We start from the raw sequence: 57,041 nt of genomic DNA, 5'->3' as shown, positions 1-57,041 counted from the left end.
CAGGCAAGTTTGGAAACGAAGCTCGTCTTTTGCACGGTGGCCTTGCGGGAAACGATGCATCTCAAAACAGACGCGGTTTAGCGTTTCTTCGGTTGAAAATCCTCGGCCAGCAACGCCACCAGGGCGTCGGCGAGCTGGTTCATGGCCTCGGTTTCGGCGCGCATGCGCGCCGCGTGGCTGGCCGTGCCGGAGCTGGGCTCGTAGTAGGTGGCCACTCCCTTGACCGACGGATAACCCGGCTCGCTCGGTTTGCCGTCCACCTCGAGGACCGGGTGGGCGGTGATCATGACCCGATACTGATTGGCGCGGCCCGAGCTGTCCTCGAGCACCAGATCGCGGCTGACCGCATCCAGTTGCACCCGCAACCGTTTGGAACCCTCCGCGCTGGAGGAGCCCGCGGCAAACGGGCCCATGCGGGTGGTGAGGTTTTCGTGCAGGATGCGGGTCAGAACCGCGTCGGAGCGGGATTTGACCTTGAACTTCTCCATGTCTTTGGCTGGGCTGACATCCTCCACCATCAGGACGGTCCGGGTCCAGCGCCCCTGTTCGGCGTTGGCGAGCCGTTCGCCGGGAAAGCGGTAGCCGCATCCGGCGAGCAGGGAGAGGGCGAGCAGCGCGGCGGTCAGGCCGGTGCGGGCGTGGGACGGGCGGTTCATGCTGGGGTTCTCTCCCTGGGTGTCCATGGGGTCCGTGGTGTGATCCCGGTTCATGGCTTGACCACGATGTTGATCAGTTTGCCGGGCAGGGTGACCATCTTGACCACCGTCTTGTCCGCCAGATGGGGTTGGACGTTGGGATCCGCCAGGGCGAGCCGCTCCTGTTCGGCGCTCGGGGCGTCGGCGGGCACGGCGATGCGGGCCCGAAGCTTGCCATTCACCTGAACCACCACGGTGACCGTCTCGCGCACCAGCGCCTCGGGATCGACCGTCGGCCAGCGTGCCGCGTGCAACCGGCCCGGCATGGCCAACGCCTCCTCCCACAACTCGGCGGTGAGGTGCGGGGCAAAGGGGTTCATCAGGATCACCACGGTTTCGGCCATCTCGCGCAGGGTGGCGGCCTCCTCGGAGGAGAGGGCGCCTTCGCCGGCCTGGTTGAGGAACAGGCTGCCGGCGTTGATCAGCTCCATCACCGCGGCGATGGCGGTGTTGAACTGATGGCGTCCCATGTCGCGGGTCACCTTGTCGATGGTCTCGTGGATCTTGCCGCGCAGGGCGCGGGCCGCCGGAGCCTCGGGCATGGCGCGGGCCGGCGGGACTCCGGGGGCCCGTTCGACGATCTGCCACACCACGCGCCAGATGCGGTTGAGAAACCGCCAGGCCCCATCCACGCCGCTGTCGTTCCACTCCAGATCCTGTTCCGGGGGAGCGGCGAAGAGCATGAACACCCGCGCGGTATCGGCCCCGTAACCCTGGATGAGGTCGTTGGGATCGACCACGTTGTGCTTGCTCTTCGACATCTTTTCGTTGCGACCGATGACGATGGGCGCCTCGCATTCGGCGCAGAGCAGACGCCCCTCGCGTTCGAGGGTCTCGCGCGGATAGCGCCAGCCGTGTTCCGGGCAGCGGTGGGTATCCTTGCGCACCATCCCCTGGGTGAGCAGGCGGGTGAAGGGTTCGTCGCAGGCCACCTCGCCCACGTCGCGCAGCGCCTTGTGGAAGAAGCGGGCGTACAGGAGATGGAGCACCGCGTGTTCCACGCCGCCGACGTATTGATCCACCGGCATCCAGTGGTTGACGCGGGCGATATCCAGGGGGGCGGTCTTGAGGTCCGGGGAGCAGTAGCGCAGAAAATACCAGGAGGACTCCATGAAGGTGTCCATGGTGTCGGTTTCGCGCCGTGCCGGAGCCCCACAGGTCGGACAGGTGACATGCTTCCAGGTGGCATGACGTTCGAGAGGATTGCCCGGCTGGCCGAGGAGGTCGAGGATATCCTCGGGCAGGGGAACCGGCAGATCGGCGACCGGCACCGGCACCACGCCGCACGACGGGCAGTGGATGAAGGGGATCGGATTGCCCCAGTAGCGTTGTCGGGAGATGCCCCAGTCGCGCAGCCGATACTGCACCGTGGCCCGTCCGATTCCCAGCGCTTCGAACCGCTCGGCGACCGTTTTTTTGGCGGTTTCGTTGTCGAGCCCGGTGAATGCGCCGGAGTTGACAAGAAAACCGGGACCGGTCCAGGCTTCGGTCATGGTGGCCGGATCGAGGGGGGCGCCGGTGGGTTGGATCACCACCCGGATCGGCACGTCGTGGGTGCGGGCGAACTCGAAGTCCCGCTGGTCGTGGGCCGGCACCGCCATCACCGCGCCGGTGCCGTAGCTCATCAGCACGAAGTTGGCGATGAAGATCGGTACTTTTTCACCCGTCAGCGGATGAATGGCATGCAGACCGGTGAAGAACCCCTTCTTTTCGAGACGCTCCAGGGTCTCCTCGCTGGTGCCGGTCTGCTGGCACTCGGCGATGAAGGCCGCAGCCTCGGAACTCCGCGCCGCCACCCGTGCGGCCAGCGGGTGTTCCGGCGCGATGGAGCAGAAGGTCACCCCCATGATGGTGTCCGGACGGGTGGTGTAGACCGGCAGGGTGCTCTCCTCGCCGTCGATGGCAAAGGCGAACTCCACCCCGTGGCTCTTGCCGATCCAGTTGGTCTGCATGGTGCGCACGGTCTCCGGCCAGCCGGGCAGGGTGGCGATCCCTTCCAACAGCTCATCCGCGTACCGGGTGATGCGCAGAAACCATTGGGAAAGCTCCTTGCGCTGCACCACCGCGCCGCTGCGCCACCCCTTGCCGTCGATCACCTGCTCGTTGGCCAGCACCGTCTGATCCACCGGATCCCAGTTGACGAAGGAGAGCTTGCGATCGATCAAACCTTTCTCGTACAGCTTGAGGAACAGCACCTGTTCCCAGTGGGCGTAATCCGGATCGCAAGTGGCGAGCTCGCGTGACCAGTCGTAGGCCAGCCCCATGGATTTCAACTCGCCGCGCATGGTGGCGATGTTGTCGTGGGTCCAGGCCTTGGGGTGGCGTTTCTGGGCGATGGCGGCGTTTTCCGCCGGCATGCCGAAGGCATCCCACCCCATGGGTTGCAGCACTTCGCAACCCGACAGCCGTTTGTGACGGGCCATCGCGTCGCCGATGGCGTAGTTGCGCACATGGCCCATGTGGATCCGTCCGGACGGGTAGGGGAACATCACCAGCAGGTAATACTTCTCCCTCTCCGCGCGTTCGTCGGCCCGAAAGCTCCGTTCATCCTCCCAAATGCGCTGCCATTTGGCTTCCACGGCCTGGGGATTGTACTTTTTCATGACTTCTCGATTTCGATTGGAGATGAATGGGGAGTCACGGGCGCTCAATCGGCGAGGCGTTCCTCGATCGAGCCGGCATCGAGGATCCGTTCGCTCAGCCGTTCGAGACGCTCCAGATCGGATTGTTCGACCTTTGCGCGCGCCCACTCCGGTACTAGGAGCAAAAGGTATCACGAATCGGCGCGTCGCGGCAAACGGCATTATCGCAGGGGTGGGTGGCACGGCATCCGGGCGCGGGGAGGAGGGCTGGCGCGAGCCGGAGATTTCCTGAGGCGGGTATTTTTTATTGCAATGACTGCAAAAATATGCCATTTTTGCAGATAATGCAAATTCTACCTTTTCAATCAACCTTCAACTACCCAAGGGGAATCGACATGTGGGGCCATCGACTGTCGGGCATCGCGTTTTCACTCATCCTGTTGTTCTGGGGCCTGCTCGACACGGCCCGAGCCGATCTCAAGGAGATCCGAGAACGGGGAGAATTGCGCCATCTGGGAATCCGTTACGCCAATTTCGTCACCGGAGCCGGCGATGGCATGGATGTGGAGATCGTGCAGGGATTCGCCAAGAGCCTCGGGGTGAAATACACCCTGGTTTTCACCGATTTTGACAACGTGCTCAAGGATCTTCTCGGCAGGCAGGTGGTGCGCAAGGGGGATGCGGTGGTGCTGGAGGGGGAGCATCCGGTCAAGGGGGACATGATCGCCACCGGCTACACGGTGCTGCCCTGGCGTCAGAAGGTGGTGGATTTCTCCGCGCCGATCTTTCCCACCCAGGTGTGGTTGATCGCCCGTTCCGACTCGGAACTGGCGCCGATTTCAGGGACCGGCGAACTGGGCAAGGATATCCATGAAACCAAATCGCTGATCGGTTCCAAGAGCCTGCTGGTGATGGAGAAGACCTGTCTGGATCCGGGGCTGTATGGTCTCAAGGACAAGGGGCTGGATCTGCGCAAGTACACCAAGAACACCAACTTGAACGAGATGGTCCCGGCCCTGTTGAACCAGGATGCCGAGTTGTCGTTGCTGGACGTGGCCGATGCGCTGCTTGATTTGCAGAAGTGGACCGGCAAGATCAAGGTGATCGGCCCGGTCTCCGAGATCCAGGAGATGGCCGCGGCCTTTCCCAAGGAGTCCCCGGAGCTGCGCGCCGCCTTTGATGCCTATTTGAACACCATCCGCGCCGATGGCACCTATGACACCATCGTCAAGCGCTATTATCCGGGCATACGGAGTTACTTCCCGGAATTCTTCGCCCGCAAATGATGCGGCTCAAGCCAGGAGGCATGGCGTGAACGCAACCCGACCGAGCCTGCCGGTCATTCTCGCATTGAGTTTCTTCTGCTATTCGTCGGCGCTCCTGTGGCATGGCTACCAGAGTCAGGAGCAGTTGCGCCAGGCGGCGGACAACCGGCTGATCAACGAAACCAACCGTCATGCCGTGGAGTTGGCCGTTCGACTGGATGGTCAACTCGAGCAGCTCGCGGATCTGACCCGCTCCCGTGAGATCGAGACCTATCTGACCAACCAGGATCTGGGCATGTCGCCGATGTATGGGCTCAATGCCAACCTGGAGACCATTCGGGAGCGTTTCATCGTCTTGTTGAAAAGCTCCGCCGAGAACGGGCAGTTGGCGTTCCGACGCCTGATCCTGTTGGACCAGGCCGGCAAGCGTCTGGTGGAAAGCGAGGATGCCGCGCCGATCATCGGGTTGGCGGACGCCAATCCGGTCTCGAAAGCGGTGATGATGATCGATCTGTGCCTGCGTCAGGTGATCCTGCGGGCGCCGGTGATCTTCAAGGGGGTGGCACGGGGGGAGCTGCTGGCGTTGGGGGATTATGCCGGGATCGAGAAGTCGCTGCGCAAACTGGATATTCAGGATGGGAATCGTCGGCTCCTGATCGGCGCGGAGGGTCTGCTCGCCGAGCGTCACGAGCCGTGGATGGAGGAGTTGAAGGTGATCCGGGAGATCCGCGACGCGGAACCGGGGCGACTGTTCGCCCTGGATCTGCCGATGGGCGCCGATGATCGCCACGTGGAGAGTCTGGGGGTCAAGATCGAGCTGCCCGTGCCCGGCATCCAGTGGGTGACCCTGGCCCCGGAGGAGCGGATTCATGGCCATTTGACCTCGCGCAATTTCCTGTTGGCCTCGAGCGTCGTGCCGCCGTTGATGTTGATCAGCGTGGTGTTGTTCGAGTTGCAGCGGCGTCGCACCGCGCAACTCAAGGAGCAGATGGAGACGACCGAGCGGCAACGCACCGAGTTGCAGGGGATCAACCGGGAGTTGGAGGAGGAGATCGCCAAGCGTCGGGCCGTGGAGGTCTCCTTGCGCGATCAGGGCCGGGCCCTGGAGCGGTTGACCGGGGAGTTGCGCGAGAGCAAGCGTCAGGCCGAGGAGTCGAATCGGGCCAAGAGCGACTTTCTGGCCAACATGAGCCATGAGATCCGCACGCCGATGAATGCCATCATCGGCATGACCCATCTCTGTCTGCGCACCGAGCTGATCCCCAAACAACGCGACTATCTGGACAAGATCAACGCCTCGGCCCACTCCCTGTTGCGGATTCTCAACGACATCCTGGACTTCTCCAAGATCGAGGCGGGCCGATTGGAGATGGAGACCATCGACTTTCGTGTGGATGAGGTGATGGACCATCTGAGCACGTTGATGGTCTTCAAGGCCCAGGAGAAGGGGTTGGAGTTTCTGCACTGGCTGGATCCGCGCATTCCGGCCAACCTGATCGGGGATCCGCTGCGACTGGAGCAGGTTTTGGTGAATCTGGCCGGCAACGCGGTCAAGTTCACCACCACCGGGGAGGTGCTGGTCACGGTGGCCCTGGTGGAGAACACCGGAACGGAGGCGCGGTTGCGCTTCACGGTACGGGATTCGGGCATCGGTTTGACCCCCGAGCAGATCGACAAACTCTTCACCCCCTTTACCCAGGCCGATACCTCGACCACCCGTCAATTCGGCGGGACCGGTCTGGGGCTCTCCATCAGCCGGCGGCTGGTGGAGATGATGCAGGGTTCGATCTCGGCCAGCGGTCAGCCGGATCAAGGGAGTGAATTCACCTTCACCGCGCTCTTCAAGATCGCCGCGCCCACCGCCAGCCGGTCGGTGATGCTGCCGAGTGAGATCCTGGACCGGGGACGGCGGGTGTTGGTGGTGGATGACAACGCCATGGCCAGGGAGGTCATCGAACAGACCTTGCGGGATCTGTGCATGGAGGCGACCTGCGTGGCCTCGGGGTTGGAAGCGCTGGCGTTGATGCATCAGGCCGCAGATATGGGCATGCCGTTCGGATTGGTGATCATGGACTGGAAGATGCCCGGCATGGACGGCATGGCCTGTGCCGAACGGATCCGTCAGACGCTGGCCGCGGATGCCCAGCCCAGGATCATTCTGCTCACCGCCTTTGACCAGGCCCAGGCCCGCGAAGGGGCGTCGAGCGGGCTTTTGGATGGTTATCTGACCAAACCCTTCAGCCACTCCCAGCTCTTCGACGCCATCATGGTGGCCCATGGTCGGCAGCCCGCGCCGAGGGTTTCCGAGCCTGCCGAGCTGGGCGGTTCAACCGAGCTGATCGCCGCGTTGCGGGGGATGCGGGTGTTGCTGGTGGAGGACAACGAGATCAATCAACAGGTGGCCAGCGAGTTGTTGACCATGGCTGGGTTGGAGGTGACCATCGCCAACAACGGCGAGGAGGCGGTGGAGCTGTTCCAGCGCGGCACCTGTCAGGTGATCCTGATGGACATCCAGATGCCGGTGCTCGACGGCTATGGGGCCACCCGGCGGATTCGTGGTCTGGAGCGGGGCAAGTCGGTTCCGATCATCGCCATGACCGCCAACGCCATGTCCGGCGAGCGGGAGCACTGTTTGAGCGTGGGCATGAACGATCACATCCCCAAGCCCATCGAGGTGGATCAACTGTTGATGACCCTGGTGCGCCATCTCCATCCGGAGGGGACGGCGCTGGTCGCGGGTGAGGGGTCGTTCGTCAAGCCGGTCCGCCCGGTGGGGGTGTCGTTGGTGTTGCCGGGATTCGACCTGCCGCGGGCCATGGCCCGTCTCGGCGGCAATCAGAAGCTGTTCGTCACCCTGTTGGAGAAGTTCGTGGTGCAACAGCGGGATAGCGCCGAGCGGATCGCCCGCGCGGTGGAAAACCGGGATCTCATCGAGGGTATGCGCCTGGCCCATACCCTCAAGGGATTGGCCGGGAATCTGGGGTGCGAGGCGCTGCGGGAGATCTGTCAGACCCTGGAGAGCGGTCTGGGGGGGACGGAGCCGCCCGACGGGTTTCTGGAGCAGATGGCACGGTTGCGTGACCTTCTGGCCGAGACCATGACCACGATCGAAACCGCCCTGGCCGATCTCTCCACCGGCAAGGGGCTTCCGGCTCCGACGCCTACCCGTTCAGAGGATGCCGGCCAGCTCCTGGGCTTTCTGAAGCGTCTGGAACCCTGGGTGGCCGAGCGCAAACCGCGTCCCTGCATCCCGGTGCTCGAGGAGATGCAACGGGTGGCGTGGCCGGATGGTTTGCGTGAGCCGCTGGAGGAGCTGACGCGGATGATCCAAAAATACCGCTTGAAGGAGGCTTTGCTGCTGTTGCGGGAACTCATGGCCGGTCTGGAGGGTGGGTCTGCCACGAAGGGGGGTGACCCGGTGGCGTGATCCGCCGCACACCCCCACCCGGACCGGGGATCCCCACCCGGTCGGAGCGGCAGGCGGGTCATGGGAGTCCGGCGCGCCCCTTTCCGGCCATCTCCTTGTGTCGTTCGTCCAGCAGGCGGGTCACCTCGGAGCGCAGTTTTTCGATGGAGAAGGGTTTTTTGAGCGTGACGTCGGCGCCGCTGATCTTGGCCACATCCACCAGGATGTCGGCTGGGAAGATCCGGTCCCCGCCGGTGATCACCATGATCTTGACATGCGGATCCCACTCCCGCAGATCCCGCACCACGCTCAACCCTTCGCGGTTGGGCATGAGAACGTCGGTGATCACCAGATCGATGCCGCGATGATGATGGATGATCTCATGCCCCACCTGACCATCCGGGGCGGTGAGGACGGTGCCCAGGGAGCGCAAGACCTCCTCGAGCAGTCGGAGAACCTGCGGATCGTCCTCGATGACCAGAATGGTGGGCATGGCGGGCTCCTTTGGGGGGGGGTGGAATGGTCATGCGGGGTTGGAGAACGGTTCTGGTGTTGGGCATTGTTCCATGGCCTCGATGAGTTGCGCCATGGAAAAGGGTTTGCGCAACACCTCCGGAACGCCGAAATCCTGAACCATGCGTTGCACCTGATCCGCATCCAGATAACGACCGCCGCCGGTCATGGCGATGATGTTCTGGGTCTGGTTCCATTGGCGAATTTTGACGATGGTCTCGATTCCGTCGGGTCGTGGCATCAGGATATCACACAACACCATATCCCAGGGACCCTGATTCTTCAAAAGCTCCAGGGCCGTCCCGCCGTTGTCCACGGAGCGGATCGCGTATCCCGCCGCGCCGAGCATTTCGGTCAGCATGCGCAGAAATTGCGGATCGTCGTCGATCACGAGAATGCGTTTCATGGTTTGTCTCCCGAATGCGGTCGTATCAAGGTGTTGAGCGCTTCGCTCAAGGAACGGATGGGGGTTGGCTTGTACAAGATCCGGTCGATGACCCGTCTTTCCGGATCCTCCTGCATCGCTCCGCTGTCCATGCCGGTCACCAGGATCACCGGGAGATCGGGCCGAATGGCGCGGATGCGGGTGGCCAACTCCACCCCGGTCATGCCCGGCATGGCGTAATCGGTGATCATGGCCTGGAAACGGTCCGCGTGGGCGGCAAAGTTGGCCAGGGCCTGGTGTGGGTCCGCTTCCGGCTGCACCCGATACCCCAGCCCGGAGAGCATCCCCTCCAGAATCGACAGCAGTTGCGGTTCATCGTCCACGATCAACAGGGTGCCGCGACCGGCGATGGGCACCGGGGTCTCCGTCCGATACTCCGGATCGGCGCGCGCCTGGTCGATCACCGGCAAAAACAGTTGAAACAGACATCCCTTGCCCCATTCGCTCTCCACGGTCACCGCGCCGCTGTGGCTGGTGGCGATCCCATGCACCACCGCCAGTCCCAGTCCGGTCCCCTTGCCCACCTCCTTGGTGGTGAAGAAGGGGTCGAAGATCTGTCCGATCAGTTCCTGGGGAATGCCGTTGCCGGTATCCCGCACCTGGATCCGGGCGTAGTGTCCGGGGGGCAGGACCTTGATCGGCAGGGGGCCTTCGGTCAGATCGACCTGGTCGAGGGTGAAGGTGATCCGGCCCCGATCGCCGAGAATCGCCTGACGGGCGTTGGTGCCGAGGTTGAGCAGCATCTGGTGGATCTGGTTGCCATCGCCATGGATCATCAGCTCCTCGGCTTGAATGTCGGTGATGATGGCGATGGAGGAGGGGACGGAGATCCGCAGGAACTGGCTGACCTCGCGGACGATGCGCGCCAGTTTGAGGGTGGTGCGACCGACCGGATTGCCCCGACTGAAGGTGAGCAGTTGATCGACCAGACCCTTGGCGCGGTTGCCGGCGATGGCGATCTCGCCCAGACAGTGGGAGACCCCCGCCGGATCGGCGCTCTTGAGTTGACCGAGTTCGGCGAATCCCAGGATGATGCCGAGGATGTTGTTGAAATCATGAGCGATGCCGGCGCTCAGGGTGCCGATGGCCTCCATGCGGCTCGCATGCAGCAACTGTCCCTCCAGCTTCACGCGATCCAGGGCGATGGCCAGCAGATCGGCGATGCGTTCCAAGGCGGTGATGTCGTCGTGGGCGTAGTCCCGTCCGCTGTTGCCGACCGCGATCTCGGCCACCACCCGGCCCCCCTGCATCACCGGCACGGCCAGGAAGCGCTCCAGGATCAGATCGTGCCCGATCGGCAGTGAAAAGAAGTGGGTGGTGCGTTGGGGGGTGTTGAGCAGCAGGGGACGCCGGTGCTCGATCACCCAGCCCCAGATGTCGGTGTACTCGGTGAAGAGAATCGGTGGCCGCATGGTGGCCAGGATCGGCAGATCCCAGATGATGGCGCGGTTGCAGGCATGACCGGTGCGGGCATCGACCTCGTTGATGTACCCCTGGCAGCTGCGTGTCACCGCCAGACAGAAGGCCAGTACCTTCTTGGCCAGCGATGGAATGGTCATTTTTTGGAAGGCGAGCAGCTCCTTGCCCAGTCCGGCCAGGATCTCTTGCAGCTCCTTCTCCCGCAGGATGATCGCCTCGTCGCGCCTGTGCAGGGTGAGATCACGGGCAAAGGAGAGCATGCGTCCACCCGGTCCCGAGCTGCTCACCGACACCTCCACCGGCCAGCGCTCCCCGTTCTTGGTTTTGTGCCAGGTTTCGAAACGGTCCCCACCGTTCCTCTCGATCCGGGCGATATGGGTTCGCACGTCCCAGGCATCCTCCACCGACTCGACATCCGGGATCGACATGCGCAACAGCTCCTCCCGGTCGTAGCCGGAACGCTCGGCGTAGGCGTGGTTCACATCCAGCAGGCGCCCGGTGGCCGGATCGACCTCCCAATAGCCGTCGTGGGTGGTTTCGATCGCCTGTCGGAAGGCGTGTTCGCGGGTGAGGATCTCTCGTTGCATCCGTTCGATGTGGGAGATGTCGCGGAAGAACCCTTGCACGATGGACTGCCCGGCCAGATCGATGCGACAGCCGGCGACTTCGACCGGGATGTTCATGCCCTGTTGATTCACGATCCAGGTCTTGATCGGCAGGGATGGATCGATGGCGGTCTGGCGTGCGTGATCTTCGAAGCCGCACGAGATGGTCTGGCTGTCCTCTTCGTTCGGATGCAGCTGGCGATGATGGGTGCCGCGCAGCGCCTCCAGCGGTTTGCCGATCAGCCGGCAGGCGGCCTGGTTGGCATCGATGATGATGCCGGTCTTTGCATCGGCCAGGAAGATGGCATCCGGGGCCTGGTTGAACAGGGCATGCCAGCGGGTTTCGCTCTGCCGCAGGCGGCGGTTGGCGATGGAGAGCTGAATGGCCAGGGCGATGATGGCGAGCACCGCCAGCATGGTGGTTACGAGGATCCCGTGAAACTGGTGCCACAGATCGTTCCAGCTCATCGGTCCGTTGTTCTCGAACGGCGGCAGTTTCAGGACGCGCGCCACTTTATCGACCAGGGTATAATCCGCGGGCATCACGAAGCCGGCCACCCCTTCCGGGAGATGGAACGGGTGCTCGCCGAGCGTCAGGAGGGCGGCGACGATCGACTCGTGCAGGTGGTTTTGTTCCTGTTGGGCAATGGCCACGAACGGCCACTCCGGATAGAGCCGGGTGGAGCTGATGAACGGCGCCTCGAGCCACCGTTGGCGATGGATCACCTTGAGTTGCCCCTCCGCCAGCTTGCCGGATTTCAGCATGGCCTCCAGCATGCCGGTGCGGGTGAAGGCGACATCGGCCTTCCCTTCCAGAACCCGGGTGATCCCCAGTTCCGGATAGACCCCCACAAACTGGATCTGACGTTCCGGATCGATGCGAATCCCGGCCTCGTGGAGTTCGTACATGGGGGCCATGTAGCCACCCAGGGACTCCGGGAAGGGGGCGGCGATGCGTTTTCCGGCCAGATCCGCCAGGGTGTCGAGATCGTTTCGTCCGGCGCGGGCCAGGATCACGCCGCCCAGGGCGCTGCTGCCGCCGCGCGGGGATTTGACCGACAGGGTGGCCAGGGGGCTGGAGAGGGTGTATTGCTGTCTGAGCTGGATGTAGTGCAGAGGGTTGGTCAGCAGGAAGTCCAGGGCGCCGTCGGCAATGCGTCGATTGAGTTCCGTGTAATCGGCCACCATCAGCTCGATCGGTTGGGACAGCCCGACGTGCGTGGTCAAATAGTCGGCCAGGGGCTGCCAGGGGTGCGAGTCGCCCGAGGAGAAGCGCCGGTCCAGGACGCCGATGGTCAGGGGGCGGTCGGCCCAGGCCGTCTGGCAGCCGACGAGCAGATGGGCGAGCAGGAGCAGCCAAGCCCAACCGGTTGCGCGTGGCTGGGCGATCGAACGGGCAGAACGGAATGGTTGAGTCTGCTTGCCTTCCATGAGGTGGCCATTGCGTCGGGCGACATGCTCAAGGTGGCAGGGGTCGGTCCGATTCGGAAAAGGGGAGCTTCGAGTATAGGGGTTATCATTTATGCGAATGATAAGCCTCATTGTCAAGAAGGATAGACAAGATTCCGACAAAGTGCAATTGCGATTATTTCGTATTTTTCGGGAAAATTGACGCAGTTTGCAAGATATGAGGTATAAGAATTGCATCCGGATCGGCGTCGAGCCGATCCGGTCCACCACACATGGAGGAATATGGCGTGCAACGCGCGCCAAGCCGGGCGCTTGCGAAAGGTCTTGGTCCAGGCGAGGGGCTGGGGCGGGATCACCACTCCTTCAGGCGTACCTGCAACGCCTCGTGCTTGGCGGTCACCTCGGCGGCCATCCGCGCCACATGGGCCCGATAGCGGGTCGCGATCGCCGCATCCCCCAGGGCCAGAATACGCGCCGCGAACAACGCCGCGTTGCGGGCCCCGGCCTTGCCGATGGCCATGGTGGCCACCGGAATGCCGCCCGGCATCTGCACCGTGGCCAACAAGGCATCCATGCCCTGCAACTCGGTGGCCGACAACGGCACGCCGATCACCGGCAGATCGGTGATCGAGGCGACCACGCCGGCCAGATGGGCTGCGGCTCCCGCGCCGACGATCAACACCCGGATGCCGCGTTCGGCGGCGGACTGGGCGTAATCGTGGGTGCGCGCCGGGGTGCGATGGGCCGACGTGACGGACATCTCGAAGCCGATGCCGAACTCCTTGAGCACCTTGCCGGCCTCTTTCATCACCTCGAAGTCGGAGTCCGAACCCATGAGAATCCCCACCAGGGGAGCGTTGTCCTGCATCATCGCGTGATCCTTCACCTCAAGAACGCTCCCGCGCCACGGCGCGGTAGCCGATGTCACGACGGTATTGCACCCCGGACCAGTCGATCCGGGTCACCGCCTCGTAGGCCCTCTGCCGGGCGGCGGCCACCCCGTCGCCCAGGGCGGTCACCCCCAGCACCCGTCCGCCGGCGGTGACGATCCGTCCCTCCAGGCTGCGGGTGCCGGCGTGAAACACCATGGTATCGGTCACCTCGGCGGCGCGGTCGAGTCCGGCGATCGCATCCCCTTTGGGATAGGCGCCGGGATAGCCCTGGGCCGCCATGACCACGCACAACGCGGCGCGCGGATCCCAGTCGATGGACATCCCCTCCAGGGAGCCGCTGGCGCAGGCCAGAAGATACGGGATGATGTCCGAACGCATGCGCATCAGCAGAGGCTGACACTCCGGATCGCCGAAGCGAACGTTGTATTCGAGGATGCGCAGATCGTCCCCATCGATCATCAGGCCGGCGTAGAGGATGCCGCGATAGGGATACCCCTCGGCGGCCATGCCACGCACCGTGGGCAGGATGATCTCCTCGACCGCGCGTCGCACCAGGGTCGGGGTCAGGCATGGCGCCGGGGAGTAGGCTCCCATGCCGCCGGTGTTGGGTCCAAGATCCCCATCGAAGATCGCCTTGTGATCCTGGGCCCCGGCCAGAGGCAACACCCGTTCCCCATCGACGAAGGCCAGCAGCGAGGCCTCTTCGCCCTTCAGGAACCCTTCCACCACCACCTCGTCGCCTGCGGATCCGAATTCGCGTTCCACCATGATCCGGTCGATGGCCGCGTGGGCCTCTTCCAGGGTCGAACAGACGATCGCTCCCTTGCCGGCGGCCAGCCCCGAGGTCTTGACCACGATCGGCGCGCCCTGCGCCGTCACGTGGGCATGGGCCTCGGCGGGGTCGCGGAAGGTGCGGTAGGCGGCGGTGGCGATGGCGTGACGGTCGAGCAGATCCTTCATGAAGACCTTGGAGCCCTCGAGTCGGGCGGCGGCCATCGACGGACCGAACACCGCGATGCCACGCTCGCGCAGCCGGTCGGAGAGACCCAGGGTGAGGGGCGCCTCGGGACCGATCACCGCCAGGTCGATGGCCTTCTCAACGGCGAAGGCGGTGAGGGCATCGATCGCCTCGGCCTGGATCGACACGCATTCGGCGTGCAAGGCGATGCCCGGATTGCCCGGCGCGCACCAGAGTTTCTCCACCAGGGGGGATTGGGCGATCTTCCACGCCAGGGCGTGTTCCCGTCCGCCACCCCCGACCAGCAATACCTTCATGCCCATGTCGCGCCTCTGCATTCGATTGTGGAATGTGCCGATTTTTCGCGTCGGATCCCGGATGGTTTCGGGCATCCAGACGAGAAAAGCGGAATTAACGCAAAAACCGGGCTGGAAGTCCAGCATTCACGCGCGGCCCCCCTTGCCGCCCGATCATCCGGATCCGGACCGCGGGCGGGCGAGGGGGGATCGGGGTCGATGGTCCCGCCTGTTCCGGGAGCCGGTCAATCCATGGCGCTCAAGGGTATGAGGATGTTGAACGTCAGACAGCACAGGGACATGACCCCGAACATGGTTCGGTCCAGAACGTAGGCCAGGGCGTGGTCCCCCTTTTTCACATGGAGATGGTTGGCGATCAGGGAGAGCGCGATGGTCAGGAAGATGGTGCCCATGCCGAAGCCGGAGATGAAATCCACCAAGCCGAAGGAGCCGGAAGGTGGCAGGATCGAGTTGGCGACGTAGGAGTTGGAAACCGCGCCGAAAAAGGCGGCGGAGGGGAGCGAAAATCGGGGACTGACATCGCAGGGGGCCACGAAGAAATTGGAGAGGGCCACCATCAACGACGCGAACAGGGCGACAAAGATCTTCAGGTAGACGCCGGGTCCGGTCCGTTGGATCTCGATCCCGACCACATACTGGGTGCGGGTGCTTTTTTCATCCACGGCCTTGCGCGGATCCCCATTGGCCGACTTGTAGGTGTGCGGCTTGACCGTGGTGCCATGCCGGATGATCGTGAAGCCGGGAATGCGCGTCCGGGAGCTGATGTTGGATTCCGGGTCCGCCACATAGCGCAGTTGGCCTGCATCCCGCGCGCTCTCTTCGATGTGGATGTTGAGCAGGTGCCCCTCGATGGGGACGCGCATGGTATCGAAGAATTTCAGGAACTTCGCCGAGATCCGGTATTTCTGGTAGTGGATGTTCTCCTCGCCGTGGTACGCCTCGAGCAGTTCCTTCTTGAGGATCGATCCATCGACGATGACGAACCTGCCGCCGGGATCCAGCTCCTTCGAGCCGGTCCAGGAGAACCAGAGGTAGAGATTGGCGGTCCAGAACGAGTCGCGAATCGACAGGGTTTCGATGTTGTCCACATACGAGCCGACCTTGACCTCGACGACCCCGCCCTGATCCGGCGTGTCCGCGGAAGACGCGGATTCGGATTCGACCGGCTCCGCGCTCATTCGGGAGGTGTGATGCTGGCGCGCGGATGTCTTGCTTTGGTGGAGAAACGTGCTGGCAAAATGGATTCCAATGCCATAAAGGACGAAAATCAGGAGGCTTGCCGAAAGGATGAAGCGCTTTTTCCTGCCCTCCAGACCAGCCCATGTCTGAAAATACATCCTGAAATCTCCATGCAGCTTGAGTCATGCGGGAAATCCGGGCGATCGAAGCCGGGTACCCTGGCCGCCCGTGCCTGGATCAGGTATCCGGGCATGCCATGCGGGGTCAACCCTCCGGATCCGGGATGTTCTCATCCAGGATATAGTCGATGGTCTCGCGAATGCTGGTGGTGGTGTTGCGGAACTTGAGCCGCTTGAAGGCCTTGAGTCCCAGCGCCCGCACCCCCTCGGCCAGCAGGGCGTTCAAGAAGCTGTGCGGCGCGGACTCGACATCTGAAAAATCGAACACGATCACCTTGCCTTCGTGAATCGCCGGCATCAACCGTCGATCCTTGAACTGGATCGCCTCCTGCTTGTTTTCGGCGTAGCGGCCAAAATAGTTATGGATCACGATGGGATATTCGTGGGTCTGGCTTTCCCCGGCGCCGTTGGATCCCTCCTTGGCCGCCGCCTCGCGGAACTCGCTCAGCATGCGTTGCAGGTTCACTGTTTCGCCACTCTTGGACAACCGCATCATGATCAGCACGATCGTCCCCGGCCAGCGAGTCCGTCCGCCGGCTGGCGAAGGCCAGCCGGGGCAACCGTTGAAACAATCAATCCTCGAGGATATCCCCGCGCAGGGCGGATTTGTGGGCTACGGGCAGCACCCCCTCCTCGCCGTCGTCCGGGTTGTAGAAGGCGCGCACCGAGCCGACGCGGCCATAGCGTTCGAACAGACTGTTCCACCCCTTGACATACATGGGGCAGTCGTCGTTGAAGCAGACGAACATGAAGTCGCTGACGAAACCCATGCCGTCGCCACAGAAGTTGTGGCCGGCTGCGGCCCATTTCTTCATCGCCACGCCGCAGTGGGGACAGTCACAGGCGGTCAGGCCGATTTTTTTCTCCGCGGTCATCCAATCTTCTCCTCGATCCAGGCGGTGGCGAATGCCAAGGCCTCGTTGAGCGTTTCGGGACGGGTTCCGCCCCCCATCGCCATGTCGGGACGGCCCCCACCCTTGCCACCCACCTTGGGGGCCACCGCCCCCATCCAGTCGCCGGCCTTCACCCGTCCGGTCAGATCCTTGGTCACCCCGGCCAGCAGGCTCACCTTGCCCTCCTCGGGCAGTCCCAGAAAGAGCGCGCCGGAGCCGAGCTTGTCGCGCAGCCGGTCGGCCATCTCCCGCAACCCCTTGGCATCGACATCGTTCACCCGCGCCACCAGATAACGGACGCCGTTCTTCTCGCGGGCCTGGCCGAACAACTCGTCCACGGTCGAGCCGGCCAGGGCGGCCTTGGATTTCTCCAGCTCCCGCTCCAGCTCCGCGCGGCGGGCCAGGAGTTTTTCCACCCCGGTCAACGCCTCGCCGGGTGGGAGTTTCAACAAGCCGGCGATCTTGCGCAGCAGCTGGGCATCGGACTGGAAGCTCGTTCGTGCCGCCGCGCCGCACACCGCCTCGATGCGGCGCACCCCGGCAGCCACCGCCGCCTCGGAGACGATGCGCATCAGGCCGATATCCCCGGTGCGGGTCACATGGGTGCCGCCGCACAGCTCCATCGAGGGGCCGAGTCGCACCACCCGCACCCGGTCGCCGTACTTCTCGCCGAACAGGGCGGTGGCGCCCTGGGCGACCGCCTCCTCCGGGCTCATCACCTCGGTGACGCCGGCCTCGTTGGCCAGGATCCAGCCGTTCACCAGCCCCTCGACCCGTTCGATCTCGTCGCTGGTCAGGGCCTGGAAATGGGCGAAGTCGAAGCGCAGCCGTTCCGGTCCCACCAGCGAACCGGCCTGCTTGACGTGCTCCCCGAGCACCTGTCTCAGGGCCAGATGCAGCAGATGGGTGGCCGAGTGGTGCCAGCGGGTCGCCTGACGGCGCGCACCATCGACGACCAGATGGACCGCATCGCCGACATGCAGGGAGCCGCTCTCCACCCGCGCGGCATGGACGATCAGTTCGGGAATCGGACGGCGAGAGTCGGTCACCGAGGCGCGCGACTCGCCGATCGTGATCACCCCGGTGTCTCCCGTCTGTCCGCCCGACTCGCCGTAGAACGGGGTGACATCGCAGATCACGCTCCCCTCCTCGCCGGTGGCCAGGGTCAACACCCGCTCCTTGCCGCGCACCAGGGCGCGTATCCGTCCCGAGGCGCTCTCCTGGTCGTGGCCGACGAAATCCACCGGGCCGCCATCGGCCAGGATCTCGTGGTAGACCGCCGCCACCCCCTCATCTCCGGAGCCGGCCCAGGCGGCCCGCGCCATGGCCTTCTGACGCGCCATGCGCGCCTCGAACCCCTCCATGTCCAGTTCGATGCCGCGATCACGCAGGATGTCGGCGGTGAGATCCACCGGGAAGCCGTAGGTGTCGTAGAGGGTGAAGACCACCTCGCCGTCGAGCCGGTCGCCGGCGGAGAGGTTGGCCATGGCCCCATCCAGGAGTTTCATCCCCGAACCGAGGGTCAATACGAAGCGCCGCTCCTCGTTCTCGATCACCGCCTCGATGGCCGCGCGGCGCGCCATCAGCTCCGGGAAGATCGTGCCCATCCGCTCCACCAGGACCGGGACGAGGCGATGGAGAAACGGCTCTTCCATGCCCAGCAGGCGACCATGCCGCATCGCCCGGCGCATGATGCGGCGCAGGACGTACCCGCGTCCCTCGTTGGAAGGCAACACCCCGTCGGCGATCAGGAATCCCGCCGCGCGAACGTGGTCCGCGATCACTTGCAACGAGACGGTCTCCTTCGACCAGGCCGATGCTCCCCCGGAGGCGGGTGGGGCCACCGGGTGGCCGGTGAGGGTGGACGCGGCCCGCATCAGGGGTTGGAACAGATCCGAATCGTAGTTGTTGGTCCGACCCTGCATCACCACGGCCAGACGCTCCAGCCCGGCCCCGGTGTCGATGCAGGGGCGGGGCAGGGGGGTCATGGTGCCGTCCGCGGCCCGGTCGAACTGCATGAAGACCAGATTCCAGATCTCCACGAAGCGATCCCCGTCCTGATCCGGCGAACCGGGTGGTCCACCCGGAATGTGGTCGCCGTGGTCGTAGAAGATCTCCGAGCAGGGGCCGCAGGGACCGGTCGGGCCCATGGACCAGAAATTGTCGCTGGTGGCGATGCGGATGATCCGCTCCGCGGGCAGACCGAGTTTTTCGTGCCAGATGGCATACGCCTCGTTGTCTTCGGCGTAGACTGTCACCAGCAGCCGCTCGAGGGGCAGACCCAGCTCGCCGGTGACGAACTCCCAGGCCAGGGAGATCGCCTCCGCCTTGAAATAATCGCCGAAGGAGAAGTTGCCGAGCATCTCGAAAAAGGTGTGGTGACGGGCGGTGCGACCGACGTTTTCCAGGTCGTTGTGCTTGCCGCCGGCGCGCACGCACTTCTGAGAGCTGACCGCCCGCGTGTAGGCGCGTCGTTCCTGGCCCAGAAAGGTGGCCTTGAACTGGTTCATGCCGGCGTTGGTGAACAACAGGGTCGGGTCGTTGTCGGGCAGCAGGCTGGAGGAGGCCACCACCGTGTGTCCCTTGCGTTGAAAGAACGCCAAGAAGCGCTCGCGAATTTCGTCTGCCGTCATGGTTTCCTCGATCCATCCCATGCCAACTGGCGGCATGATCCTTGATGAAATGATCAACGCGCCCCTTTTTTGTCGAGGGGCGCGCGCCATACCTATGTTCGATCGTCTTCGTTCAGGGCCGCCGCGATCACCTCCGGCTCGAAGCCGCGCCGCAGCAGAAAGGCGTATCGTTTTTGTCGGTTGCGCCAGTCCGACGCGGGTTGCGCGCCGAATTTCTTTTCCACGACCCGACGGGCCTCGACCACCGGATCCCGGTCCGGCTCCTCCGGATCGCGCAGCGCCGCCGCGATCCATTCGGCCTCCACCCCCAGGCCGTGCAGCTCGGCGCGGATGCGCAACGGACCCCAACCCCGTTCGCGGCGCACCCGTGCGCGGGAAGCGGCGAAGGCCCGATCATCCAGATACCCCAAATCGTGGCAGCGCGCCAGGGTCGTTTCGATGGCCTCCGGCGCGACCCCCTCTCTTTCCAGGCGACGCCTGAGTTCGATCGTGCCGTAAGAGCGTCCGGTCAGCAGCCTCAGGGCCAGTCCATACCCGTCGCCGCGCCTGGACCCCTTGCGATCGTCGTCCGGAGAGGGCGCGTCGTCACACCCGTCCCGAACCGGTGCGTCACCGTTCAACGCCGCATTCCGCGCAGGCCGTAGACATAGGCCAACACCTCGGCCACGGCCTTGAAGAGATCATGGGGAATCACCCGGTCCAGATCCACATCCTTGAAGAGCGAACGAGCCAACGGCGGGTTCTCCACGATCGGCACCCGATGGCCCCTGGCCATTTCGCGGATCCGCTCGGCAACGTGTCCGCGTCCCTTGGCGATCACCTTGGGCGCGGCCATCTTGCCCTGCTGGTAGAGCAGGGCCACCGCCACATGGGTCGGGTTGGTGATCACCACATCCGCCTTGGGCACTTCGGCCATCATGCGACGCTGGGCCATTTCGCGCTGGATCTGCCGGATGCGGCTCTTGACCAGCGGATCGCCCTCCATCTGCTTGAGTTCGTCCTTGACCTCCTGCTTGGTCATGCGCAGGGATTTCATGTGTTCGTAGCGCTGATACATGAAATCGAACAGCGCGAAGGCCAGGAAGGCGAGCGATACCTTCCACAGCACCGACAAGGACTCCTTGCCCAGGGCCAAGGTGATCTGTTCGATGGAGGTGGCGGACCAGCCGAGGATCTCTTCCATGCTCCCCTTGATGGAATAATAGACCACCAGGGAGATCACCCCCATCTTGAGGATGGATTTGAACAGATCCACCAGGGAGCGTTTGGAGAAGAGTCGCTTGAGGCCGCTCCAGGGGTTGATCTTGGAGAATTTCGGCATCAACGGTTCCCAACTGAAGAGAAAACCGTGTTGGATCAGCGAGCCGAAGATGGCCATGAACACCAGAACGAGCATGAAGGGGGCCAGATCGATCAGCATGCCGATCAGTACGCCATCGAGCAGCACCGAGAGTCCGTGGTGGGTGAGATCGTCGCTGATGGCGCCGCTCAGGAAGAAGCGCATCTTCTCCTGGAAAGCGTTCCAGAGGGTTTCGCCGTGGAAGAAGAAAACGCCGGTGGCGCCCAGGAGCAGCAAGGCGGTGCCGACCTCGCGCGAGCTGGCCACCTGGCCCTTGTCGCGGGCATCGCCGAGTCGTTTGCCCGTGGGGTCTTCGGTTTTTGATTCGTTGTCGGCGTCTTCGGCCATGCACGACCCTTCCCGAACGGATGCTTGACGAGGATTGGTCGGCGATTCGGGGGTTCGGGCATCGGGATCGATCCGTGGAAGTCATTCCGCCGCGCGCCCGCGGATAAGACCGCGACCAACGGATTATTGTAACCCGGATTGATTGGTCTGGGAAGGGCGGGCGATCAAGGGGGGTGGGGCGATGGGGCAGCCACGGGTTCAGGGCCGGCTGGAGCGGCCTTGAACCCGTGGAATCACGCGGGGGGCTGGATCAGAAATCCTTGCTCAGGCCGAGAACAACCTGGTCGCGGGCCAGTCCGGGATCGACCGCCTGCCACACCTTGGCGCGGCGATCGGAGGTGTTCCAGGCCAGGGAGGCGTTGATGCCGAGCACCTCCTTGGAGAGGGAGACGGTGTAATCGTTGTAGAACTTGATCGATCCGCCCTCCGGGCTGTCGAAGTAATCGCCCCAGGAGCGTCCGAAGTGTCCGGCGATCTTGAAATCAGCCGGCAGCGGATAGGAGGCGGAGAGGTCCAGGTAGGAGGCGGAGTTGCTCAGCAGGGAACCGCCGAAGCTCGGCGAGTAGCTGTATTTGCCGTTGAGAGACAGCTTGACGGGGAGGGTGTACCCCAGGCCAAGATAGTATTCGTCGTAGTAGAGCTTCAGGCTTTTGTTCGCGCCCGGATAGGCGTAGTGGACGAATCCCAGGTCCACGTTGACCCCCTGGATTTCGCGCGCCCAGCCGATGGCCGGGTCGAGTTCCATGTAGGGGCTGTCCGTGCCGGGAGGCATGATGAACCGGACATTGCTTCCGAACAGGGAGGCGTAGATGCCGCTCGGCTCGTGGGTGATCTTGCCGGTGGCCTGCACGACCGGATTGTGTTTGTTGTTGGAGACCCCGCGGGAAACATAGTCGGTCAGGGCCGTCACGTTGGCGTTCAGGACAAAGCCCGACCCGAGCCTGATGCCGGTGGCAGAGGGTTCCGCCTCGGCGGCGGGGGCGCCGTTGCCGGGGGCGGTGATCCGCTCCTCGGCCACGGCGGATCCAGCGCCAACCATCAGACAGGCACCCAGGACGGGCAGCCATGAGTTGTTCATGGGATATCTCCTTGGAATGACGGTAAATGTAGTGGTGATCCAATTCGTTGCGGCGCAGTGGCCGGGCATGGTCTGGCATTGGAAAATGCATTTTTCGGGCCAGTTGCGAGTTTTTTCGATCCAGGGACCAGGATGGTCCGCCAGACCGGCATGAACGGAAACAACCGTCATTTTTCCGGTGGCGCGTTGCGGGGGCGCGGCGGGCCGTGGCGAAAAAGGGTTTTCTTCAGGAAGGGGGAGAGGCTAGGATGTACCGCGAGACAACGGGCCAGACATCAGCCACCAGAGCCATCAGGTTTGCGCGGGAGGCGCATCGCGACGACATGAATTCCCTGCCCACTTCGGACGATCTGTCCGCGCGCCGGCAACGGCTCGACGAGACGCTGCGCGGTCTGGAACGGGTTCTGGTGGCCTTCTCCGGCGGGGTGGACAGCGCCTATCTGGTCGCGGCGGTGCATGCGGCGGGGATCCCCTATGTGGCGGTCACGGCCAATTCGCTCACCATGCCGGCCCGGGACCTGGAGGATGCGCTGGCCCTGGTGAGCCGGTTCGGCTGGCGCCACCGCCTGATCGAAAGCGGCGAGATGTCCGACCCGGCGTTCACCCGCAACGCGCCGGACCGCTGCTTTCATTGCAAGAACGATCTGTTCGGTCGCCTGACCGAATTGGCCGCGCGGGAAGGGTTCGCCCACGTCCTGGACGGCAGCACCCTGGACGATCTGGACGACTACCGACCTGGCATGCGGGCCAAACGACACCATGCCGTGGTCAGTCCGCTCATGGAGGCCGGTCTCTCCAAGGGGGACGTGCGGGCGTTGTCCCGCGCGGCGGGATTGCCCACCTGGGACAAGCCGGCATCGCCATGCCTCTCCTCGCGCATCCCCTACGGCGAGCCGATCCTTCCGGAGTCCCTGCGCATGGTGGAGACCGCCGAGCAGGGGTTGCGCACCCTGGGATTCACCACCCTGCGGGTGCGCAAACAGGGACAGACCGCGCGCATCGAACTGCCGGTGGAGCAGATCCCGCGCCTGCTCGACGAGACGTTGCGCCAGGAGGTGATCCGTCTGGTGCGCGGTTGCGGCTTCGGGTTCGTCGCCCTGGATCTGGAAGGGTTCTCGAGCGGCAAGCTCAACCGGGTGATCCCCCTCGTTCAGCGCGTGGAGGCGTCGTCGTCGCTCCCGGACTCCGCCGCGCCGTCGCCCGCCGTCCCGCCGTTCGGCTCCTGAGCCGCGTCGGTCAGCACCTTGCGCAGATACTCCTCGACCGGCATGCCCAAGGCATCGGCCTGGCGTATCAACCGTTCCACCACCGCGTCATCGACGTGACGCACCCGCAGATGTCCCATGGTTCTCTCTCCTGAATTCAAGTCGGCCCGGTGCGTGAATGGTTTCCGCATGGGCAAGGTTAAGCATGGAGACGCGCACCCTGTCAACCTCGGCATGTAAAGTTTTTTTTGCCTGGCCCTCTTGACGCTTTCCGACGAATGCTTACATATCACCTCGGAATCCCGAAGGAACCAAAACCGTATCTCGCCAAGGATCGGGACTCCCCCGCGCTGTTACATCAGCCCGGCCCCGTGCTCCTTTGTCGATGGATGCCCGTGGCCATTGTGGATTATCGTAAGGTACAACCGTCATAACGTCTTTGTGGAGAAATCAGCATGCTGAAATCGAAATTGCGTCCGCTGCATGATCGCGTCGTCGTCAAGCGCACCGAAGAGGAGAAAAAAACCGCCGGTGGCATCATCATCCCGGATACCGCCAAGGAAAAGCCGATCCAGGGTGAAGTCCTGGCCGTGGGCAAAGGTGCGATCCAGGAGAGCGGCAAACACCGTCCCATGGATGTGAAGGTGGGCGACATCGTGCTGTTCGCCAAATATGCCGGTACCGAGGTGAAGCTCGATGGCGAAGAGCTTCTCATCATGCGCGAAACCGACATCATGGGCGTCATCGGTTGATCCTCGGGATCCCGGAATTTCGACGACCCAACGAGTTTCATCAACGACACACCTAATTTTGGGAAGGTAACGAGAGATGGCGGCTAAAGATGTGAAATTCGGTGAAAACGCCCGTGCCAGGATGCTGGCCGGCGTCAATGTGCTGGCCAACGCGGTCAAGGTGACCCTCGGCCCCAAGGGCCGCAACGTGGTGCTGGACAAGTCCTGGGGCGCCCCGCGCGTCACCAAGGATGGCGTGAGCGTGGCCAAGGAGATCGAACTCGAGGACAAGTTCGAGAACATGGGCGCGCAGATGCTCAAGGAGGTCGCCTCCAAGACCTCCGACGAGGCGGGTGACGGCACCACCACCGCCACCGTCCTGGCCCAGAGCCTGATCCGCGAAGGGATGAAGGCCGTGGCCGCGGGCATGAACCCCATGGATCTCAAGCGCGGCATCGACGCGGCGGTCGAGGCCGTGGTCGTGGCGCTCAAGAATGCCTCCAAGGAGATCACCAGCTCCGAGGAAGTGGCCCAGGTCGGCACCATCTCCTCGAACAACGATGTCGAGGTCGGCAAGATGATCGCCGAGGCCATGGACAAGGTTGGCAAACAGGGCGTGATCACCGTCGAGGAGAACAAGATGCTCGAAACCACCCTGGAGGTGGTCGAGGGGATGCAGTTCGATCGCGGCTACCTGTCGCCCTACTTCGTCACCAACGCCGAGAAGATGCAGGTGGAGATGGAAGATCCCCTCATCCTCCTGGTCGAGAAGAAGGTCAGCAATCTCCAACAGATCCTGCCGGTGCTCGAGGGCGTGGTCCAATCCTCCCGTCCGCTTTTGATCGTCGCCGAGGATGTCGAGGGCGAGGCCCTGGCCACTCTGGTGGTCAACAAGCTGCGCGGCGGCCTGAAAGTGTGCGCGGTCAAGGCTCCCGGCTTCGGCGATCGTCGCAAGGCGATGCTGGAGGATATCGCCATCCTCACCGGTGGCACCGTGGCCTCCGAGGATGTGGGCGTGAAGCTCGAGAATGTCTCCGTGGACATGCTGGGCAGCGCCAAGTCGATCATCATCACCAAGGATGACACCACCATCGTCGATGGCGTCGGTTCCCAGCAGGATATCAAGGCCCGGGTCAACCAGATCAAGGCCCAGATGGAAGACACCACCTCCGACTACGACCGCGAGAAGCTGCAAGAGCGTCTGGCCAAGCTGGCCGGTGGCGTGGCGGTGTTGAAGGTGGGGGGCGCCACCGAGGTCGAGGTGAAGGAGCGCAAGGATCGGGTCGAAGATGCGCTGCATGCCACCCGCGCCGCCGTGGAAGAGGGGATCGTGCCGGGTGGTGGCGTGGCCCTGCTGCGCGCCCGCGCCGCCCTGGAGAACCTCCAGGTGGCCAACGCCGATCAGAAGGTGGGTGTGGCCATCGTGCGTCGCGCCCTGGAAGAGCCGGTGCGCATCATCGCCGAGAACGCCGGTGCCGAGGGTTCGGTGGTGGTCAGCAAGATCCTGGAGAACAATCGTCCGTCGTTCGGCTTCGACGCCTCCAAGGATGAGTACACCGATCTGGTGGCCCGCGGCGTGATCGATCCGACCAAGGTGAGCCGGCATGCCCTGCAAGCTGCGGCCTCCGTGGCCGGTCTGATGATCACCACCGAGGCGATGGTCGCCGAACTGCCCAAGAAGGATGCCGCGCCGGCCATGCCGGGTGGCGGTGGCATGGGCGGCATGGGTGACATGGGGATGTAACTTGCATGAGGGGGTGAGGGGGTCCTCCCCGTACCCCGCGGATCTCCGGGGAACGCCCGTCAGGGCGTTCCCTGCCAAAAAATAAAGCACCCCCGGTTGCATCCTGGCCGGGGGTGCTTTATTTTAGGGGTTCCGCTCCAGACCAGGCAGTACGGTCCCGCGAACGCTTTTCAATACCCTTGACCGGAGAAATCGCCAAGATGGCCATCTTCAATCTGCTCGTCGTCGGATTCGTTGTCTGGGTCTTTGCCAAGGCCATCGGGGCCGGCATGAAGCAAGACTCCACGGACCGTTATTTCCAGACCGTCAAGATCAAGACCGGCAAGAAGTTTCACAACTTCTTCGGGGTTCCGAACGCCAACTTCAAGTGACCCGCGCGTCCACTCCCCACGCCATGGACACGGCCCGCATGATCTACGCCGACAGCGAATCGTCGGCGGATCTCTATTATGCCACCCGGTTCTTCGCTCCGGATCCGTTTCTCTATCTGCGCGATCCCTCGGGTCGTGATCACGTCGTGGTCACCGCCCTGGAGGTGGATCGCGCCCGCCGCACCGCGCGGGTCGATCGGGTCCACGAGTGGAGCCAGATCAAATCCCGCTGGCAGGAGCGGCATCCCGACCAGAGCGCCACCACCGAGGCGCTGACCCTGTTCCTGCTGGCCGAACTCGGCATCCAACGGCTCGCCACCCCCGACGATTTCCCTTTGCTGATGGCCGATCGGCTGCGCGAGGCCGGGATCGAACTGATCCCGGAAAGCGGCCCCTTCTGGCCGGAACGGGCCATCAAGCGCGCCGAGGAGATCGCCCACATCGAGGCGGCCCTCGAGGTGACCGCGATGGGGATGCAGGCCGGCATCGAGATGATCGCCGGGGCTGCCATCGGCGCGGACGGGATCCTCTGGTCCGGTGGCGCGCCGCTGACCAGCGAGCGGGTGCGTGGCGAGATCCATGCCCGGCTGGTGCGCGAGGGGGCCTCGCCGCGTCACACCATCGTCGCCGGCGGTCCCCAGGGAGCCGATCCCCACGAGGAGGGACACGGGGTGTTGCGCGCCTCGCAATCGATCATCCTCGACATCTTTCCGCGCATGGAGAGGAGCGGCTACTGGGGCGACATGACCCGAACGGTTTGCAAGGGGCGGGCTCCGGAGCGGCTGCGTGCCCTGTGGGACGCGGTGAAGGCGGCCCAGGAGCTGGCTTTCGAGCGGATTGGCGATCAGGTTTCGGGTCTGGCCGTGCATCAGGCGGTCACCGATTCGATGACCCGTGCAGGCTTCGTCACCGGCATCGACGAGGCCGGACGCCAGATCGGTTTCTTTCATGGCACCGGCCACGGTCTGGGGTTGGAGATCCACGAAGCCCCGCGCATCGGCGGCAAGGATCAAACCCTGCTCACCGGTCATGTGGTCACCGTGGAGCCGGGGCTCTACTATCCGGATCTGGGGGGGGCGCGGCTGGAGGATGTGGTGGTGGTCGAGGCCCACGGCTGCCGCAATCTGACGCGGTTTCCCAAATTCCTCGAGGTTTGATTTGTCCTCGACCCTCGTTCTGGTCCACGGCTGGGGCTTCGGTGCCGGGGTCTGGCGTCCGGTGCGGCGCGGACTCCAGACCCGCTCCCTCCACGCCCTGGATCTCGGCTTTTATCATCCGGCCCGGACCGCGCTCCCGACCGGAGATGATTTCATCGCCATCGGCCATTCGCTGGGTTTTCTCTGGCTGACCCGACACCTGCTCCTCGAACCGGAGCTGGCCGCCCGCTGTCGTGGTCTGATCGCGATCAATGGTTTTTGTCGCTTCGCGCGCTCCCTGGATTTTCCGGCGGGTGTGGCTCCGCGTATCCTGGAACGGATGGTCTCTCGTCTGAGGATCGATCCCCGGACCGTATTGAGCGATTTTCAACGACAGGGGGGGCTGGATACCCCGCTGAACCTGCCGGCCACCCTGAATGCCCACGCCCTGGCTCAGGGGCTCTCCTGGTTGGCCGAGTGGGACAGTCGCGCACTGCTTCCGGCGTGGAACAAGCCGCTCCTGGTGATCGCCAGTCGGGATGATCGGGTGGTGACGCCGGAGATGGTGCTTCAACAGTTTCAGCCCGGCGCGTTCACGACCCTGGAGTGGTGCGAGGAGGGTGGCCATCTGCTCCCCTTGACCCGACCCGAGTGGATCGCCGCGTGCATCGATGCCTTCGCGCGTCGGCATGGGGCGTCATGAGCGGCGGCGCTCCGGTGACCCGAGCCTTCGACGCGGCGGCCTCCCGGTATGAGGCGCACGCCGCTCCCCAGGCCCACGCAGCGGCGCGGCTGGCGGCGCGATTGTCGGAACTCCCTTTGCCCGAGGCGCCGCGGATTCTGGAGATCGGCTGCGGGACCGGATTTCTGACCCGACACCTGGCGAGTCTCCACCCCAGGGCCACGATTCTGGCCACCGACCGTTCGCTGGCGATGTTGCGCGTGGCTCGTGCCAACCTGGCCGGTCATGGGCAGATATCCTTTGCGGCCATGGATGGGGAGCGGCTCGCGGCAGGTGGTGGATTCGATCTGATCACCGCCAATCTCGCCTGGCAGTGGTTTTTCGATCCCTTCGAGGCGGTGGAGCGCTGTCGGGCCTTGCTCAATCCGGGGGGATGGCTTGCCTTTTCCACCCTCGGGGAGGCGAATTTCGCCGAGTGGCGCGCCCTCTGCACCGCCCGCGGCCTGCCCCACGGTCTGCGCGACTATCCGAGCCTGGCCGCGTGGCGCAGCCGTTTTCCCGCGCCATGCCTCATCACCGAGGAGCGCCATCCCACCACCTACCCCTCCGCTCTGGCGTTCCTGCGCGCCCTGCGCGCCATCGGCGCCCAGGCCCCGGCCAGCGGCCACCGACCGGCCCCGGCTGGCGCCCTGCGTCGGGTGTTGCGCGGGCAGCGGGCGGGATTTCAGGCGACCTACCAGATGGTGTATTTATGGGTGTGTGCCCGCAAATGACAGGAATCCCGGATGTCGAAGTGAATCAGAACGGGGTGGCGTGATACAGCTCCCCGTGGACCGCGGGCGAGTCGGCGGCGGACAAGGTGAGAAAAATCCCGGTGATGCTCTCCGGAGTCGGGAGGGTGGCGGGGTTGTCGCCGGGAAAGACCTTGGTGCGCAGCGCGGTGGCCATGGGACCGGGATCCACCGCCACCATGCGCACCGGGCTGTTGGGGGTTTCGGCGGCCCAGCAGCGGGTCATCTGCCAGAGGGCCGCCTTGGAGGCGGCATACGAACCGCGAAACGGGGTGGCTTCCATGGCCTCGCGACAGATCACCTGGATCACCACGCCGGCGTCGCTCTTCTTGAGCAGGGGCATCATCTCGCGGGTCAGGAAGAATGGCGCGGTGGCGTTCACCCGCAGCACCGTCTCCCAATCCGCCGGGCAGTGCAGCTCCATGGGGGTGCGTGGTCCGATCTGGGCCGCCGCGTTGATCAGCACATCCAGCCGACCGAACCGTTCGAACAGCGCCTTGGCCACTTCGGGCACGCGATGCAGATCGCTTTCCAGGTTCAGGGGGACGATCCCGGCCTCGCCGCCCGCGGCGCGGATGAGATCATCGGTTTGTTTCAGCGGTTTCTGGCGGCTGCCGAGCAGGAAAACCCGCGCGCCGGCGTTCGCGCAGGCGATCGAGACGGCCCGGCCCAGGCCGGAGCCGGCCCCGGTGATCAGGATGATGCGATTGTCCAGCGACATCTCAAGACTCCCTTCCAACAGTGCGGGACCCCACAACTGGCGGGGTCCAGGGGCCAATGGCCCCTGGTGGGATCCAAGGGCAAAGTCCTTGGGACTTTGCTTTTGCCTTGCGCGCGCGTTCACGATACGTGATTTTTTGCGTCTTTTGCGAAAAATCGCTTTTTTTGAAGAGCGCGCTGAAAGCCTGAAGTCAACAGAAACGGCAAAAAATAAAGAAAATCAAATCACTGGGAGAGGAATCTCCCGGACGCGCTCTTTTTTTAACGGTAAGAACGATACATTCCAAACTGGGGGCGGTTTGAAAGCAACGCATTCCCTTCCGCGCCTTACAACGCCTTGCGAATACGCCGCAACTCGTTGAGCTTGCCCACCTCGAAAGCCGACAACAGACGGGCGTTCTCCGGGGTGGGATCGTGGTAGTAGGCACGCAGCAACCGCAACCGCTCCACCTCCGCCGGAGTGAGCGGCGGTTCCCAGGGATGGATCACCAGCCAGTCGGCGGCGATGCGCACCAATTTTTCCTGAATCGGAAACTCCCGGTAGGAGAGGATCTTTCTCCCGCCCGAACCCCAGATCCCCTGTCCGACGAACCGCTCTCCCCCGCCATTCGACGAGACCCCACCACCACGCCAGCCGACCCAGCTCAACGGACGACCCGCGTCCCGATACCCCTCCCAGCGTACCACCCGATCGCCGACCACGCGACCCGGAGAGTCCAGCACAACCATTTTCTCTTGCAACCAGGCCACCAAAATTACATGATGAACGGCGTTGGTGGGCGAGGGGGCCAGTGTCACCAAGCGAAGATGTTTTTCTGAAAAGCCGCTCTCGTCGAGCAACAACATCTTGGCGATGGCGTAATCCTCGCAGTCCCCGCCGTCGCGGTAGGCATCGACCGGGGCCAGCCAGATGTTCTCCGGATCGTCCTGATAACGGATGCGGCGGTTCACCCGGTCCTGAACCGCCTGCAAGCGGTCCGGCATGGGCAAGGCGCGTACCTCGTCCAGATCCTCGGCCCACGAAGCGGGCTTGGCCTGGGCGTGGCGGTTGAACACCCGCGCCCATTTTTCGCTGCGTCCGGTGTCGTCCGCGCGCGAGGCGCTCTCCTGGAACAGCCGCATCAGCGGTGAAACCCGCTCCGGGTCGCCGGCCTCGGATGTGGGGAGCGGCAGACCCGCGACGATGAGAAGTGCATAAACGACCGAACGCCACCCCATGGCATTCTCCACCCGAACCCGAGGTTTTCGCGATGAGCGCCGATTCCCAACCCGTCACCTTCCACCCGGAACCCCAACGCCCGAAACTGGGCGTGGGGCTCGGTTATACCGTCTCGTTGGAGTTCGAGGCGATCTCCCTGCCCCCCTTCAAGGATATCCTGGTCCTGGCCAAGAAGTGCCCGGTGGGGATGATCGGCATCAGCAAGTGTCTGGGACTGATCGCCCCGGACGGCTTCGAACTCCACGAGGTGGAAGACCCGGTGGTCGAGGCGATCCTGATCAACAAGCAGATCACCAGACGCCTGCCCTTGTCAACCGTGCTCGATATTCTGCGTGCCCGGGTCTTTCCCTACATCTCCCGTGGCGAACTCATGAGCATCGATTTTCATGTGCGTCTGCGTCACTACCGCATCGAGGGAACCTTGCTGCCCGATGACGACCATTGAGCCCTTGATCCGTTTCCATTCGTGCGTGGTCGAACCTTTCGCCGGGGTCGAGGCCGTGGAGGAGCTGTTGTTGCGTCAAGGTTTTCTGGTGGTGATGGATGGCGCGTCGTTCCTGGGGCTGCTCGTGGTCGAAGATATTTTGGAGTGGCGTCACACCCTGGTGATCGACTGCGTGCGCCCCAAGCCGACCATTGGACCTGGCGAGTCGCTGCGACGCGCTTTCGGATTGATGCAGCGTTACCGTTTGCCGGTGCTGCCGGTGGTGGAACGCGAACGTTTCATCGGCGTGGTGACCCAAACGGCCCTTTTGGAGCATCTGGCCGATCGGGGGGACTCCTTCGAACGACGCATCGCCGCCCATGCGCGCGAACTCTGGTCCCTGAACCAGTCCCTGACCGCCGAGATCTCGTTGCGCAAACGCGCCGAAAACCGCGCCCGTGCGGCCAATCGCGCCAAAAGCCGCTTTCTGGCCGATGTCAGCCATGAAATCCGCACCCCGTTGCATGTGGTGGTCGGGCTTTGTCAGCGTCTCGGGGAGCAGGCGACCCGGATCGACCGCGATACGCTGGTGGGTCAGTTGCGTCGCATCCAGGAGGCGGGCGAGCATCTGTTCGGCCTGGTGGAACGGATGCTCGATCTGGCGCGCATCGAGGCGGGTCTGGTGACGGTCCGGCCCGAGCCGCTGGAGCCGGCCCGTTTCCTGGAGGATCTGAGCATCTGGTTCGTGCCGGAGGCTCGTGTTCGGGGCAATCGTCTGGAACTGAGGGTGGATGGGGGGATCGGCACGGTGCTGGCCGATCCGTTGCGTCTGCGTCAGGTGCTGTTCAACCTTCTGGCCAATGCCAACCGTCACACCGATCGGGGGGAGATCACCCTCGCGCTTGAGCTGGTGACGGCGGATGCCGGGCGCCGGGTGTTGCGTTTTCAGGTGGAGGATACCGGTTGCGGCATCCCGGCTGAGCGGATGGAGACCCTGTTCGAACCGTTCGTGCTGGGTGCCGGGGGTCAGGGCGACGCGACCGGGGGCAACGGGTTGGGATTGGCCCTGAGCCGCGCCCTGGTCGAGGCGATGGGCGGCGCGATCGAGGTGACCAGCCATCCGGGGGAGGGGAGTTGTTTCTCCTTTGTCCTCGACTGTCCGATCGCGTCCAGATCCGACCGGGCGACGGATCCGTCCTCCGAGGCGTTCGTCGTGGCGCCGATGACCCTGTTGTTGATCGAGGATGATCGCCTGAGCCGCGCCTACATGCGTGAGCTGCTTGTCGCGGAGGGGCATCGGGTGGTCGAGTCCGGGGATTCCGGTCAGGATCCGTTATCCGCGTTCGGTGCGGAAGCGATCGATCTGGTGCTGACCGATTTGCGTCTGGACAATCGGGATGGGGTGGAAATCATTCGCGCCCTGCGCGCCTTGCCGGATGCGCGGCTGGCGCGGGTGCCGATCGTGGTGTTGACCGCCGATACGCGTCCAGAGCGGCATCAGGCGGCGCTGGAGGCGGGCGCCTGGGAGGTGCTCACCAAGCCGCTCCCTCCCGATGGTCTGCGTGCCGCCCTGGCGCGGATTCAGAAAGAGAGGCCGGATCAGGCGGGCGGCGGGGATCCACCGTCGCGTTCGACGGTCTTGTTGGATGCTGCCCTGCTCGATGCCGGAGTGCGAACCCTGGGCCGGGAGCGGTTTCTGGCGATCTGTGTCCAGTATGGCGACACCGAGGCGCGGGGACGCCTCGAGTTGGCAGAGGCCCTGGCCCGCTCCGATTGGCCCGCCATGCGTCGGGTGTTGCATCGGATCAGCGGCAGTGCCGCCCATCTGGGCATGAAGGCGCTGGTGGCGCATGCCGGAGCGTGGATCGAAAGGCTTGGGGCGCGGATGCCCGAGGATCAAAGCGGGAGGCTCGCGGCCTTCGATGCCTTGTCGAAACGGTCGCTGGAGGCGCTGGAGCGCTGGATGGCCGAGATGCGGGAGCGGGGTGATTGACGGAGCGGGCGAGTTCTGAATCACCCTGGATCCGGCAGGGGAGAACCCCCTCATCCCCATCATGCAAGGGATACGAATTTTTTTGGGGGGATCCGCGGAGGGTTTCCTGGGGGAGTGCCCCGTCATGCGAAGAGACATAAAGCGTGGCTGGGCCGCCAGGATTCGAACCTGGGGATACCGGAATCAAAATCCGGGGCCTTACCGCTTGGCGACGGCCCATTATGGAAAGCCATCCTACACCATCCGACCGCGCGGGAAAAGGGAGGACGTGCGTTGGACCGAACGGGAGGGGAATTTTTTAGCCTGGCAGGTCCAGAGGAGCGGGAGGTGAAGCCGCGCGCAGGGGCCATTTTTCCGGTTGTCGGGGTGGAGCGGCTTCCTTCAACCGGAAGGCGTCAGCGCTTCTCCGTCGGGGAGGCGGGGGGGGTGCTCAAGCGCGGGGTGACGTTCAATTTCACCGCGCCCGGCGTCTCCAGGCTCAACACCACCAGTTCGAAGAGACGTTGGGCGCGCGCGCCGCTTCCATCCTCCAGATGGATGCGCAGGGGATGGCGACGTCCCCAGGCCGCCCCGTCGCCGGGCACGAACGGCGCGCCCCCGCGCAGGGTCAACGCCGGGCTGGGCTCGTCGTGCCATGGCCCGTCGCAGCCCGCGTCCACCACTTCGTCGGGATCAAACTGGAGTTTGCCCCGCAGCGCCCCACCAGCCGCCAGGGCGCGACTCTCCACGCACCAGCGATAGGGAGGAATGCCCTGGTGCGCGAAAAAGGTCACACTGCCGTAAACGCTCTCCTCGAATCCCGCCGGCAGCCGATCCACCACCACGGACACCCCCTCCTCGGACCCCTCCCGCTCCTGACAGCCGGCCACGGCGCGCAGGGCATCCAGGGTCATGAACTCCAGGAGATCATCCCGATCATCGGTGATGTCGTCCGGCGTGCCGCGATTGTCGAAGGGGGGATTGGGGATGGGCGTCGCCACCTCGATGGCCCCCGGTCGTTTGTCCGGCTGGCCATCCACCTGGTTGACCCGGCCATTGCGACCGTGACTCCAGAGCGCGAAGGCGATGTTGGCCTGTTGGTCCACCGCCAGGTGGGTGGTGGTGACCGCGCAGATGGCGTTGGGCGCGGTCAGGGCGGCATCATGGGCGTATTGGAGCGGATTGAGAAAGCCATCGAGCGGACGGGGCAGCAGCGTGGCGATCTCGTCGGCCTTCGGGAGCCGGGCCTGGGCCGCCACGAAACCGAGCAGGGCGTTGCGATCCGCCCGCAGCGCGGCCACGCTCTTCTCGCGGCCCACGCTCTCCAGATTGGGCCACAACAGGGTCAGGGTGGAGAGACTCACCCCGATCACCATCAAAAAGAGCGCCAGGCTGATCAGGCTGAAACCAGCGGATTTGTCGGACTGCATCGCGCGCCTGCTCTCCCCCGTTGGGATACGACCGGGCAACTCACCCCTCTCACGGCTGCACGAACAGGCTCAATCGCCTGCTGGTCCGGTGGGGCTGCCGATTGCCATCTTGCAGATGGACCACGAAATCATACGGTCCGCCTTGATCCGTCGCCACGAAGGGGGCCAGACCGTGAAGGGTCAGGGTGTCGCCGACGACCCGGCGCTCCCCGCAACCATCGAAGGCGTCGGCTGGGGTCAGATCACCATCGGCCTTGAAGGCGAGTTTGCCGGCGCGCTCCTGATCCGGAAAGGCCACGCACCACCCATACGGCGGTTTGCCACCCTCCGGGGTCAGGGTCACCGTGCCGTAAGGGGCGCCGACACGCGCCGCCGGCAAGGCGCTCACCAGGATCTTCAACCCCTGGCTGCCGCAGCCGGCGGCGGCCTGGAGTTCCGCCAGGGTGGCCCAACCCACCAGATCGTCCGCCATGTTCTCCGCGTACGGCGGCACCGGGTAGGGGGTTTGGCCATCGATGGCCCCGGTCGGTTTTTCCGGTCCGGTGCGTCCGTCGTAGCCCCGGCTCCACACCACGAAGGCGATGTTGGTCACCTCGAAGTTCACGCGCCCGTCGGCTTTGAGCACCTGGATCGACAACGGGGTGTCATCGCGCCGACAGAGCTGGTTCATCTCGAGCAAGGCGGCGTCCAAGGCGTATTGCAACGGGTTCAACTGGGCATCCTGCACCGCGCCCACCACCCCGGCGTGACGGATCTCGCGTGGCAGGCTCTTGTGGGCTCCGGCAAAGCCGATCAGGGTCTCGACCGCCTGCCTGACGATGGTTTCGTTCTTGTTTTTCAGGGCCTGGCGCATCGAGGGTTCGTAGATGCCCACCCCGCCGGCGATGATCAGCCCGATGATGATCATGACGATGGAGAGTTCGATCAGGCTGAATCCTGCCTGGGGGTGGCTCCTGGAGCGTTCGGCGGCGTGGGTGGCGGTTGTCATCGCGTTCACCCCGCCATGCTGTAGAGCGGCATGAACATGCCAATGAGCAGCAGCACGAACAGGCCGCCACCCAACACCAGGGCGATCGGTTCGATGCTTTTTCCCAGGGTTTTCACCACGTCATCCAGGTGGCGGCCATACTCTTCGGCGGCGAAATCGAGCTGCGCCGACAACGCGCCGCTCACCTCGCCGATGCCGATCAGGCGCACCACGAACGCGGGGAAGATCCTGGCCTCGGCAAACGAGGCGCGCAGTCCCAGACCGTTGAGCAGCCCGGCCCGCACCTCGCGCATTTTCATCCGGTAGATTTCGTTCGACAGCGAGGCGCTCAAGATGTCGATGCTCTTGATCACATCCACGCCGGCTTTCAACAGCAGGCTGAAATAGGCGGTGATGAAGGCCAGATTCGAGGCATGGATGATCGTTTCGATGATCGGCAGTTTCAGCATCAGCGCGTGTATCTGGCGCCGGAAGGACGGCAGCTGGCGCATGGCGCCGCGAAAGGCGAGGATCAGGCCAAACAGGGTAAGAAAAAGGGCGCCGATATGATCGCGCAGGAAATTCGCGGTGGCGATGATGCCCTGGGTCAGGGCGGGCAGCTCCTTGCCGGTGGCCTTGAGCAGCGGCAGTACCATCGGCACCACCGCATAGAGCCAGAAGGCCATGGCCAGAAAGATCACGGTGAACATGATGGCCGGATAGAGCAGGGCCCCCTTGGTATCGCGCACGATCTTGTCCACCTTGATCATGTGACGGGCGGCATCCTGGATGGTGCAGTCCAGGGAGCCGGTCTCCTCGCCGATGCGCATCAGAAACAACGTGGTCTCGGGAAAGTGGCGTTCCCATTTCCTGGCGGCTTCCGAAAGGCTGGAGCCGGCGTGGATGCGGCTGACCAGATCGCATCCCACCTTGGCGAGGGTGGGATTGTCGTGGTCGGCCAGGGCATCCTGGATCGCCGCCACCACCGGGATGCCCGCCTTGAGCATGATGGCGGCGTTGTTCAACGCCTCGGCCATGCTGGCGACTTCGACGCGGGTTTCGAAAAACCGTTCAAATCCCCCCCAGACGGCGCCCAGCCACGGATGAAGCGGATTGGCGAAGATCACCGTCCCCCCCTGGCGTTCCAGGTAGGCGATGGCGGAGAGGGGGTTGTCGAAGGGCAGCTGGATCACCCCGCCTCGAACCTGGCCCTCGCGGGCGACGAGTTTGTAATGGAAGTAGGCCATGGGTATCCCTCAATGCGCCTCCGCGCCGTGACCCAGCACGCGGATCACCTCCTTGACGGTGGTATGACCGAGTTTCACCTTGCTGACCGCGTTCTGGAAGATGGTTCGGTGACCGGCCTGCGACGCGACCTTCTCCAGGGTATCCATATCCACATCCCGACCGATCATGCCGGCCAGGTCGCGGTTGGTGCGCAGGATTTCGTAGATCAGTGTCCGGCCCATGTAACCGCTTTGATGGCAATCCGCGCAGCCGCGTCCGCGCCAGAGGGTTTCGAGGGTGGGATCCCCCAGGTAGGCCCGTTCCGATTCGTCCGGGGTGTAGCTTTCGCGGCAGCCGGGACAAATCTTGCGCACCAGGCGCTGGCTGACCACCCCGCGCAGGGAGTCGGCGAGCATGAAGTTGGGGATGCCCAGGGAGCGCAGACGGGGGATGGCGCCCAGGGCGGTGTTGGTGTGCAGGGTCGAGAGCACCAGGTGACCGGTCTCGGAAGCGGAGACCGCGGTCTGGGCGGTTTCGGTGTCGCGGATTTCGCCCACCAGGATCACGTCCGGGTCGTGGCGCAGGAAGTGGCGCACCGCGCTGGCAAAGGTGTAGCCGGCCTTGAGGTTGATCTGGGTTTGACGGATCAGGGGGATGCGGTATTCGATCGGGTTTTCGACCGTGAGGATGTTCTTTTCGGTGAGGTTCAGCTGGCGCACGGCGGCATAGAGGGTGGTGGTCTTGCCCGATCCGGTGGGACCGGTGAGGAGCACGATGCCGAAGGGTTCGTTGAAGATCTGGTTGAGCAGCTCCAGATCCTCGTCGAAGATGCCGAGCTGGCGCATGCTCATGAAATCCCCCTTGGCCGGGAGCAGGCGCAGCACCAGGTTTTCGCCGTAGGGGCAGACGGTCGAGGAGACGCGGAAGTCGTACGGGGTGTTGAGGATCGATTCGGAGAAACTGCCGTCCTGGGGCAGTCGCTGTTCGGCGATGTCCATGCCGGCCTTCATTTTCAGGGTGGCGACCAGCCGCTTGAAGGTCGGGGGCAGGGCGAACTGGGCGCGCATCACCCCATCGACGCGAAAGGCGATCGAAATCGACCGGTCCATGGGGCGGATGTGGATGTCCGAGGCACGCGACTTGACCGCCAGCTGCATGAGATGCAAGACGAAGGTATCCAGGGAGCGCACCCCGTCCCGATCTGCGGCGAGCTGCTGGATCTCCTTGTGGATCAGGGTTTCGACCGGGTTTTCCAGAAAGTGGTAGTAATACTGCACCGCATTGATGATCTTGCTCTTTTCGCCCTGGCGGATGCGCGGTTTGAGTCCGGTGGAGCGGGTGATGAACTTTTCGAGTCCCTCCACGTCATCCGACCAGGTTGCGACGATCACCTCGCCGGCGTCGGTGTGGTAGGGGAGGAACTTGTGGGTGAGACAGGCCTGCATGTTGAACAGCCGCAGACTCTCCGGCGCGGGACGTTTCTGGTCGATGTCCACGTATTTGCGGCCATCCTGATCGGCGATGGCCATGGCGATGTCGTATTGGGAGATGAATCCCAACCGTTCGAGGATCTCGCCGACCCGCTCCCGTGTCACCTTCTGGTCCTGCAAGGCCAGATCGATGTGGTCGGCGTTGATCAGACCACGCTCCTTGAGGAGTTCACCGATCTGTTTGGTGACCTTTTCCGTTTCGGACATCGTTCCCACCTCACCCCATGGCATCATCCCCGGGCCGCGTCGCGACCACCGTTGAGCAAGAGCATAACCAATCGCGTCCCCTTTTTAAACCCTCCGCCGCAAAATCACTCGATGCACCGGGATTCGGCGTGGTATATGGTGTTTCGTGGGGTCCGGCGATCCCGATTCCAGTCCAGACGGTTCGTGGCCGCATGCATCTTCTCTATTATGTCACCTTGTCGCTGCTGATCCTGATCACCCTGCCGATCTGGATCTGGCGCTACTTCACCACCCCCAAGTATCGCGGCACCCTCCTGCGCCGGCTGGGGTGGATCCCGGTCGCCGAACGGGCCCCCGATCGGGGGCGTCCGCGCATCTGGCTGCACGCGGTGTCGGTGGGCGAGGCCATGGCCGCCCGCGCGTTGGCCAGTCGCATCACCGCCGCCTTTCCGGACCACGATCTGGTGGTCACCACCGTCACCCGCACCGGTCAACAGGTGGTGCGCGACAAGATTCCCGAGGCGTGCGCCCACCACTTCCTCACCCTGGATCTGCCGGTCTGCGTCCAACCGCTGGTCGATGCGATCCAACCCGCGGCGCTCATCATCATGGAGACCGAACTCTGGCCCGGTCTCTTTCGCGTTCTGGCCCGACGCGGCATCCCGATCTGCGTGGTCAACGGGCGCATCTCGCCGCGCTCCTTCAAGCGCTACCACGCCATCCGCCGGCTCACCCGCCGGCTGCTGGCCGATGGTCGCCTCTACCTCATGCAATCCCCAGCCGACGCCGAACGCCTCATCGCCATGGGCGCTCCACGAGAACGGGTCCAGGTCACCGGCAACCTCAAGTACGATCAGGCGATGAATCCCCCGGATCCCGCGTTGCTGCGCCGCCTGGAGGCGCGTCTGTCCGCGCCGGTCGCGCCGGTCTGGATCGCGGCCAGCACCCATCCGGGCGAGGAGGCGTTGCTCCTGCCCATCCATCGCGCGCTGCTCGCCCATCCGTTGGCGCCACGCCTGATCCTGGTGCCGCGTCATCCGGAACGGTGCGCGGAGATCCTGGAACGCATCGGCAAACAGGGGTTGACCTGTCAACGCTTCTCCCGGCTTCAGGGCGACTGGAACACGCCGTTGCTGCTCGTCGATGAGATCGGCTGGCTGGCCGGGCTTTACCGTCTGGCCAGGGTGGTCTACATCGGCGGCTCCCTGGTGCCTCGCGGGGGTCAGAACATGCTCGAGCCCGCCTCCTGGGGGGTGCCGGTGCTGTTCGGGCCGCATGTCTTCAACTTCCGCGACATCGCCGCGCAACTGATCCAGGCCGGTGGCGCCATCCAGGTGGAATCGCCCGCGGATTTGCACGTCCGGTTGAGCGCCTTGCTGGAGAGTCCGGAAACCTGTCGGACGATGGGCGAGGCGGCATGCGCCGTCATTCCCGCCAACGCCGGCGCCCTGGAGCGCACCCTGGCCGCCCTCGGGCCGCTGGTGCGGAACCGTTGAGCCATGCAGACCCTGCTCCCCTGGTTGCGCGGCGAGCTGGTTCCGGATTCAAGGATGGGGCGCGGGTTGCTGCGTGTGCTGGGTGGATTGGGAGCCATCCTCGCCCGTTACCAGAGATGGCGCGTGGGGCGTTACCGGTGCGGTGCGAAGCGGGGCTATCGCGCCCCCTGTCCGGTGATCAGCGTGGGCAACCTCACCGTGGGGGGCACCGGCAAGACGCCGATGGTGATCCGGCTCGCCCGTTGGATTCAGGCCTCCGGGGGGCGGGTGGCGGTGGTGAGTCGCGGTTATCGGCAAAAGTCCCGCGCCAAGGTTACCGTGGTGTCCGATCACGAGCGGGTGTGGCTCGCTCCGCCCGAGGCCGCCGACGAGGCGGTGTTGCTGGCGCGTACTCTGCCGGGGGTGGCGGTGTTGACCGGTTCGGACCGGGCCGACCTGATCCGTCATGCCACGCAGCGTCTGGGGAGCGACTGGATCCTGATGGACGACGGGTTTCACCGTCTGGATGTGGAGCGGGATCTGGATCTGGTGTTGCTGGATGCCCGTCGGCCCTTTGGCAATGGTTTTTTGTTGCCGGGTGGGATCTTGCGGGAGTCTCCCGAGGCTTTGGAGCGTTGCGACGGGGTGATTCTCACCCGTGCCGAGGATGCGGAGATTGCGCGCGGCACGCGGGAGATGTTGCGAGAGCGTTTTTTCAAGGGGTGGATTCTCACCGCCACCCATCGACCGACCGGTTGGATCGACGCGCGGCAAGCGGGTGCGGTGGTGCCGTTGGCGGGGTTGACTGGTTCGGTTCTGGCCTTTTGCGGCTTGGCCGCGCCCGAGGGATTCCGTCGGACCTTGGAGGGGTTGGGGGTGCGGGTGGTGGGGTTTCAGCCGTTTCCCGATCATCATGCGTTCACCTGGGACGAGGTGAGGGGGTTGGTCGATCAGGCGCGGCGGTTGGGTGCCGGTGCGTTGGTCTGCACGGAGAAGGATCTGGTCAAGTTGGATCAGGTGGCGGGGGTGGTGGAGTTGCCGGTTCTGGCGTTGCGGGTGGAGATGGCGATGCTGGAGAATGGCGAAGCATGGCTGGAGGAACGGGTGGGAAAACTGGCGGGGTCCAGGCCAGGAACCCCTGGCGGGGTTCGGGGCGAAGCCCTGAGGTCTTGATTTTTTCTCAAGAGAATCAAAACCTCGCAGGCGTTTCCTCCAAAACTCCGTCGGGGATTCTCGGCCCCCGGTCCACCGCGACAGTGGGGGCGGTTCACTCCACCGTCACGCTCTTGGCCAGATTGCGCGGCTGATCCACATCCGTACCCTTCAACACCGCGATGTGATAGGCCAACAACTGCAACGGCACCACATACAGTATCGGCGCCGCGAACATCCCACACGCCGGCATGGCGATCACATGATCCGCCGCGAAGGGGAGCTTCTCCTCCCCATGTCCGCCCGAAGTGATCACCACCAACCGACCACCCCGCGCCCGCGCCTCCTCCAGATTGCTCACCACCTTGTCGAACAACGGATCACGCGGGGCCACGGCCACCACCGGCAACTGTTCGTCGATCAACGCGATCGGACCATGCTTCATTTCGCCGGCGGCATACCCTTCGGCGTGGATGTAGGAGATCTCCTTGAGCTTCAAGGCCCCCTCCAACGCGATCGGAAAACAGGTGCCTCGCCCCATGAACAAAAACCCGCGCGCATTCATGAACCTTCCGGCGATGCGCTGCAACACGCCGTCCTGCAACAAGACCTGTTCCAGACGGGCCGGCACGCGCATCAGTTCTTCCACGCTGGCCCGCTCCACCTCGCGGGTCAGACGGCCATGGGCCCGCGCCAGAGTCAGCGACAGACAGGCCAGGACCATCAACTGGGTGGTGAACGCCTTGGTCGAGGCCACGCCGATCTCCGGTCCGGCCTGGGTGTGCAACACCCCGTCCGCCTCACGGGCAATGGTCGATTCCGGCACGTTGACGATCCCCAACACCTTCTGCCCCTGCCCGCGACAAAAACGCAACGCGGCCAAGGTGTCGGCGGTCTCGCCACTCTGGGAGATCACCACGGTCAAGGCATCCGGCAGCGACGGGGGTTCGCGATAGCGGAACTCCGAGGCGATGTTCACGCTCACCGGCAGGCGGGCGAGCTGTTCGATCCAGTAGCCGCCCACCATGCCGGCGTGATAGGAGGTGCCGCAGGCGATGATGTTGACCGCCCGCACCTGGGAGAAATCCACCTCTCCCTGAAGGTCGTGCAGATCCACGCTCAGATCCGAGGCGCGGATCAGACCTTTCAGGGTCTCGCCGAGCGCGGTGGGCTGTTCGTGGATTTCTTTCTGCATGAAGTGCCGATAGGGCCACTTGTCGGTCAGATCCGCGCTCACCTGGGAGATCTTGACCGCCCTTTCCACCGCGTGACCGCGCAGATCGGTGATGCGAACGTTGGTGCGGGTCAAAACCGCCAGGTCGTCGTCGTTCAGATAGACCATGCGTCGGGTGTAGGGCACCAGCGGGGTGGCGTCGGAGGCGATGAAATTCTCCCCTTCGCCGATGCCGAGAATCAGCGGACTGCCGCGTCGCACCGCGATCAGCAGATCCGTTCCCTGGATCAGGATGCCGAGGGCATACGCCCCTTGTAGAAGTCGGATCGCGGCACGAACCGCCTCGGCGGGCTCCATGCCGCGTTCCAGTTCCCGATCGATCAGGTAGGGAATCACCTCGGTATCCGTGTCCGAGGCAAAGGTCACCCCTTGCTCGGCCAACTCGCGGCGCAACTCCTGGTAGTTCTCGATGATGCCGTTGTGCACCACCGCGCAGCGGCGTGACTGATGGGGATGGGCGTTTTTTTCCGTCGGAGGACCGTGGGTGGCCCAGCGGGTATGGCCGATACCGACCAGTCCGGTGCACGGGCTTTCGGCCAGGCGGTTTTCCAGGTTGATCAGCTTGCCCTTGGAACGGGTGATCCCGATGGATCCATCGCGGGTGATGACCGCGATGCCGGCTGAGTCGTAGCCGCGGTACTCGAGTCGTTTGAGACCCTCGACCAGGATGGGAGTGGCGTTGCGTTCGCCGATGACGCCGATGATGCCGCACATGATGGTGACTCTCCCTTCAAGTCTCCACTGTCGCAGGGGTCCGGGGACCGAAGGTCCCCGGCGGAGGTTCGGAGGCAGAGCCTCCGAAGTTTTGTTTTTGAATTATTCTTTTGTCTTTGGCGCGCTCTGCGCGCAAGCGTTTTTTCGCGCCTTTTGCGAAAAAACGCTGATCGTGAAAAGTGCGCGCAAGGAAAAGTCATAAAGAACGCAAATCGAAACCTCAGGGCTTCGCCCCGAACTCCACCAGGGGCCATTGGCCCCTGGACCCCGCCCCTTGCCTGGACCCCGCCTGTGGAGCCCTGATCACGACCGATGCTTGCCGCGCCGCTCCGACCAACCCATCACATGGGTCTGATGGGCCCTTGAAATGGCCAGCGAATCCGGCGGTACATCCTTGGTCACCGTGGTGCCCGCGCCAATCGTGGCGCGCGCGCCAATCTGCACCGGGGCCACGAACTGCACGTCCGAACCCACGAACACCTGATCGCCGATCACCGTCCGATGCTTGTGAACCCCATCGTAATTGCAGGTAATGGTGCCCGCGCCGATATTCACCCCACTGCCAATCTGAGCATCGCCCACATAACTCAAATGGTTGACCTTGGATCCCGCGCCAATGGAAGATTTCTTGATCTCGCAGAAATTGCCCACCTTCACCTTGGGCGCCAAACGCGCGCCAGGCCGCAACCGGGCATGCGGCCCGATGACACATTCGGATTCGACTTCCGCACCCTCCAGATGGCAGAATGGCAAAATCACACTGTCCGCCGCAACCATGCTCTCCGCGATGTGACAGAACGGACCGATCCGACACCGCTCGCCAATCCAACTGCCCGGTCCCAGCACCACGTTCGGTTCGATCACCGCGTCGATGCCGATCTCGACATCCGCCGCCACCCAACACGAACCCGGATCCACGAATGAAACCCCGCGCGCCATCCATTCCGCGACGCGCCGATCGCGAAACGCCCGCTCCAACTCGGCAAGCTGCGCCCGATCGTTCACCCCGGACAAGGCCACGGGATCGTTCAGACACCAGGCCGCCGCACCCCCTTCCGCCACGGCCATGGGCAGAATGTCGGGCAGATAATACTCCTTCTGGGCATTCTCGTTGCCAATGCGCGCGATCCAACCTGGCAAACGTTCGAGGGAGACGCAATAGAACCCGGTGTTGACCTCACGAATGGCACGCTCCGCCTCGCTGGCATCCTTCTCCTCGACCACCCGCGCCAAACCGCCCGCCGCATCACGCACCACCCGGCCATAGCCGTGCGGATTGTCGAGTTCCGTGGCGAGCAGGGTCGCCGCCTGCCCGTTCTTTCGATGAGAGGCGAGCAGACCACCAAGAATGTCGGTCGTGATCAACGGATGATCGCCGTTGAGAATCAACAGATCACCCGAACACCCCCGCAAGGCCGGCAGCGCGCACCGCACCGCATGACCGGTGCCAAGCCGCTCCTCCTGCCGAACCCAATGGATGTCCGGGGCAGACATCTCCCGCTCCACCTGCTCGGCGCCAAAACCGGTCACCACCACCAACCGTTCCGGTTCCAGACCACGCACCGCGCGCAGGATGTGCCACAACAAGGGACGCCCGGCCAAGACATGCATCACCTTGGGAAGATTGGACCGCATCCGGCTTCCCTGACCTGCGGCCAACACCAGCACCGAACAACGCTTCATGAGGCAACCGTTCCCTTCCGTCAGACTCTCCACCTGCCGGCATTCGGACAATCGCGGAGAGCATGCACGACAACGGGGTCCAAAGGCATCTTTCAGCCTTGACCCCGCTGTCCGAAAACATCACTGTGTCAGGGTGAAGCGATCAACCCTGCTCTTTCTTGAGCAACTCCTGACAAACTTTAACAAAATCCATGCGCGCCTTCCAATAGGCGATCAACGTGGTCTCCTGATCCCCCTCGGCCTGCGCCAGTTTGGTCTCGGCCTCGTGTTTTTCGTCGGCCACCAACTGCTTGGTGATCTGCTCGCGGGGCAGGGCACGTTCGGTCAGAATGGTCACCTTGTCCGGCCTCACCTCGGCAAAGCCGCCGGCGATCACATACTGCCTGGCATCCTCGTCCCCGGCTCCTGCGGAGAGAACCCCCGCCTTGAGAAGCGTGACGAACGGGGTGTGACCGGACATCACCCCGAAATAGCCATCGACACCGGGTGCCGTGACCAGCATGAACTCCTCGGAGAGCAGCAACGCCTCCGGTGTGACGAGTTCGGTTTGAATGACAATGCCCATGGACGCTCTCCCGCGCTACTTGGCCAAACGACGAGCCTTCTCGATGGCGCTGTCGATGTCACCCACCATGTAGAAGGCCGCCTCCGGCAGGCTGTCATGCTTGCCCTCGACGATCTCCTTGAAGCCGCGGATCGTCTCCTTCAAGGGGACATAAACCCCTTTCTGACCGGTGAACGCCTCGGCCACATGGAAGGATTGGGACAGGAAACGCTGAATCTTGCGCGCCCGGAACACGGTCAGTTTGTCCTCTTCGGAAAGCTCGTCCATGCCGAGGATGGCGATGATGTCCTGAAGCGATTTGTAGGTCTGGAGAATGCGCTGCACCTCGCGGGCGACCTGATAGTGCTCCAGGCCCACCACCTGCGGATCGAGCATGCGCGAGGTGGAGTCCAGGGGATCCACCGCCGGATAGATGCCGATCTCCGCGATCTGACGCGACAACACCGTGGTGGCGTCCAGATGGGAGAAGGCGGTGGCCGGGGCCGGGTCGGTCAGGTCGTCGGCGGGCACGTAGATGGCCTGCACCGAGGTGATCGATCCGCTGGTGGTCGAGGTGATGCGCTCTTGCAGGGCGCCCATGTCCGTGGCCAGGGTGGGTTGATAACCCACGGCGGAGGGGATGCGGCCCAACAGCGCCGACACCTCGGAACCGGCCTGGGTGAAACGGAAGATGTTGTCGATGAACAGGAGCACGTCCTGCTTGGCCACGTCGCGGAAGTACTCGGCGACCGTCAGACCGGTCAGGGCGACGCGGGCGCGGGCTCCCGGCGGCTCGTTCATCTGGCCGTAAACCAGCGCGGCCTTGGAGTTCTTGTGGTCGTGCGGATCGATGACCTTGGAGGCGATCATTTCATGGTAGAGGTCGTTCCCCTCGCGGGTACGCTCGCCCACGCCGGCGAAGACCGAATAACCACCGTGCCCCATGGCCACGTTGTTGATCAACTCCATGATCAACACCGTCTTGCCCACGCCCGCGCCGCCGAACAGACCGATCTTGCCACCCTTGGCATACGGAGCCAGAAGATCCACGACCTTGATGCCGGTTTCCAGGATCTCCGCCTCGGTGGACTGCTCCGCGAAGGGCGGAGCCGAACGGTGCATGGAGAAACTCTGCTCGGTCTTGATCGGGCCGAGCATGTCCTGCGGATCGCCCACCACGTTCATGATGCGACCCAACGTCTGGTCGCCGACCGGGATCTGGATCGAGGCGCCGGTGTCGATCACCTCCTGGCCGCGCACCAGACCATCGGTGGAGTGCATCGAGATGGTACGCACCTTGTTTTCACCCAGATGTTGGGAAACTTCCAGCACCAGACGGTCGTTCTCGCCGCGGTTGATGTGCAGCGCATTGAGAATGGCCGGCAGTTCGCCGTCAAAGCGCACATCCACCACAGGTCCAACCACCTGAATCACCCGTCCAACATTTTTGCTCATTGATCGCTCCGTCTTGCGCATGAATGGATCGCCATGCCCGCGCCATCCGTCGGCGCGGGGGAGATGACCAGATCATCATCCCTTCAAAGATTCAGACCCGCCGATGATTTCCATCAGCTCGGTGGTGATGGCGGCCTGGCGCGTTCTGTTATAGGTAATGTTCAGCTTTTTCAACATCTGACCCGCGTTGCGGACCGCGTTGTCCATGGCGGTCATGCGGGCGGCATGCTCGGCGGCATTGGACTCCGTGAGCGCCTGGAACACCTGTACCGCGATGTTGCGCGGCAGAAGCGCCGCCAACACGCTCTCTTCGTCCGGCTCGAAGATCGGGCTGGATTTTTTCTCGTCATCCTCGATCGTTTCGACCGGCGCGGGAATCAGCTGCCGCCAGGTCAGCTCCTGGGTCATGGCCGATTTGAAGGCGTTGTAGACCAGATGGCACTCGTCGAAGAACCCGGCGTCGAAATCGATCAACAGCTTGTTGGCGATGATCCGTTCGGCATGCTCGAAATTCAGATGCCGGGTCATGCCCACATGCACATCGCGGGTGATGGTGCCGTACTGTCTTTTGAGCACGTCGTGACCCTTGCGGCCCACGAAGGTGAGGGTGACCGAATGCCCCTCTTTCGTCAACTGCGCGATGTGAGAACGCACCGAGCGGATGATGCTCGAGTTGAAGCTGCCACACAGACCGCGATCCGCAGTGTAGACCACCAGATGGATCTTTTTGGCTCCCTCGGGTGGCCGGGCAAGCAGGGGCAGGGCGTTGTCCGAGGAGGTCAGGGCGGCCAGACGCTGGATCATGCCCCGGATGCGTACGCTGTAGGGCCGCGTCGCCAGGGCCTTCTCCTGGGAACGACGCAGCTTTGCCGCCGAGACCATCTTCATGGCCTTGGTGATCTGCCGGGTGTTGTTGACCGAACGAATCCGGTTGCGGAGACTCTTGAGATTGGCCATGCGCCGGTCCCTTCGTTAGTGTCAGGCCTGCGACCGTTCCATGAACCCGGCGATGAAGCGGGTCAGGACCGAGGTCAGGTTCTCCTCCATCTCCTTGGTCAGCTTCTCTTCCTTGGTGATCGTCTCCAGGATGAGTTTTTGCTGGGTGTTCATGTGCTCGACGATGCCGCGTTCCACCGCGGGAACCTGCTTCACCGGCACATCGTCCAGGAGACCGCGGGTTCCGGCGAACAGCACCACCGCCTGCTCGGCCATGGACATCGGCTGGTATTGGGGCTGCTTCAACAGCTCCATCAGACGCTCGCCGCGATGGATGAGTCTTTGGGTGGAGGCGTCGAGATCCGAACCGAACTGGGCAAAGGCCGCCATTTCGCGGAACTGGGCCAGATCGAGACGCAGCGAACCGGCCACCTGCTTGGTCGCCTTGACCTGGGCCGAACCACCCACGCGGGAGACCGACAGACCCACCGAGATGGCGGGACGCATGCCGGAGTAGAAGAGTTCGGATTCCAGGAAGATCTGCCCGTCGGTGATCGAGATCACGTTGGTCGGGATGTAGGCCGACACGTCGCCGCCCTGGGTCTCGATGATCGGCAACGCGGTGAGCGAGCCGCCGCCATTGGCGTCGTTGTACTTGCAGGCGCGCTCCAGCAGGCGCGAATGGAGATAGAAGACATCGCCCGGATAGGCCTCGCGTCCCGGAGGACGACGCAGGATCAGGGACATCTGACGATAGGCCACCGCCTGCTTGGAGAGGTCATCGTAGACGATCAGGGCGTGCATGCCGTTGTCGCGGAAGTACTCGCCCATGGCGCACCCGGAGTAGGGGGCCAGGAACTGCATGGGCGCCGGATCCGAGGCCGTGGCCGCAACCACGGTGGTGTAGGCCATGGCGCCGTGCTTCTCCAGGGTCTTGACCACCTTGGCCACGGTGGAACGCTTCTGCCCGATGGCGACATACACACAATAGACCGGTTTGTCGGTTTGATGGGTGCGCGCCTGGTTGATGATGGCATCGATGGCCACGGCGGTCTTGCCGGTCTGACGGTCGCCGATGATCAGTTCGCGCTGGCCACGTCCGATCGGCACCAGGGCGTCGAGGGCCTTCAAGCCGGTGTAGAGCGGTTCGTGAACCGATTTGCGGGGAATGATGCCCGGTGCCACCACCTCGACCAGGGAGCGGTGCGGGGTGTCGATGGCGCCCTTGCCGTCGATCGGCGCGCCGAGGGCATCGACCACGCGACCGAGCAGCGCCTTGCCCACCGGCACATCGACGATGCGCTGGGTGCGCTTGACCGTGCTCCCTTCCTTGATGTTGCGGTCATCGCCGAAGATCACGACGCCCACGTTGTCTTCTTCCAGGTTCAGGGCCATGCCCTGGGTGCCATCCTGGAACAGGACCATCTCGCTGGCCATCACTTTGTCGAGACCATGCACGCGGGCGATGCCGTCGCCGACGGCGATGACTTGACCCACCTCGGAGATTTCGGCCTCGATGCCGTAGTTGGCGATCTGTTTTTTCAGAATTTCGCTGATTTCGGCGACGCTGATTTGCATCGGCTGTTATCCTCTCATCTGTGCTTTAAGCCGGTTCAAATGATTGCTCACGGAGTAATCCATCATCAGGCTTCCGATTCGCACGACAATGCCACCCAGGAGGGCTGGTTCCACGCGGCTGTCCAGACGGACCTCCTTGCCGGTGATCCGGGAAAGGGCGGACTTGAGATCCTCCTCGACACGTTTATCCAGGGAGACGGGCGTTTGAAGTTCCACGGCGATGCGTCCGCTTCGGGCCTCGGTTTCCCGTTGATAGGCGTTGATGATCGCCTCGACGTACTCCATGCGCCGCTTGTCGATGAGCAGCTTCAGAAAATTGCCGAGGAGCTTCGTTGGAGCGGCATGGGCGATGAAGGCATCGATCGCCGCGTGTTTGGCTTGGGCCGAAGCCGTGGGACTGGTGAGGAGCAAACGCAGTCCTGGCGTGGTGTTCACCACTTCCACGAAGCGGGTGAGATCTTCGGCCACGGCGTCGAGCTTCTTCTCTTCCGATGCCAGGTCCGCCAACGCGGTTGCGTAACGTTTGGCCAGGGCAGGATTCAACACGATGGTTCCTCGACCTTTGTGAATGATTTTGGTGTGGATTTTTTTTTGCTGCAGATTCGAATGGCATTGAAATACCATACCTTGAGGAGCGGTTCAACGGTTCGTGATACCCCGATCGAGAATTTTTTTCGCGCTGCAATAATCTGCCGCTTTCCATGGTGTCGTCCAGACGCCATGGTATAATCCAATCGGGATCGATTTCTTGAGTCACCGGGCCACCTTCTTCCTTTTTTGCCCGGATACGCGTTGGGATCAATTTTTTGAGGAGCACCGCTGGACCATGGCTCGCACGTTGTCGCTTCTGTTCGTGATCGTCCCGTTCGTGGAAATCTGGTTGTTGATCCTGGTTGGCCATGAAATCGGCGGGGTGAATGTGCTTTTGACGCAGCTTCTCGCCGCGTTTCTCGGCTTTCAGGTGATCCGGCGCGCGGGCATCAAAACCCTGCTCGACGTGCAGGGGCAGCTCGAGCGCCATGAGCAACCCGGTGCGGCACTGCTCGCGGGGGCCTTGCGCATCCTGGGTGGAATCTTGCTGATCGTGCCGGGATTTCTCACCGATCTGGCGGCTTTGGTCCTGCTCTTCCCGCTCACGCGCGGCTGGGTGATGCGGTTTCTGTCGAGCCGTTTCGCCCACGACCCGCCGCCCTCGGAGACCATCCTGGAAGGGGAGTTCACCCAGGATTCCGCCGCGAATGGCCCGACCCAACCCGACCATCGCGACACGGGGCAGACCCCCGACCAGACTTCCCGTTCCGGTACCGGGCTGATCAACCCTCTGGTCGCGGTCTTCTCGGCACTCTGCCTGCTGACGACTCCGGACGTGGTGCTGGCCAAGGACAAGGAGAAACCCAAGCCTCGCGAATCCTCGCGTCTGATGGGCTATGTGGTGCTCGGGGAGAAGGGCCACGCCCTGCGCGGCGAGACCGTGTCCGTGGCGCGTCTGATTCTCGAGCATGCCCAGGGGTTCAACGATGCCACCTGCGACGGCATGACCATGCACAACGAGCGCGGCACGACCGTGCGTCTGACCGTGCGTCCCAACCCGGACACCCGCAACCTGCCGCTCACCATCTGCGAGGCGGCACTGCCCGTTTCGGATCGGTTCCTGCCCGAGGGGGAGACCTGGGAGGTGCAGGCCGGCAACGGACAGAAATTCCAGGTGCGACTGCCCACCGTCGGCATGAGCCCGGAGGTGGCCCTGATCCTCGGCGATACCGGCTGTCGGGAGAACAAGGCCCAGACCTGCGGCGATGATTGGCCGTTTCCCTCGGGCATGGCCAAGAAGATGATCGAGACCCTCGCCAGACAGGCCAAACCCGCGCTTCTGATCCATGTCGGAGACTTCAAGTATCGCGGCAAGAACAAACCCAAGGCGAGCGGTGACAACGACGGCACCGGCATCAAATGGAGCAACTGGAAGGCCGATTTCTTCCAGCCCATGTTCGGGGACGGGGAGCGGTCCAACCTGTTCGCCATGGCGCCGTGGGTGGTGGCGCGCGGCAATCACGAGCTGTGCGATGCCATGGGCAACAACGGCAACGGCTGGTTTTTTCTGCTCGATCCCACCTCGGTGGTGGCCGGCGATCCTCCCGAACTGGTCGAGGCCCACACCTGTCGCGGCGTGGCCGATGGCATGACCCGTCCGTACCGACTCGATTTCGCCCACGGCCTGAGCCTGGTGGTCACCGACACCGCCGGCCTGAGCGAGACGAAGGAGGTGTGCGAGGTGGAGAAGCAAAAGCTCATCACCTGGTATCAGGAGATGGCCCGGCAGTTCAAAAAGGAGAAATCCACGGCCTGGCTCATCACCCACAAACCGATCTGGGGGGTCACGGGAGGCTGCGACAAGGTTTCATTCGGCAATGCCACCCAGCAGGCCGCCCTGGAAGGGTTGGAACAACACGCCCTGCCGGAGCATTTCAAACTGGTCGTGGTGGGTCACAAACACATGTACGGACGCTTCGAGGTCAATCCCAACGACGAGCGCCGGCGCATGCTGCAACTCGGGGTGGGACACGGGGGGGTCGTCCTGAATGCCAAGACCTATCGCGGCTGCCTGAAATACGACGGCACGGCGGACGTGAAGCGATTCCGCGCGGATGTGGCCACCATGAGCCGCTTCGGATTCGTGCTCGCCCAGGTCGAACCGAATCCGAAAAAGGACGGGATCAAGGGGTGGAAGCTCACCAGTCTGGCGTTCGAGAATCTCAAGGGCCCCAAGTGGGGGGATCTGAAGAGTGCCGAGGTGTGCGAATATCCGGTCAGAAGCGGCAAACCGGCCTGCGAGATCCGCGACAAGTCCCTCTTTCCCAGGGAGTGCGGCGCTTGCGAGCCGGTCCCCGCCCCGGACAAGATCGCCTCCAAGTGCGCCTCGGATGAGGATGACGAGTAGGGGCGCGCTTGCGCGGTCGTTCCCTGGCCGGATCCCGACGCGGCATCCTGGCCATGGTACTGGTATGTCTTCATCATGACGGCTGAAACGAACATGTCCGTGCGACCATCCGCAGTTCAAGTCGCCTCTGGCAGGAAAATCTGGTGCGCGCTGTCGGGTCATGGCTTTGGCCATTGGGGGCAGATGGCCCCCTTGCTGCGGCAGTTGATCCGCCATCTGCCGGATCTGGCCATCCACGTCACCGGCGCGCTCCCTTCCCAGGTGATCGCCGACATGCTTGGCCACCCCTTCACCCACGATCCGGTCAACCGCGACGTGGGATTGGTTCAATCCGATCCCCTGGTGGTGGATCTTTCCGCCACCCGTGACTCCTTGCGCGCGCTTCATCAGGATTGGTCCGGCAAGGTGGCCGACGAGCGGCAACGCATGGCCGACTGGGGCGCGGATCTGATCCTCGGCAATGTTCCCTATCTCTCCATCCAGGCCGGGGCGGAACTCGGCATTCCGAGCGTGGCGTTGACCTCGCTTACCTGGGATCGGGTGCTGGCAGCCTATTTTCCTGCCGGGGATGCGGAGATCGACGCCTGGTGCGACACCATGCGCCGGGCGTATGGTCGCGCCTCCCTGGCCTTGCGCGCCACGCCGGCCCTGCCGGACCATCCTTTTCCCGAGGCGGTCGAGATTCCACCGGTCAGTACGTTCGGGGTCAACCGGCGCGCGGAGCTGCGCTGGCAGTTGCAGATCGACCGAAGCGATACCCGACCGCTGGTGATGGTCTCTTTCGGGGGAATTCCGGCAGAGCGTCTGCCGGTGGCGGCGTTGCGGGCTCGACGGGATTTTCATTGGCTGATCGATCGGCAGTTCGACCACGGGGATCATGCCTGTCACCTCCATCCGGTTCAATCGGTCAAACGGTGGCCGTTCGCCGATCTGTCGGCTTCCGTGGATCTGATCGTCAGCAAGCCGGGTTACGGCATGGCGATCACGGCAGCGGCCCACGGACTTCCGTTCGCGTATGTGCGTCGTGGAATCTTTCCGGACGAAGAACCGATCCTCTCCTGGTGCGACCGACACAACCGCATCGCGGAGATCGACCGGGAGGCGTTCGAGGCGGGTCGGTTCGCGGAGAAGCTGCATGGTCTGCTGGCCCGTCCTGCCCCACCCCGACCGGCCATCGACGGCGCCGAGGTCGGCGCCCGGATTTTGATGGAGCGCTATCTGGGGTGATGCCCCTGAATCAGGTCAATTCGGCAAGCGCCCGTCGGGCCGCGTCGATCACGCCGGCCCAGTCGCCGGGGGTGGCTTGACGGAACAGACGCATGGTCGGATACCAGGGGGAGTCCGGGCGCGTCTCCAGCCAGCGCCATTCGCAGGCGGTGTGCAACAGGGTCCAGACCGGCACGCCCAATCCTCCGGCCAGATGCACCACCGCGGTATCCGTGGAGATCACCAGATCCAGATTGCGCATCAGGGCTGCGGTTTCGGTGAAATCGGTCAATTCCGCTTCCAGGGGGATGATCCCGTGCCGGGCCTGGATCTCCGGGGTGAGTTGCGCCGCGGGCGGCCCCTTTTGCAGCGCGTGGAAGGTGACACCCGGCACCCGGGTCAGCGGAAGAAACATCTCCAGGGTGCAGGCCCGCTCCCGGTTGACCGAGGCGTTCGGGTTGCCGGACCAGGAGAGGCCCACGCGCAGACCTTGCCGGGGTCCGAGTCGTTCCGCCCAGGCGGCGATCCGTTCTTGGGGTGGGTGCAGATAGGGGATGCGGGCCGGCAGGGTGTCGAGGGTGGTGTTGAAGAGCAACGGCAGGCTCATGAGCGGGATGTGCAGGTCGTAGTCGAACGGTGGCGGATTCTTGTCCTCGGTGTCGCGTGCCGTCACGCGTTCGGCCAACGCCGAGGAGGTGAACAACGACAGCAGTTCCGGGCGGCACTCCAGGCGCACCGTGGCGCCCATTCTGTTCAGTTCTTGCGTGAAACGGGCGAACATCAAGGCATCGCCGAATCCCTGCTCCGTATAGACATAGATCTGCTTGCCGGCGGGGTCGGAGCCGTCCCAGCGCGGTACCGGACAGATGCGCGCCGAGTGGTTGGCGAGCCGGAAGCGCCATTCATACTCCGGCCATGCCTCCAGGAACCGTCCGGTCTTGAGCAGCGAGGCGGCGATGCCCATGTGGGAGGTGGCGTTGTCCGGATGGGTGTGCAGCGCGGCGCGAAACCGCTCGAGGGCCGCCGCGTGGGCGTTCATGGACTGGAGGATGACGCCCAGGTTGTGATGGGCATCCTTGTGATCCGGGTTGAGTCGCAGGGCCTCCTCGTAGCAGGCGATCGCGGCAGGGGTGTCGCCCTGGTTCAGGCGCACGTTGCCGAGATTGATGTGGAACTCGGCCAGCATGGGGTTGATGGCGATGGCGGTCGCGAAGGCCCGTTCGGCTTCGTTGAGCTGTCCGAGGGTGTGCAGGCAGGAGCCGAGATGGAAATGGTAGAGCGGTCGATCCGCCTGAAAGGCGATCGCCTTGGCGAGCAGTTGGCGTCCCAGTTCCGGGTGGTTCATGGCATTGGCGTTCACGCCGAGCAGATACCAGGCATCGGCGTGGGTGGGATCGCTTTCGAGCACCTGACGCAGGAGGGTGTTGACCTGCACATGCTCCTGCTTGGTCAGGGCCTGGGTGGCGCGGGCGATCAGATCGGGGATGGCGATGCCTGACATGTCGAGTGTTCCAGTTCGGCGAGGAGTTGTCGGACAGGATCGCTCCAGGAGTCGGCGTTCGATTGTCGGATGAGACGCATGGAGCGATACCATGGCGTGGTGTCGCGTTCGCACCCCCAGCGCCAGTCCGGCGCGCGTGGCAGGAGCGTCCAGACCGGTCGTCCCAGGGCGCCGGCCAGATGGGCGGTGGCGGTATCGATGGTGATGATCCGATCCAGATGGGTCATCAGGGTGGCGGTGGCCGCGAAATCGGTCAGGAAGCGGTCGAGAGGGGTGATCGGCAGCCCCTCCGGAACCGGCGGTTGAGGGCGTTCGGGATCGGTTTTTTGCAGGCTGAAGAGTCGAATGCCGGGCACGCGGGCCAAAGGCGCCAGATCGGCCAGGGTGCAGGAGCGGCGTCGCAACGGATCGTTGGCGTGCAGGGGTTTGCCTTCCCAGACGAGCCCCACCTTCAGCCCCTCTCCGGCAAGCAGCGGTGCCCAGGCCGGATTCGGATCGCGGGGTGCGGTGAGATACCCTTCGGTTCCGGGGATGGTGGTGATGCGGGTGTCGAGCGGGCCTGGCACCGAGAGAAGCGGGATCTGGTAGTCGACGGGTTCCTGGAAGTCGGGATGGGCCTGGACGCGGGCCAGACCGGGGGCCCGTGCAAACAGCCGCGTCAGCGGTGCCGGGACCAGGGCCAGCACCCGCGCTCCCTGGTCGGCCAGGGGTTTGGCGAAGCGGATGAACTGGATCATGTCGCCGAACCCCTGCTCCCCAAGCAGCAGAATGGTTTTGTTCTCCAGGGGTTGCCCGTGCCAGCGCGGCACCGGGGGCGGTGGGGCGAACAGGCTGGGTCGGTCGAGTTTGAAGCGCCATTCGAAGGCCTGCCAGCCGGCGGGATAGGCTTCGAGCATCAGCAGGGCCATGGCGCGGTTGACATGGGCCTCGGCATGGTCTGGTTGTCGGGCCAGGGCCTCGTCAAAGCTCTTGAGAGCCTCGCCGGGTTGGTTTCGGGATTTTTGACACAGCCCGAGGTTGATCCACCCTTCCACCAGATCCGGTTTGAGGCGGGTGGCGCTGGTGAAACAGTCGATGGCCTCGGGGATGTTCCCCTGATCCATGTGGAGATCCCCGAGATGAAATCGGGCGATGGCGGTTTTCGGATCGAGACGGATCGCCTCGTTGAGCCGTTCCATGGCCGGGGCGCGGGCGCCGCGTTTTTTGAGCAGGATTCCCAGATCGAGTTGAAACAGGCTGTTGTCCGGTTGGATGGTCACGGCGCGGCTCAAGGGGTCGAGGGCGCCGCGCAGGTCGCCGGATTCGCGTTTGGCCACGCCGAGCAGGTGCAGGACGTGGGGGTGGACCGGGTGGGCGCGGGCGAGGGTGGCCCCTTTTTCCAGGGCTTCGGGCCAGGCTTTGGCGTCGATGAGGTTGGCCAGGTCGGCCAGCCCTTCGCGCAGCGCGGCGGTGGCGGGGGAAGCCGCGGACGTGGAGGAGGAGGAGGAGGAGTCGGACATGGGTCAACCGTGAAAAGGTGCTGTTTTTACGGATGGGGTCCAGGGGCCTATGGCCCCTGGTGGGATCCAAGGGCAAAGCCCTTGGGACTTGGCCTTTATGACTTTATCTTTTCGCGCGCCTTTCACGATAAGCCCATTTTCGCGTCTTTTTGCGAAACTGGGCGCAAGCGCGCGTGCCCCCGTGCCCCTGTCCGGTTACCCGTCAGGGTAACCGGACAGGGGCAATCGCCCTGCGAGGGCGCGTTACCTATATACCTCATGAATCAGGCACTCCCGTTCCGGATGGCCTTCAGACGCGGGCTGCCGAGCCCACGCCAGGTATCGATTAGATAGCCGAAACTCGCCAGATGGTTGGTGTCGCGCCGGCGTTCCACGAGGGCGTCGAAGTAGTGTTCTTCTCTGGTTTGTCCAGGAAGTTCTTTAGAATAGCTCAGACCTTTCGATCGAAACATCTCTTTCAGATATCTCTGATGGAACTCGGCGGTTGTACCTTGGAATTTCGCTTCTTCGGGTTTTGGCATGGCTTCCGGATCTTGGGTGCGCACGTCGTAGTGTTCCCAGAACGTGTGGAGCGTTGAGTTGCCTTCAGGTCGATGGGTCATCATCTTGCGATTGCCCAGTGTCAAGCGACACGCAAAACTGACCCCCTTGCGACACGCAAAATTGACCCCCTC

45 protein-coding genes, 1 tRNA gene and 1 pseudogene are annotated in these 57,041 nt (G+C 63.8%); 15 read left to right on the top strand and 32 right to left on the bottom strand.

The annotated features are described in order from the left end of the window. Positions 1 to 77: 77 nt before the first annotated feature. Together ACV4UY_RS09790 and leuS are read right to left on the bottom strand one after the other, a co-directional pair. Entirely contained in the window at positions 78 to 656 is a 579-nt protein-coding gene (locus tag ACV4UY_RS09790) for a hypothetical protein (RefSeq protein WP_491607418.1), read from the bottom strand. A gap of 50 nt (positions 657 to 706) precedes the next feature. After that, the gene (leuS, locus tag ACV4UY_RS09785) at positions 707 to 3,298 is read right to left on the bottom strand and encodes a leucine--tRNA ligase (RefSeq protein WP_491607417.1); all 2,592 of its coding nucleotides are present in this window, start codon (positions 3,296 to 3,298) and stop codon (positions 707 to 709) included. Between the two features lie 374 nt (positions 3,299 to 3,672). On the opposite strand from leuS, the gene ACV4UY_RS09780 reads away from it, so the two are divergent. Together ACV4UY_RS09780 and ACV4UY_RS09775 are read left to right on the top strand one after the other, a co-directional pair. Next, positions 3,673 to 4,563 carry a transporter substrate-binding domain-containing protein gene (locus ACV4UY_RS09780; protein ID WP_491607416.1) on the top strand — a complete coding sequence of 297 codons (891 nt, stop codon included), beginning with the start codon at positions 3,673 to 3,675 and terminating at the stop codon, positions 4,561 to 4,563. Between the two features lie 25 nt (positions 4,564 to 4,588). After that, positions 4,589 to 7,969: a hybrid sensor histidine kinase/response regulator gene (locus tag ACV4UY_RS09775; protein WP_491607415.1), complete on the top strand. Its 3,381-nt coding sequence runs from the start codon at positions 4,589 to 4,591 to the stop codon at positions 7,967 to 7,969. A gap of 58 nt (positions 7,970 to 8,027) precedes the next feature. Here ACV4UY_RS09775 and ACV4UY_RS09770 read toward each other — a convergent pair whose 3' ends face one another. The 12 genes from ACV4UY_RS09770 to ACV4UY_RS09715 form a co-directional block, all read right to left on the bottom strand. Next, positions 8,028 to 8,441: a response regulator gene (locus ACV4UY_RS09770; RefSeq protein ID WP_491607414.1), complete on the bottom strand. Its 414-nt coding sequence runs from the start codon at positions 8,439 to 8,441 to the stop codon at positions 8,028 to 8,030. 30 nt (positions 8,442 to 8,471) lie between these two features. Then, positions 8,472 to 8,867, bottom strand: coding sequence for a response regulator (locus ACV4UY_RS09765; RefSeq protein ID WP_491607413.1), 396 nt, complete (start codon positions 8,865 to 8,867; stop codon positions 8,472 to 8,474). Continuing rightward, entirely contained in the window at positions 8,864 to 12,361 is a 3,498-nt protein-coding gene (locus ACV4UY_RS09760) for a PhnD/SsuA/transferrin family substrate-binding protein (protein WP_491607412.1), read from the bottom strand. The genes ACV4UY_RS09765 and ACV4UY_RS09760 overlap by 4 nt, the downstream gene beginning before the upstream one ends. 331 nt (positions 12,362 to 12,692) lie before the next feature. Beyond that, the gene (purE, locus tag ACV4UY_RS09755) at positions 12,693 to 13,211 is read right to left on the bottom strand and encodes a 5-(carboxyamino)imidazole ribonucleotide mutase (RefSeq protein WP_491607411.1); all 519 of its coding nucleotides are present in this window, start codon (positions 13,209 to 13,211) and stop codon (positions 12,693 to 12,695) included. A gap of 16 nt (positions 13,212 to 13,227) precedes the next feature. Then, the gene (gene purD / locus ACV4UY_RS09750) at positions 13,228 to 14,508 is read right to left on the bottom strand and encodes a phosphoribosylamine--glycine ligase (protein ID WP_491607410.1); all 1,281 of its coding nucleotides are present in this window, start codon (positions 14,506 to 14,508) and stop codon (positions 13,228 to 13,230) included. A 224-nt stretch (positions 14,509 to 14,732) separates the two neighbouring features. Beyond that, positions 14,733 to 15,686: a hypothetical protein gene (locus ACV4UY_RS09745; protein ID WP_491607409.1), complete on the bottom strand. Its 954-nt coding sequence runs from the start codon at positions 15,684 to 15,686 to the stop codon at positions 14,733 to 14,735. Positions 15,687 to 15,951: 265 nt separating this feature from the next. Beyond that, complete coding sequence (locus ACV4UY_RS09740; protein WP_491607408.1) at positions 15,952 to 16,362, bottom strand: STAS-like domain-containing protein; 411 nt, start codon at positions 16,360 to 16,362, stop codon at positions 15,952 to 15,954. 76 nt (positions 16,363 to 16,438) lie between these two features. Continuing rightward, positions 16,439 to 16,741 carry a hypothetical protein gene (locus ACV4UY_RS09735; RefSeq protein ID WP_491607407.1) on the bottom strand — a complete coding sequence of 101 codons (303 nt, stop codon included), beginning with the start codon at positions 16,739 to 16,741 and terminating at the stop codon, positions 16,439 to 16,441. Then, positions 16,738 to 19,392: an alanine--tRNA ligase gene (gene alaS / locus ACV4UY_RS09730; RefSeq protein ID WP_491607406.1), complete on the bottom strand. Its 2,655-nt coding sequence runs from the start codon at positions 19,390 to 19,392 to the stop codon at positions 16,738 to 16,740. The genes ACV4UY_RS09735 and alaS overlap by 4 nt, the downstream gene beginning before the upstream one ends. A gap of 92 nt (positions 19,393 to 19,484) precedes the next feature. After that, positions 19,485 to 20,012 carry a regulatory protein RecX gene (locus ACV4UY_RS09725; RefSeq protein ID WP_491607405.1) on the bottom strand — a complete coding sequence of 176 codons (528 nt, stop codon included), beginning with the start codon at positions 20,010 to 20,012 and terminating at the stop codon, positions 19,485 to 19,487. Continuing rightward, positions 20,009 to 21,079, bottom strand: a complete 1,071-nt coding sequence (gene flhB / locus ACV4UY_RS09720; protein WP_491607404.1) for a flagellar biosynthesis protein FlhB — start codon at positions 21,077 to 21,079, stop codon at positions 20,009 to 20,011. The genes ACV4UY_RS09725 and flhB overlap by 4 nt, the downstream gene beginning before the upstream one ends. Before the next feature lie 250 nt (positions 21,080 to 21,329). After that, positions 21,330 to 22,157, bottom strand: a complete 828-nt coding sequence (locus tag ACV4UY_RS09715; protein WP_491607403.1) for a TorF family putative porin — start codon at positions 22,155 to 22,157, stop codon at positions 21,330 to 21,332. A gap of 323 nt (positions 22,158 to 22,480) precedes the next feature. Here ACV4UY_RS09715 and larE point away from each other — a divergent pair, with 323 nt between their 5' ends. Next, the gene (gene larE / locus ACV4UY_RS09710; RefSeq protein WP_491607402.1) at positions 22,481 to 23,383 is read left to right on the top strand and encodes an ATP-dependent sacrificial sulfur transferase LarE; all 903 of its coding nucleotides are present in this window, start codon (positions 22,481 to 22,483) and stop codon (positions 23,381 to 23,383) included. On the opposite strand, the gene ACV4UY_RS09705 is transcribed toward larE, so the two are convergent. Then, the gene (locus tag ACV4UY_RS09705) at positions 23,308 to 23,502 is read right to left on the bottom strand and encodes a hypothetical protein (protein WP_491607401.1); all 195 of its coding nucleotides are present in this window, start codon (positions 23,500 to 23,502) and stop codon (positions 23,308 to 23,310) included. The two genes, larE and ACV4UY_RS09705, sit on opposite strands and share 76 nt — an antisense overlap. 315 nt (positions 23,503 to 23,817) lie before the next feature. Here ACV4UY_RS09705 and groES point away from each other — a divergent pair, with 315 nt between their 5' ends. From groES to ACV4UY_RS09675, 6 genes are all read left to right on the top strand, one after another. Continuing rightward, positions 23,818 to 24,114: a co-chaperone GroES gene (groES, locus tag ACV4UY_RS09700; protein WP_420906557.1), complete on the top strand. Its 297-nt coding sequence runs from the start codon at positions 23,818 to 23,820 to the stop codon at positions 24,112 to 24,114. A gap of 76 nt (positions 24,115 to 24,190) precedes the next feature. After that, the gene (gene groL / locus ACV4UY_RS09695; RefSeq protein ID WP_491607400.1) at positions 24,191 to 25,837 is read left to right on the top strand and encodes a chaperonin GroEL; all 1,647 of its coding nucleotides are present in this window, start codon (positions 24,191 to 24,193) and stop codon (positions 25,835 to 25,837) included. 200 nt (positions 25,838 to 26,037) lie between these two features. Further along, complete coding sequence (locus ACV4UY_RS09690) at positions 26,038 to 26,208, top strand: hypothetical protein (protein WP_491607399.1); 171 nt, start codon at positions 26,038 to 26,040, stop codon at positions 26,206 to 26,208. A gap of 38 nt (positions 26,209 to 26,246) precedes the next feature. Further along, positions 26,247 to 27,365 carry a M24 family metallopeptidase gene (locus tag ACV4UY_RS09685; protein WP_491607398.1) on the top strand — a complete coding sequence of 373 codons (1,119 nt, stop codon included), beginning with the start codon at positions 26,247 to 26,249 and terminating at the stop codon, positions 27,363 to 27,365. A 1-nt stretch (position 27,366) separates the two neighbouring features. Further along, positions 27,367 to 28,047 (top strand): alpha/beta fold hydrolase, encoded by a 681-nt coding sequence (locus tag ACV4UY_RS09680; protein ID WP_491607397.1) that lies wholly within the window; start codon positions 27,367 to 27,369, stop codon positions 28,045 to 28,047. Next, positions 28,044 to 28,799: a methyltransferase gene (locus tag ACV4UY_RS09675; protein WP_491607396.1), complete on the top strand. Its 756-nt coding sequence runs from the start codon at positions 28,044 to 28,046 to the stop codon at positions 28,797 to 28,799. The genes ACV4UY_RS09680 and ACV4UY_RS09675 overlap by 4 nt, the downstream gene beginning before the upstream one ends. Positions 28,800 to 28,824: 25 nt before the next feature. Here ACV4UY_RS09675 and ACV4UY_RS09670 read toward each other — a convergent pair whose 3' ends face one another. Further along, positions 28,825 to 29,538, bottom strand: coding sequence for an SDR family NAD(P)-dependent oxidoreductase (locus tag ACV4UY_RS09670; protein WP_491607395.1), 714 nt, complete (start codon positions 29,536 to 29,538; stop codon positions 28,825 to 28,827). Positions 29,539 to 29,864: 326 nt separating this feature from the next. After that, positions 29,865 to 30,755 (bottom strand): transglutaminase-like cysteine peptidase, encoded by an 891-nt coding sequence (locus ACV4UY_RS09665; protein WP_491607394.1) that lies wholly within the window; start codon positions 30,753 to 30,755, stop codon positions 29,865 to 29,867. Positions 30,756 to 30,787: 32 nt separating this feature from the next. Here ACV4UY_RS09665 and ACV4UY_RS09660 point away from each other — a divergent pair, with 32 nt between their 5' ends. Further along, entirely contained in the window at positions 30,788 to 31,201 is a 414-nt protein-coding gene (locus ACV4UY_RS09660) for a hypothetical protein (RefSeq protein WP_491607393.1), read from the top strand. Further along, positions 31,188 to 33,173, top strand: coding sequence for an ATP-binding protein (locus tag ACV4UY_RS09655; protein ID WP_491607392.1), 1,986 nt, complete (start codon positions 31,188 to 31,190; stop codon positions 33,171 to 33,173). Before ACV4UY_RS09660 ends, ACV4UY_RS09655 begins: the two co-directional genes overlap by 14 nt. A gap of 144 nt (positions 33,174 to 33,317) precedes the next feature. On the opposite strand, the gene ACV4UY_RS09650 is transcribed toward ACV4UY_RS09655, so the two are convergent. From ACV4UY_RS09650 to ACV4UY_RS09630, 5 genes are all read right to left on the bottom strand, one after another. Further along, positions 33,318 to 33,392 (bottom strand) — tRNA-Gln (locus ACV4UY_RS09650). A gap of 176 nt (positions 33,393 to 33,568) precedes the next feature. Further along, positions 33,569 to 34,582 carry a hypothetical protein gene (locus ACV4UY_RS09645; RefSeq protein WP_491607391.1) on the bottom strand — a complete coding sequence of 338 codons (1,014 nt, stop codon included), beginning with the start codon at positions 34,580 to 34,582 and terminating at the stop codon, positions 33,569 to 33,571. 49 nt (positions 34,583 to 34,631) lie between these two features. After that, the gene (locus tag ACV4UY_RS09640; protein ID WP_491607390.1) at positions 34,632 to 35,570 is read right to left on the bottom strand and encodes a prepilin-type N-terminal cleavage/methylation domain-containing protein; all 939 of its coding nucleotides are present in this window, start codon (positions 35,568 to 35,570) and stop codon (positions 34,632 to 34,634) included. A 5-nt stretch (positions 35,571 to 35,575) separates the two neighbouring features. Further along, the gene (locus ACV4UY_RS09635; RefSeq protein ID WP_491607389.1) at positions 35,576 to 36,796 is read right to left on the bottom strand and encodes a type II secretion system F family protein; all 1,221 of its coding nucleotides are present in this window, start codon (positions 36,794 to 36,796) and stop codon (positions 35,576 to 35,578) included. Positions 36,797 to 36,805: 9 nt separating this feature from the next. Further along, entirely contained in the window at positions 36,806 to 38,473 is a 1,668-nt protein-coding gene (locus ACV4UY_RS09630; protein ID WP_491607388.1) for a GspE/PulE family protein, read from the bottom strand. Between the two features lie 191 nt (positions 38,474 to 38,664). Here ACV4UY_RS09630 and ACV4UY_RS09625 point away from each other — a divergent pair, with 191 nt between their 5' ends. Beyond that, a complete protein-coding gene (locus ACV4UY_RS09625; RefSeq protein ID WP_491607387.1) occupies positions 38,665 to 39,948 on the top strand; it encodes a 3-deoxy-D-manno-octulosonic acid transferase in 1,284 nt (427 codons plus the stop codon). A 3-nt stretch (positions 39,949 to 39,951) separates the two neighbouring features. Further along, positions 39,952 to 41,100: a tetraacyldisaccharide 4'-kinase gene (lpxK, locus tag ACV4UY_RS09620; RefSeq protein WP_491607386.1), complete on the top strand. Its 1,149-nt coding sequence runs from the start codon at positions 39,952 to 39,954 to the stop codon at positions 41,098 to 41,100. 94 nt (positions 41,101 to 41,194) lie between these two features. On the opposite strand, the gene glmS is transcribed toward lpxK, so the two are convergent. The 7 genes from glmS to atpH all read right to left on the bottom strand — a co-directional run bounded on the left by glmS (position 41,195) and on the right by atpH (position 49,769). Then, entirely contained in the window at positions 41,195 to 43,027 is a 1,833-nt protein-coding gene (glmS, locus tag ACV4UY_RS09615; protein WP_491607385.1) for a glutamine--fructose-6-phosphate transaminase (isomerizing), read from the bottom strand. 303 nt (positions 43,028 to 43,330) lie between these two features. Next, a complete protein-coding gene (gene glmU, locus ACV4UY_RS09610) occupies positions 43,331 to 44,710 on the bottom strand; it encodes a bifunctional UDP-N-acetylglucosamine diphosphorylase/glucosamine-1-phosphate N-acetyltransferase GlmU (protein WP_491607384.1) in 1,380 nt (459 codons plus the stop codon). Between the two features lie 142 nt (positions 44,711 to 44,852). After that, complete coding sequence (atpC, locus tag ACV4UY_RS09605) at positions 44,853 to 45,275, bottom strand: ATP synthase F1 subunit epsilon (RefSeq protein ID WP_420906575.1); 423 nt, start codon at positions 45,273 to 45,275, stop codon at positions 44,853 to 44,855. A 15-nt stretch (positions 45,276 to 45,290) separates the two neighbouring features. Next, entirely contained in the window at positions 45,291 to 46,709 is a 1,419-nt protein-coding gene (atpD, locus tag ACV4UY_RS09600) for a F0F1 ATP synthase subunit beta (protein WP_491607383.1), read from the bottom strand. Between the two features lie 75 nt (positions 46,710 to 46,784). Beyond that, a complete protein-coding gene (locus ACV4UY_RS09595) occupies positions 46,785 to 47,666 on the bottom strand; it encodes a F0F1 ATP synthase subunit gamma (RefSeq protein WP_491607382.1) in 882 nt (293 codons plus the stop codon). Between the two features lie 21 nt (positions 47,667 to 47,687). Beyond that, complete coding sequence (gene atpA / locus ACV4UY_RS09590; RefSeq protein WP_491607381.1) at positions 47,688 to 49,223, bottom strand: F0F1 ATP synthase subunit alpha; 1,536 nt, start codon at positions 49,221 to 49,223, stop codon at positions 47,688 to 47,690. Between the two features lie 6 nt (positions 49,224 to 49,229). Next, positions 49,230 to 49,769 carry an ATP synthase F1 subunit delta gene (atpH, locus tag ACV4UY_RS09585; RefSeq protein WP_491607380.1) on the bottom strand — a complete coding sequence of 180 codons (540 nt, stop codon included), beginning with the start codon at positions 49,767 to 49,769 and terminating at the stop codon, positions 49,230 to 49,232. A gap of 280 nt (positions 49,770 to 50,049) precedes the next feature. Here atpH and ACV4UY_RS09580 point away from each other — a divergent pair, with 280 nt between their 5' ends. Both ACV4UY_RS09580 and ACV4UY_RS09575 read left to right on the top strand, forming a co-directional pair. Continuing rightward, positions 50,050 to 52,161 (top strand): FxsA family protein, encoded by a 2,112-nt coding sequence (locus ACV4UY_RS09580; RefSeq protein ID WP_491607379.1) that lies wholly within the window; start codon positions 50,050 to 50,052, stop codon positions 52,159 to 52,161. A 183-nt stretch (positions 52,162 to 52,344) separates the two neighbouring features. Next, positions 52,345 to 53,388, top strand: a complete 1,044-nt coding sequence (locus tag ACV4UY_RS09575) for a hypothetical protein (RefSeq protein WP_491607378.1) — start codon at positions 52,345 to 52,347, stop codon at positions 53,386 to 53,388. Between the two features lie 10 nt (positions 53,389 to 53,398). On the opposite strand, the gene ACV4UY_RS09570 is transcribed toward ACV4UY_RS09575, so the two are convergent. From ACV4UY_RS09570 to ACV4UY_RS09560, 3 genes and pseudogenes are all read right to left on the bottom strand, one after another. After that, the gene (locus ACV4UY_RS09570) at positions 53,399 to 54,868 is read right to left on the bottom strand and encodes a tetratricopeptide repeat protein (protein WP_491607377.1); all 1,470 of its coding nucleotides are present in this window, start codon (positions 54,866 to 54,868) and stop codon (positions 53,399 to 53,401) included. Then, a complete protein-coding gene (locus tag ACV4UY_RS09565; RefSeq protein ID WP_491607376.1) occupies positions 54,841 to 56,367 on the bottom strand; it encodes a tetratricopeptide repeat protein in 1,527 nt (508 codons plus the stop codon). Before ACV4UY_RS09565 ends, ACV4UY_RS09570 begins: the two co-directional genes overlap by 28 nt. Positions 56,368 to 56,630: 263 nt before the next feature. Beyond that, a pseudogene (locus tag ACV4UY_RS09560) lies at positions 56,631 to 57,041 on the bottom strand (hypothetical protein); the annotation flags it as partial.

The organism is Candidatus Magnetaquiglobus sp. (assembly GCF_058402785.1).
The sequence above is the reverse complement of the archived record's forward strand: the minus strand, read 5'-3'. Positions and strand labels throughout refer to the sequence as shown.

Excerpts from the sequence above, each read along its gene's own strand:
- ACV4UY_RS09790 (WP_491607418.1), bottom strand. The coding sequence starts at position 656 with ATGAACCGCCCGTCCCACGCCCGCACCGGCCTGACCGCCGCGCTGCTC.
- leuS (WP_491607417.1), bottom strand. The coding sequence starts at position 3,298 with ATGAAAAAGTACAATCCCCAGGCCGTGGAAGCCAAATGGCAGCGCATT.
- ACV4UY_RS09780 (WP_491607416.1), top strand. The coding sequence starts at position 3,673 with ATGTGGGGCCATCGACTGTCGGGCATCGCGTTTTCACTCATCCTGTTG.
- ACV4UY_RS09770 (WP_491607414.1), bottom strand. The coding sequence starts at position 8,441 with ATGCCCACCATTCTGGTCATCGAGGACGATCCGCAGGTTCTCCGACTG.
- ACV4UY_RS09765 (WP_491607413.1), bottom strand. The coding sequence starts at position 8,867 with ATGAAACGCATTCTCGTGATCGACGACGATCCGCAATTTCTGCGCATG.
- ACV4UY_RS09760 (WP_491607412.1), bottom strand. The coding sequence starts at position 12,361 with ATGGAAGGCAAGCAGACTCAACCATTCCGTTCTGCCCGTTCGATCGCC.
- purE (WP_491607411.1), bottom strand. The coding sequence starts at position 13,211 with ATGATGCAGGACAACGCTCCCCTGGTGGGGATTCTCATGGGTTCGGAC.
- purD (WP_491607410.1), bottom strand. The coding sequence starts at position 14,508 with ATGAAGGTATTGCTGGTCGGGGGTGGCGGACGGGAACACGCCCTGGCG.
- ACV4UY_RS09745 (WP_491607409.1), bottom strand. The coding sequence starts at position 15,686 with ATGAGCGCGGAGCCGGTCGAATCCGAATCCGCGTCTTCCGCGGACACG.
- ACV4UY_RS09740 (WP_491607408.1), bottom strand. The coding sequence starts at position 16,362 with ATGATGCGGTTGTCCAAGAGTGGCGAAACAGTGAACCTGCAACGCATG.
- ACV4UY_RS09735 (WP_491607407.1), bottom strand. The coding sequence starts at position 16,741 with ATGACCGCGGAGAAAAAAATCGGCCTGACCGCCTGTGACTGTCCCCAC.
- alaS (WP_491607406.1), bottom strand. The coding sequence starts at position 19,392 with ATGACGGCAGACGAAATTCGCGAGCGCTTCTTGGCGTTCTTTCAACGC.
- flhB (WP_491607404.1), bottom strand. The coding sequence starts at position 21,079 with ATGGCCGAAGACGCCGACAACGAATCAAAAACCGAAGACCCCACGGGC.
- ACV4UY_RS09715 (WP_491607403.1), bottom strand. The coding sequence starts at position 22,157 with ATGAACAACTCATGGCTGCCCGTCCTGGGTGCCTGTCTGATGGTTGGC.
- larE (WP_491607402.1), top strand. The coding sequence starts at position 22,481 with ATGAATTCCCTGCCCACTTCGGACGATCTGTCCGCGCGCCGGCAACGG.
- ACV4UY_RS09705 (WP_491607401.1), bottom strand. The coding sequence starts at position 23,502 with ATGGGACATCTGCGGGTGCGTCACGTCGATGACGCGGTGGTGGAACGG.
- groES (WP_420906557.1), top strand. The coding sequence starts at position 23,818 with ATGCTGAAATCGAAATTGCGTCCGCTGCATGATCGCGTCGTCGTCAAG.
- groL (WP_491607400.1), top strand. The coding sequence starts at position 24,191 with ATGGCGGCTAAAGATGTGAAATTCGGTGAAAACGCCCGTGCCAGGATG.
- ACV4UY_RS09690 (WP_491607399.1), top strand. The coding sequence starts at position 26,038 with ATGGCCATCTTCAATCTGCTCGTCGTCGGATTCGTTGTCTGGGTCTTT.
- ACV4UY_RS09685 (WP_491607398.1), top strand. The coding sequence starts at position 26,247 with ATGATCTACGCCGACAGCGAATCGTCGGCGGATCTCTATTATGCCACC.
- ACV4UY_RS09675 (WP_491607396.1), top strand. The coding sequence starts at position 28,044 with ATGAGCGGCGGCGCTCCGGTGACCCGAGCCTTCGACGCGGCGGCCTCC.
- ACV4UY_RS09670 (WP_491607395.1), bottom strand. The coding sequence starts at position 29,538 with ATGTCGCTGGACAATCGCATCATCCTGATCACCGGGGCCGGCTCCGGC.
- ACV4UY_RS09665 (WP_491607394.1), bottom strand. The coding sequence starts at position 30,755 with ATGGGGTGGCGTTCGGTCGTTTATGCACTTCTCATCGTCGCGGGTCTG.
- ACV4UY_RS09660 (WP_491607393.1), top strand. The coding sequence starts at position 30,788 with ATGAGCGCCGATTCCCAACCCGTCACCTTCCACCCGGAACCCCAACGC.
- ACV4UY_RS09655 (WP_491607392.1), top strand. The coding sequence starts at position 31,188 with ATGACGACCATTGAGCCCTTGATCCGTTTCCATTCGTGCGTGGTCGAA.
- ACV4UY_RS09645 (WP_491607391.1), bottom strand. The coding sequence starts at position 34,582 with ATGCAGTCCGACAAATCCGCTGGTTTCAGCCTGATCAGCCTGGCGCTC.
- ACV4UY_RS09640 (WP_491607390.1), bottom strand. The coding sequence starts at position 35,570 with ATGACAACCGCCACCCACGCCGCCGAACGCTCCAGGAGCCACCCCCAG.
- ACV4UY_RS09635 (WP_491607389.1), bottom strand. The coding sequence starts at position 36,796 with ATGGCCTACTTCCATTACAAACTCGTCGCCCGCGAGGGCCAGGTTCGA.
- ACV4UY_RS09630 (WP_491607388.1), bottom strand. The coding sequence starts at position 38,473 with ATGTCCGAAACGGAAAAGGTCACCAAACAGATCGGTGAACTCCTCAAG.
- ACV4UY_RS09625 (WP_491607387.1), top strand. The coding sequence starts at position 38,665 with ATGCATCTTCTCTATTATGTCACCTTGTCGCTGCTGATCCTGATCACC.
- lpxK (WP_491607386.1), top strand. The coding sequence starts at position 39,952 with ATGCAGACCCTGCTCCCCTGGTTGCGCGGCGAGCTGGTTCCGGATTCA.
- glmS (WP_491607385.1), bottom strand. The coding sequence starts at position 43,027 with ATGTGCGGCATCATCGGCGTCATCGGCGAACGCAACGCCACTCCCATC.
- glmU (WP_491607384.1), bottom strand. The coding sequence starts at position 44,710 with ATGAAGCGTTGTTCGGTGCTGGTGTTGGCCGCAGGTCAGGGAAGCCGG.
- atpC (WP_420906575.1), bottom strand. The coding sequence starts at position 45,275 with ATGGGCATTGTCATTCAAACCGAACTCGTCACACCGGAGGCGTTGCTG.
- atpD (WP_491607383.1), bottom strand. The coding sequence starts at position 46,709 with ATGAGCAAAAATGTTGGACGGGTGATTCAGGTGGTTGGACCTGTGGTG.
- ACV4UY_RS09595 (WP_491607382.1), bottom strand. The coding sequence starts at position 47,666 with ATGGCCAATCTCAAGAGTCTCCGCAACCGGATTCGTTCGGTCAACAAC.
- atpA (WP_491607381.1), bottom strand. The coding sequence starts at position 49,223 with ATGCAAATCAGCGTCGCCGAAATCAGCGAAATTCTGAAAAAACAGATC.
- ACV4UY_RS09580 (WP_491607379.1), top strand. The coding sequence starts at position 50,050 with ATGGCTCGCACGTTGTCGCTTCTGTTCGTGATCGTCCCGTTCGTGGAA.
- ACV4UY_RS09575 (WP_491607378.1), top strand. The coding sequence starts at position 52,345 with ATGGCCCCCTTGCTGCGGCAGTTGATCCGCCATCTGCCGGATCTGGCC.
- ACV4UY_RS09570 (WP_491607377.1), bottom strand. The coding sequence starts at position 54,868 with ATGTCAGGCATCGCCATCCCCGATCTGATCGCCCGCGCCACCCAGGCC.
- ACV4UY_RS09565 (WP_491607376.1), bottom strand. The coding sequence starts at position 56,367 with ATGTCCGACTCCTCCTCCTCCTCCTCCACGTCCGCGGCTTCCCCCGCC.